Origin of the sequence: Roseovarius atlanticus, assembly GCF_001441615.1 — a bacterium.
In the GTDB taxonomy this organism is placed as follows: Bacteria; Pseudomonadota; Alphaproteobacteria; order Rhodobacterales; family Rhodobacteraceae; genus Roseovarius; species Roseovarius atlanticus.
Map to the genome: position 1 here is coordinate 390619 of NZ_LAXJ01000002.1, position 55089 is coordinate 445707.

Here is a 55089-nt window from a genome sequence, read left to right on the forward strand (position 1 = left end):
AAGCTCATCTCCTTCCCGCGCATCCGGTCCACCCTGATGGACTTCCTGACCGTCACCGTCATGCGCAACGCGGGCTTCGAGGCGTTCACCAACATCGCCGGGGGCGAAACCGCGGGCATCCCCTTCGCCGCGCTGGTGGCCGAACGCATGGCCCTGCCCATGACATACGTGCGCAAGAAACCCAAGGGCTATGGCCGCAACGCCCGGATCGAAGGCGCCATGTCCGAGGGCGACCGGGTTCTGCTGGTCGAGGACTTGACCACCGATGGCGGCTCCAAGCTCAGCTTCGTCGACGCTATCCGCGACACCGGCGCCACCTGCGGACATACCGCCGTCATCTTCTATTACGGCATCTTCCCCGAAACCGAAAAGACGCTGGGCGATCATGGCGTCGCGCTGCATTACCTCTGCACCTGGCGCGACGTGCTGGCCGAGGCGCGCGCGCAAGGCAGCTTCGACGCCGCCACGCTCGACGGTGTCGAATCGTTCCTCGACGATCCCCGCGCCTGGCAGGCCGCCCGCAGTTGATCTGCGCCTGAGTCGCTGCATACCGTCGTATGGCAAGCCTGTTGGCGAATTATTTTTATCGTTGTGATGGCGCAACGTAAGGACAGGCGCGCCGGGCAAGCCGCACGAAATCTTGACGAAACGACATAACAGCAGGCAATATGTTGTAGGGTCGGGATATCCACAGCGTATCCACATAAACATACCAGTTGCCACCGCGCAGGCCCGCTCGCTAAGAGACCAGCCTACCGGGACAGGCACGCGAGGGGACACCGCACCGCAACCCGGGATCAGAGCAGTACGGGGGATAATGATGAGTGAAGTTGCGACCTTTAACGCGTCCGGCACACCGGTCGCACAGGATGCTCAGGCACCGGAAGCCCTGCCGCATTCCACCGAGGCCGAACAACAGCTTCTGGGCGCGATCCTGACCAACAACGACATTTACGACCGCGTCGCCAACCTGATCGGCCCGCAGCATTTCTACGACCCCGTCCACGCCCGCATCTACGAGACCGCCGCCGCCCGCATCGCCAAGGGCAACCTCGCCTCGCCGGTGACGCTCAAGACCTTTCTCGAAGATGACGAGGGCCTCAAGGAACTTGGCGGTCCCGCCTATCTCGCCCGTCTCGCTGGCGCCGCGATCTCTGCTTTTGCGGCGCGCGACTACGCCCAGATGATCTATGACATGGCGATCCGCCGCGAGCTGATCGGGCTGGGTCACGACATCGCCGGCAAGGCCCAGCGCGCCGAGGTCGACATGGAGCCGCGCGACCAAATCGTCGAGGCCGAACAGAAGCTCTACAAACTGTCCGAACAGGGCCAGTCCGAGACCGGATTTCAAAGCTTTCTCAGGGCCGTAACCGACGCTGTTAACGTAGCCAACGCCGCCTATCAGCGCGACGGCGGCCTCGCCGGCATCTCCACCGGCCTCATCGACATGGACAAGAAACTGGGCGGACTGCACAAGTCCGACCTTCTGATCCTCGCCGGCCGGCCCTCGATGGGCAAAACGTCGCTTGCGACCAACATCGCGTTCAACATCGCCAAGGCCTACAACCGCGGCACGCTCCCCGACGGGTCCGAAGGAGCGGTCGAGGGTGGCGTCGTCGGCTTCTATTCGCTGGAAATGAGCGCCGAACAGCTGGCCGCCCGCGTCCTCTCCGAAGCCGCCGAGGTGCCCTCCGAGCAGATCCGCCGCGGCGACATGACCGAGACCGAGTTCCGCCGCTTCGTCGAAGCCGCCAAGACCCTCGAATCCTGCCCCCTTTACATCGACGACACGCCCGCTCTGCCCATCTCCCAGCTGGCTGCGCGCGCCCGTCGGCTGAAGCGGACGCACGGGCTAGACGTGTTGATCGTCGACTACCTTCAGCTCGTGCGCCCCGCCTCCGCAAAGGACAGCCGCGTCAACGAGGTCTCCGAGATCACCCAAGGTCTCAAGGCCATCGCCAAGGAGCTCGACATCCCCGTCATCGCCCTCTCGCAGCTTTCGCGCCAGGTCGAATCCCGCGAGGACAAGCGCCCGCAACTTTCCGACCTGCGCGAATCCGGCTCGATCGAACAGGACGCCGACGTGGTGATGTTCGTCTTCCGCGAGGAATACTACGCCGAGCGCGAAAAACCCTCCGACGACAAGCTGGAAGAGATCGCCGCCTGGCAGGAACGCATGGAACGCCTGCACGGCCGCGCCGAGGTTATCATCGGCAAACAGCGTCACGGCCCCATCGGCACGGTCGAGCTTTCCTTCGAAGGCCAGTTCACCCGCTTCGGCAACCTCGTCAAACCATGGCAACAGGACGGCGGCGAATTCTAGGGCGCTGCCCTCCTGCCCGCCTTTGGGCTTGACCCCTCGGCGCATCCGGTCAAAACCACGGCCCATGAGTAGTACCGGCAAGCTGACAATCGACCTTGACGCCCTGGTGGCCAACTGGCGCGCGCTCGACGCGATGACGAACGTGGAAACCGCCGCCGTGGTCAAGGCCGACGCCTATGGTCTGGGGATGGACCGCGTCGCCCGCGCCCTGGCCCGCGCCGGCGTGCGGACCTTTTTCGTCGCCGTCCCGAAAGAGGGCGTTGCCCTACGCCAATCGGTCGGGCCCAAGCCCGAAATCCACGTCTTTTCGGGTCACATGGCGGGCGATACCGACATGATCTCGGACCTGAACCTCACGCCCATGCTGAACTCGACCGATCAGCTGATCCGCCACCTCGAGGCTCTGCCCGGCCACCCCTTCGGCATCCAGCTTGACAGCGGCATGAACCGGCTGGGGATGGAGCCCGCCGAATGGGCCGCCGTGCGCGACACGGTCCTGGCCGCGAACCCCGTGCTGCTGATCTCGCATCTCGCCTGCGCCGACGAGCCCGACCACCCGATGAACGCGCAACAGCTCGCCGCATTCCGCGACATGACCGACGGCACCGGCGTGCCACGCTGTTTCGCCCAGACGGGTGGTATGCTGCTGGGCGCGGACTATCACTTCGACATGTGCCGTCCCGGCATCGGCCTCTACGGCGGCCTGCCCTTTTCGGGCGCGCAGCCGGTCGTCACGCTCGATCTGCCCGTGATCCAGACCCGCCACCTCGACCCGGGCGAAACCGTCGGCTACGGCAACACATTCACCGCCACGCGCGAGACACGTATCGCCACCGTCTCTTCGGGCTATGGCGACGGCATCCACCGCATCATGGGCCCCAAGACCGTGCTTTACGCCGAGGACACGCCTTGCCCCGTGGCGGGCCGCATCTCGATGGATTCGATCTCGGTCGACATCACCGACCTGGGATACGATCCCAAGTGGCTGCGCATCCTTGGCGCGGAGCAAACCATCGACGACCTCGCCGACAATGCCGGCACCATCGGGTATGAGATCCTGACCGCCATGGGCGCGCGCTACGACCGGCTATATATCGGCGGATGACCTTGGTTCTGTCGCCCCTCGCCGCACTTGGGCGCAACACGCTGGCCGCCCTCGCCATGCTGGGCCGCATCACGCTCTTCGCCCTCTCGACCTTCAGCCACATCCTGCGCCCGCCCTTCTACCCGCGCGAGGTTTTCAACGCGCTGATGCAGGTGGGCTGGCTCTCGCTGCCCGTGGTGGGCCTCACCGCCATCTTCACCGGCGGCGCGCTGGCCTTGCAGATCTACTCCGGCGGCGCGCGTTTCAATGCCGAAGCCGTGGTGCCGCAGATCGTCGCCATCGGCATGGTGCGCGAGCTTGGCCCCGTCCTCGTCGGCCTGATGATCGCCGCCCGCGTCACCTCCTCGATTGCCGCCGAGATCGCCACCATGAAAGTGACCGAGCAGATCGACGCGCTCGTCACACTCTCGACCCACCCGATGAAATACCTCGTCGCCCCCCGCGTGCTGGCCGCGCTCATCACCGTGCCGCTCTTGGTGGGCGTGGGCGACATCATCGGCATCCTGGGCGGCTATACCGTGGGCGTGCAGAACCTCGGCTTCAACGCCGCCACCTATATCCAGAACACAGTCGATTTTCTCGAACCGCGCGACATCATCTCAAGTCTCGTAAAGGGCGCGGTCTTCGGCGTCATCGCCGCCGTCATGGGCTGCTATTACGGCATGAATTCGGGCCGCGGGGCGCAGGGCGTGGGTCGCGCCACCAAAGGCTCGGTCCAGGCCGCCGCCATCCTGATCCTCGCCGCCAACTTCCTGCTGACGGGGGTGTTCTTCTCGGTATGATCGAGCTTTCGGATGTCCACAAAGCCTTCGGCGACAACCACGTCCTCCGCGGCGTGAACCTGTCGATTCCCAAGGGCACGTCGATGGTCATCATTGGCGGCTCCGGCACCGGCAAATCCGTGATCCTGAAATGCATCCTCGGCCTCATCCAGCATGACAGCGGCCTGATCACCCTCGACGGCCAGGACGTCACCAAGGGCGACCGCGACGCCTTCCTTGCCCGCTTCGGGATGCTCTTCCAGGGCGGCGCGCTCTTCGACTCGCTCCCCGTCTGGCAGAACGTCGCTTTCCGCCTTTTGCGCGGCTCGCTCAAGCGCCCCTGGGCGGAAGCTCGCGAGATCGCCATCGAGAAACTGCGCCGCGTCGGCCTCACCCCCGAACAGGCCGACAAATTCCCCGCAGAGCTGTCGGGCGGGATGCAGAAACGCGTCGGGCTGGCCCGCGCCATCTGCGCCGAGCCCGAGATCATTTTCTTCGACGAGCCCACCACCGGCCTCGACCCGATCATGTCAGGCGTCATCAACGAGCTCATCCGCGAGATCGTCGTGGAAATGGGCGCCACCGCCATGACCATCACCCACGACATGACATCCGTGCGCGCCATCGCCGACAATGTCGCCATGCTCCACGGCGGCAAGATCCGCTGGACCGGCCCGGTGGCCAACATGGACAATTCCGGCGATCCTTATCTTGAACAGTTCATCACCGGCTCCGCCGAGGGGCCGATCGAATCCGTCCGCTGACCGTCCGCCAAAACCTTTCTCAAAGGTTTTGGCAAAAGTCTTCTCAAGACTTTTGCCCCGCATCGCACCCCGAGGCTCTGTTTCCCCCTGCGCTTGCCCCGGCCTCTCGCACCCCTTACCTCTGGGTCATACCCACCCAAGGCCTTTCATGCTCAAATACCTCAACCTGACCCTGCTGGTCCTTTTCCCCATCGCGTGGTTCGCCCCGCTGATGCGCGCCGGTCTCCTGCCGCTCTTCGGCCTGTCGGAAATCTCCGTCATCACCGGGCTTCAGTCCCTCTGGGACAGCGACGTCTTCCTCGCCCTCTTGGTCACCTTCTTCGCCCTCTTCGCCCCTTACGTGAAGACCATCGGCCTCGCGCTCATCCATTTCGGCCTGTTGCGCCGCAAGACGCTCCCGGTGCTGCAAATCCTCGGCAAGCTGGCCATGGCCGACATCTTTCTCATCGCCCTTTACATCACCCTCTCCAAGGGGATCGGCGTCGGCCGGATCGAAACCGCCTGGGGGCTTTACCTCTTTACCGCCTGCATCCTCGCCTCCATTGCCATCGGTCATTTCACCGAAAAGCCGCGTGGCATTGTTGACGGTAAAGAAACAATTCCTCGCAATTAGACGCCATTACCCCGCGATCTTCCCAAAAAGCGTTAATTTTTCCTGTAGGCGAATTGCGATTACCGGCGTAAACTTGCCGATACGAAGTGTGGTGCACTTTCTTGGGGGGAAGTGATGGCCGAGACGATTCGTTCGGTATTTCTTGTTGCGCAGTATTTCCTGAACCGCCTTGCTGTGGCCGTGTTCGCCATGGCCGCGCTCGGTCTTTTGCTCGCCACCGCGCTCGCCGCGTTCGGCATCCTGCCCTGGCTGGAGTTCCAGGTTAGCTTCGGCGGACAGGTGTATGGAAACGCGGGCCAAATCGCCCAGATCGGCCTGACCGTTCTCGCCGTCCTGCTGTGCTTCTACCTGCCCGCGAATGCCCGCGTAATGGCGCTGGAAAATTCCCACCGCCGCTTTCACATGAACATGCATGACGTCACGCAGGCCTACGCCGCCGCCCATGCCGCTGACCGCGCCGGCATGTTCCAGATACAATCAGAGTTCGACGCCGTGCGCGAACGCCTCGCCTACATGCGCGAGCACCCCGACCTGGAAACGCTGGAACCGCAAATCATGGAGGTGGCGGCCCAGATGTCGTACATCAGCCGCGAACTGGCCGAGGTCTACTCCGACGACAAGGTCGACCGCGCCCGTGCCTTCCTCAAGCAGCGCCAGCAGGAGGTCGAACAGTTCAACAAACGCCTCGACCATGCCAAGGCGGTCGGCGTCCGGCTCAAGCAATGGGCCATGGATGTCGAGATGGAGGAAAGCGTGGCGGTCAGTCAGCTTGAGCGCCTGCGCGACGACCTGCGCCCGATCCTGCCCGAACTGGGCTACGAGGAGGTCTCGGATCTCGACGGCACCGTGGTCGGCCTGCCCAACCGCGCCGCCGAATAGCACGCCCCGCCCGGCCGAACGGCATCAGCGTTTGACCGCGCCCCGCGCTTGGGGCATCACCCGCATATGGGAAAAACCGCCTCCTTCACCTGCACCGCCTGCGGCGCCGTCCATTCCAAATGGTCCGGCCGCTGCGACGCCTGCGGCGAATGGAACACCATCGTCGAGGAGGCGCCGCTCTCCGCCGGCCCGGCCTCGAAATCCCTCGGCTCGAAACGCGGCAACGCGATCGCGCTCAGCGATCTTTCCACCGCCGAAGCGCCCCCGCCGCGCACCATGTCGGGGATGGCAGAGCTCGACCGCGTCCTCGGCGGCGGCCTCGTCCCCGGCTCCGCGGTGCTGGTCGGCGGCGACCCAGGCATCGGCAAGTCCACGCTCCTCTTGCAAGCCGCCGCCCGCTTCGCCCAGGCCGGCCTCAAAACCGTCTACGTCTCGGGCGAAGAGGCCAGCGCCCAGGTCCGCATGCGGGCCCAGCGGCTGGGCTTGGGCGACGCACCGGTGAAACTGGCCACCGCCACCGCCCTGCGCGACATCATCACCACGCTCGACCGCGACACGCCCCAGCTTGTCATCATCGATTCGATCCAGACCATGTGGGCCGACAATGTCGACAGCGCGCCCGGCTCCGTGGCCCAGGTCCGCGCCGCCGCGCACGAGCTTGTCACCTTCGCTAAGCGCAAGGGCTGTTCGGTCGTCCTGGTGGGCCACGTCACCAAGGAAGGCCAGATCGCCGGCCCCCGCGTGGTGGAACACATGGTCGATTCGGTGCTCTATTTCGAAGGCGAGCGTGGCCACCAGTTCCGCATCCTGCGCGCGGTCAAGAACCGCTTCGGCCCCGCCGACGAGATCGGCGTGTTCGAGATGACGGGCAGCGGCCTGGCCGAGGTGCCCAATCCCTCCGCCCTCTTCCTGTCGGGCCGCGGCGACCCGTCCCCCGGCTCTGTCGTCTTTGCCGGCATCGAGGGCACCCGCCCCGTGCTGGTGGAAATGCAGGCGCTCGTCGCCCCCACGCCCCATTCCCAGCCGCGCCGCGCCGTGGTGGGCTGGGACGGCGCGCGCCTCGCCATGGTCCTCGCCGTGCTCGAGGCGCGCTGCGCCGTGCCCTTCGCCGGGCTCGACGTCTATCTCAACGTCGCCGGCGGCATCCGCATCTCCGAACCCGCCGCCGACCTTGCCGTCGCCGCCGCGCTGCTGAGTGCGCGGGAAGACACCGCCCTGCCCGCCGAATGTGTCCTTTTCGGCGAAATCTCTCTGTCCGGCGCCCTGCGCCCGGTGTCGCAGACAGAAAACAGGTTGAAAGAAGCCGCAAAACTTGGTTTTAGCTCCGCAATCATTCCCGCCGGGGGCAAGACCGGCGGCACGGGCGGTCTGTCGCTGCAACGCATGGGCGACCTGACCAGCTTCGTAGGTGAGATTTTCGGCGCCGGGTAGCGCGCCCAACCAAAGGTAAAACAGGACGCGCTCATGGAAGGCTTCACCATCATCGACGGCATCGTCGCGCTGATCATCGTGCTGTCGGCACTTCTGGCCTATTCGCGCGGGATCGTGCGCGAGCTTCTGGCCATCGCCGGCTGGATCGTGGCGGCCATCCTCGCCTTCCTCTTCGCGCCCCAGGTCGAACCGCTGGTCAAGGAGGTCCCCGTGGTGGGCGATTTCCTGGCCGACACCTGTGCGCTCTCAATGCTGGCCGCCGCGGCGGCGATCTTCGCCGTCACCCTCATCGTGACGTCGCTGATCACCCCGCTCTTTTCCTCGGTGGTGCAACGCTCTGCCCTGGGCGGCATCGACCAGGGCCTTGGCTTTCTCTTCGGCGTGGCCCGCGGCGTCCTCTTGGTGGCCATCGCCTATTTCGTCTATGAAACGGTCGTTACCAGCCAGGACATCCAGATGATCGACGACAGCCGCTCGGCCCGCGTCTTTGCCCAGCTCACCTCCAAGGTCGAGGACGGCAACCCCGAACAGGCGCTCGGCTGGATCACCCAGAAATATGAGGACCTGGTCAGCGCCTGCGACGCCCCGGCAGAGCCCGTCAACCCGCAGCCCGCCGAGACGCAGCAGTAAAAGGCACAGCGTTTTGCCCACCGCTCCTCTCTTTGCGGCCATCCTGATCGCGGTCTGCGGCTCGTTCATCGCCATGCAGGCCCCGATCAACGCCGCCCTGGGCCGGTCCATCGACAGCACGCTGGCCGCCGCCACGATCTCTTTCGGGGTGGGTTTCTTCATCCTTCTGGCGCTCTCGATCGTCCACGGCGACGGCCCGGCGCTGGCCCGCGCGCCCTTCGTGCCCAAATTCCTGCTGATCGGCGGCGCGCTCGGCGCGGTCTATGTCTGGTCCGCGCTCTGGGCGGTGCCGATCCTGGGCGTGCTGACCACCACGACCGTCCTGATCCTGGGCCAGATGATCGCGGCGCTGCTGATCGACCATTTCGGGTTTTTCGGCCTGACGCCGCGCGATGTCTCGCTGCAACGGGTCCTCGCGGCCATGCTGGTCGCCGCCGGTGCGGTCCTGTCGCGCTACTGAAGCGCCCCGAAAACCGTCGCCCGGACGACACGTCGCGTCACACCGACAGATTTCCCATGATAGTTTCGTGACATATCCGGCCCGAGCCACTATCTAGTGCTCAAGCGTCCACGGATTCGGAGCTGCCCCTTGTCCGACAAGCACATGCCCCCTGCCCATCCTTTCGACTTCGACGCGGTGCGCGACACCGACGACGAGGACAAACTGCGCGAGGAATGCGGCGTTTTCGGGGTGATCGGCGTCACTGACGCCGCCAATTTCGTCGCCCTCGGCCTGCACGCCCTGCAACACCGGGGCCAAGAGGCCGGCGGCATCGTCTCCCACGATCCCGATCAGGGTTTCAACTCCGCCCGCCGCTTCGGCTACGTCCGCGACAACTTCACCCGGCAAAGCTTGATGGAAACCCTGCCCGGCGCGCTGTCCATCGGCCATGTCCGCTATTCCACCGCGGGCGGCAAGAACCCGGTGATCCGCGACGTGCAGCCCTTCTTCGGCGAATTCGCCATGGGTGGCGCCGCCATTGCGCATAACGGCAACATCACCAACGCCAATGCCCTGCGCCGCGAGTTGATCGAGCGAGGCTCGATCTTCCAATCCAATTCCGACACCGAGTGCATCATCCACCTGATGGCCCGCTCGCTGCAACGCACCATCCCCGAACGCATGGAAGACGCCCTGCGCCGCGTCGAAGGCGCGTTCTCGATCGTCGCCATGACCCGCACGAAACTGATCGGCGTGCGCGACCCGCTTGGCGTGCGCCCGCTGGTTCTGGGCCAGGTCGGCGACGGCTGGGTCCTCAGCTCTGAGACATGCGCGCTCGACATCATCGGCGCGCAATTCGTGCGCGAGATCGAACCGGGCGAGATGGTCGTCATCAACGAAAGCGGGGTCGAAAGCTTCCGGCCCTTCCGCCCGCGCCCCTCGCGTTTCTGTATCTTCGAGCATGTCTATTTCTCGCGCCCCGATTCCATTATCGGCGGCCGCTCGGTCTATGAAACCCGCCGCCAGATCGGCGTGGAACTGGCCAAGGAAAGCCCGGTCGAGGCCGATCTGGTCTGCCCGGTGCCAGATTCCGGCACCCCCGCCGCCATCGGCTTCAGCCAGGAAAGCGGCATCCCCTACGCCATGGGCATCATCCGCAACCAGTACATGGGCCGCACCTTCATCGAACCGACCGAGCAGATCCGCAACATGGGCGTCCGGCTCAAGCTGAACGTCAACCGCGCCCTGATACAGGGCAAGCGCGTGATCCTTGTCGATGACAGCGTCGTGCGCGGCACCACCTCGCGCAAGATCAAGGAGATGATCCTCGACGCCGGCGCGGCCGAGGTGCACTTCCGTATCGCTAGCCCCCCCACCGCCTGGCCCTGTTTCTACGGCGTCGATACACCCAACCGCGAGAAACTGCTGGCCGCCACCATGTCCGAGGACGAAATGCGCGAGCATCTGGCCGTGGACAGCCTCAAGTTCATCTCGCTCGACGGTCTCTACCGCGCCGTGGGCGAGGCCAAGGGCCGTGACACAGGCTGTCCGCAATATTGCGACGCCTGCTTCTCGGGCGACTATCCCGTCGAGCCCTCCGACCAAGTCGAAAAGGGATTCCAGCTCAAGGCCGCCGAGTAAAGCCGCAGCCCGCACCGGCGTATAGGCGCCCCTCCGCCAGTCCGATGCTGCAACGCAGCGTCATTCCGCCGATGTGTGAAACCCCGGGTTTTCATTGCGCCGAGTCGGCCTTAGGTGCCGCGCGTTCACCCATGCAACGCAAGCAGGCAAGAAATGGCATCCGAGACCGACACACCCCGCGAAACACTCGAGACGGCGACCGACAAGAACGCGCTCCCCTCGGGGCGCCTCGCGCTGCTCGGAACCTTCATGAAACCCGATGGCGACCGCGCGCTGATCCGCACCGCCTCGGGCAAGATCGCGACCGTCACCAAGGGCGCCACCATCGGCAACGCCAAGGTGATCGCCATCGAGGAAGGCAAGCTCGTGCTCATGCGCGGCACCAACACCACGACGCTGGAAATGCCCCGCGGCTAAGGCTTGACCGCGCCCGGCCCGTCCGGGCACAAGCCTCCCATGGCCGACGCACCCCTTCGCTACCGCCCGCATCATTTCCTCTGCTCGCTGGGGTTCCGGGGCAAGGGCTATTCCGACGCGTTCACCGCCAACATGGGGCGCATCGTGAATGACCGCTTGCGCGCGCCCGGCGGCGACGATGAGGTGATCGAGGTCGTCGGCGTCACCGACGACATCTGCGCCCCCTGCCCCAAGCGGCGCGGCACGCTCTGCACCTCGCAACGCAAGATCGACGCGCTCGACACCCGTCACGCCCGCGCGCTCGGCCTTACCGTGGGCACCCGCCTCACATGGGGCGAGGCGAAGCAGCGTATCAAGGCAAACGTGCCACCCGGCGCACTCTCGCAGCTTTGCGCGGGCTGCCAGTGGCTGGAGCTGGGCCTCTGCGAAGCCGCCCTGACAGACCTTCACGAAAGCGCCTGAGCCGTTTTCTGCGCAGAAAACGCCCCGGAAAATACGCATTTTCCGGCGCAGAATTTACGCAAATTCTGCCACCCCGCCCAAACGAAAAACGCCGCCCCGGTCCGGGACGGCGCTTCAAAAAAAACCTGTCGGTGAGGCCTTAGCCCTTGCGTGCCTGCAGCGCCTTCCAGCCGCCCCAGACGACCATCGCCGCGATCACGGCCTTGACCGCGTCACCCAGCAGGAACGGCGCCATCCAGCCGGCCCACAGCTCGGGCATGGTTTTGCCCATCACCATCGCCGGCCATGCGAGGCCCGGTACGTACAGCAGCGCCGAAATCGCCATTGCGATCACCGCCGTCGACACGACACCCCGTGCCAGACCCTTTTCCACGGCCAGTCCGGCCAGGAACGCCATCGCGGCAAACCCGTAAAGGAACCCGGCGGTCGGCCCCATCAGCGCCGCACCCGACATGCCGTTGGCAAAGACCGGCAGGCCCATCGCTCCATAGCCCAGGTACGTGACCAGCGTCGCCAGCCCCAGCTGCGAACCGAAGGTCAACCCGACGATCAGGATCGCCAGCGTCTGCAACGTCATCGGCACGGGGAAGAACGGGATGCTCACCTGCGCGGCCATGGCGATGAACAGCGATCCGCCGATCACCAGCCCCAGTTTCTTCGTCAAACCTTCGTGGCCGATCACGGCCTTGCTCAAAACGGTATCCGCCATGGCACTGTCCTTTCCTGTCTCGTTTCACCCGCCTTTTTTGGGTGCGCCGGGCCAAGTGTCAAGCGGATTGCACTTGATATTGCCCCGCCGGAATGAGATTTGGCAGAGCATGAATGACGCAGCACCTCGTAAAATCGCCCTCGTGACCGGCGCCTCGCGCGGCCTTGGCGCAGCCCTCGCCCAGGCGCTTGCCCCGACGCACCACATCGTGGCCGTCGCCCGCACCACCGGCGCGCTGGAAGAGCTGGACGACCGCATCAAGGCCCAGGGCGGCGACGCGACGCTGGCGCCCATGGACATCAACACCGAGGCCGCAATGGCCCAGCTCTGCCGGTCGATCTACGACCGCTGGGGCGCGCTCGACCTCTGGGTGCACACCGCCGTGCACGCCGCGCCGATGACGCCCACGCACCAGATCGACGCCAAGGACTGGCGCAATTCGCTCAACACCAACGTCGATGCCGTCGCCCGCCTGATCGGTTTCATCAGCCCGCTTCTGGGCGAACGGGGCCGTGCCGTCTTCTTCGACGATCCCCGCGCCGGGCAGAAATTCTTCGGCAGCTACGGCGCCACCAAGGCCGCGCAGATCGCCCTTGCCCGCAGCTGGCAGGCCGAAACGGTCAAGCTTGGCCCCAAGGTGCTGGTGCTCGACCCGGGCCCCATCGCCACCGCGACCCGCGCGCGGTTCTTTCCAGGCGAGGATCGCGACGCCCTGCCCACCGCACCCGACGTGGCCGCGCGCCTGTTGCCCGAGATTCTGTAGCGCCCGTCAGGCTTCGCCGCGCTCATCCGGCAAATGTCAGCACACGCGCCTGTCTTGTTGAAAAACGAATGCGCAAACACGCCACATCGTCCTGTTGCACGGGCGGCAAACGCATTGCCCCCAAATAAATAGACTACAAAACAATGGCTTGCCTGTTTTTGGCGAAAATTACTGTATTTCTCTGAAACTTTTCGCCAGCGCGTTCCGTCTCTTCCGTCGCGGGGGCGCAAAAAAGACAGGAAACCACAGATGCGCTTGCTTATCAGTGTTCTGACAAAATGCAGCCAAAAGGCTGAAGCACGGGTCGAAGAAGGACCGTCGCGGCTGACACGCGACGAGATCGCCAGCCTTTTCGCCGCAGAACTTAGCTACTGAGGTCGGCGACCTGCCTCTTACAGTCCTGGCGCGGCGACGGCATAGACACAAGACGCGGTCCCGTTAAGCCCCGCAACGGGCGTAGCAAAATGCGCGGCGTCCCGGCGATTGCAGGTCTTTGCCGGGCGAATGTATCGACAGTCGCATCCGCGCCCCCGGCTTCTTCTTGCCAATAATACGCCTCTCCGACGCCTGCCACCTGACACCAGCCCCGAACCTCCTGTTGCCCTCCGGACGCGGCCCCGCACAGCCCATCCCTTGCACGGCCTGCAGCGCTTGCCCCCTGCCCACAGCCCCGCTACACAAGGCAAAACCCCGCCAATCTCCCTTGCAGGCAGGAGCAGCCCCTTGCGCATTCTCATCACCAACGACGACGGCATCTCGGCCCCCGGCCTCGCCGTCCTGGAAGAGATCGCGACCGACCTTGCCGGGCCCTCGGGCGAGGTCTGGACCGTGGCCCCCGCCTTCGAGCAATCGGGCGTCGGCCACTGCATTTCCTACACCACGCCAATGATGATCAGCCAGATGGACGAGCGCCGCTTCGCCGCGCAAGGCTCGCCCGCCGACTGCGTGCTGGCCGCCGTCCACGACGTGATGAAGGACACGCCCCCCGACCTGATCCTCTCGGGCGTCAACCGCGGCAACAACGCGGCCGAGAACGCGGTCTATTCCGGCACCGTGGGTGCGGCCATGGAAGCCGCGCTTCAGGGCTATCCCGCTGTCGCGCTTAGCCAGTATTACGGCCCGCGCAACCGCGACCTCGACGACAAGTTCGAATCAAGCCGCCAGCATGGTCTTGCCACCCTGCGCACCCTGCTGGACAAGGGCGTCTGGACGCAGGACGATTACGGCATCTTCTACAACGTCAACTTCCCGCCCATCCCCGGCGCCGAGGTGCAGGGCCTCCGCGCCTGCCGCCAGGGCTTTCGCCGCGACATGGGCTTCGGCGTGCAACCCACCACTTCGCCCTCCGGCCGCCGCTTTCTCTGGGTCACCGGCGCGCCGCAGGGCGAGCCCACCGCCGACGGCACCGATGCCGACTGGAACCTCAAGGGCTATATTTCCGTCACGCCCATGCGCGCCGATCTTACCGCGCATGACGCGCTCGACGCGCTCAAGGCGATCGAATGACGCTGATGACCGACGACGCCGACGATATCGCCGAACGCAAGATGCAGTTTCTCTTCGCGCTGCGCTCGCGCGGGGTGACCGACAAGCGCGTCCTGACGGCAATGGAAAAGATCGACCGCGGCGCCTTCGTGCGCGGCCACTTCGCCACCCGCGCGTACGAGGACATGCCCCTGCCCATCACCTGCGGCCAGACCATATCGCAGCCCTCCGTCGTCGGCCTGATGACGCAGGCCCTGCGCGTCACGCCCCGCGACAAGGTGCTCGAGGTCGGCACCGGCTCGGGCTACCAGGCCGCGATCCTCAGCCAGCTTGCCCGCCGCGTCTATACCGTCGACCGGCACAAGGCGCTGGTGACCGACGCCAGCGCCATATTTCAGGCGCTGGACCTGACCAACATCACCGCCCTCACGGCGGATGGCAGCTTCGGCCTGCCCGAACAAGCCCCGTTCGACCGCATCCTCGTGACGGCCGCGGCCGAGGATCCGCCCGGGCCGCTCTTGGCGCAGTTGAAAATCGGGGGTATCATGGTGGTACCCGTGGGGCAGTCCGACGCGGTACAAAGCCTGATCCGGGTCACCCGGTCCGAGACGGGCTTCGACTATGACGAACTGCGCCCGGTGCGTTTCGTGCCCCTGCTCGAAGGCTTGGGCCGGGACTGACAGGACAGGACAGAACCAACGGCCGGGACCGCCCCGGTCACCGCTTTGATCCCCGGCCAACAAGGGGACCGAGATGAGGACAAGATCGAGATGAGCCACTTCAAGACCCCCATGCGACCCCTCGTTTGCGCCGTGGCGCTGCTGGCCGTGGCCGGATGCGACAATTTCGACATCGACATGCGCGACGGTGGCCCGGGCACCGCCGAGGCCGCGCGCAACGCCAGCGCCAGCCGGCCCACCCCCGACAGCCGCGGCATCATCTCCTATCCCAATTACCAGGTCGCCGTCGCCCGCCGCGGCGACACCCTGCAAAGCCTCGCACGGCGCATCGGCGCGGATGTGGGGGAACTCTCGCGCTACAACGGCATTCAGCCGGGCGACACCCTGCGCGACGGCGAGATCATCGCCCTGCCCGGCCGCGTCGCCGAACCCACCGGCGGGCCTCTCACGCCGCGTCCGGGCGTCGATATCGCCTCCGTGGCCGGAAACGCGATCGAGAACGCTAGCGCGGGCCGCACCAGCACCGCCAACCGCAGCCTCGACCGCGGCCAGTCCGGCGTCGAGCCTGTCCGCCACCAGGTCCAGCGCGGCGAAACCGCCTTCACCATCGCCCGGCTTTACGACGTCTCGGTGCGCAGCCTGGCCGACTGGAACGGCCTCGGCCCCGATTTCGCCGTGCGCGAGGGCCAGTACCTGCTGATCCCCGTGGCCCTGCCCAGCGCGGCACCGAACGAGGTGCAGACCACGGCGCTGGAAACCACAGTGCCGGGTCAGGGCAGCCCCACGCCCACGCCTCCCTCGGCGGCCCAGCCCCTGCCCGAGGAAAAGACCGTCGCCGCCGCTGAACCTGTCGAAAGCACTGCGGCGCCCGACCTTGGCGGCAACACCGCCAGCGCCAGCAGCAGCGCGCGCATGAGCTATCCGGTCAAGGGCGACATCATCCGCGAATACGCCAAGGGCAAGAATGACGGCATCGACATCGCCGCCCCCGCCGGCACACCCGTTCGCGCCGCCCAGGCGGGCACCGTCGCGGCCATCACCAAGGACACCAACGGCATCCCGATCATCGTGGTCAAGCACGACCAGAACCTGCTGACCGTCTATTCCAACGTCGACAAGGTAAGGGTGTCCAAAGGCGACCAGATCGCCCGCGGCGGCCAGCTTGCCTCGATCCGCACCGACGGCACCGCCGCCCTGCATTTCGAGGTGCGCGAAGGCTTCGACAGCGTCGATCCCCTGCCGTATTTGCAATAAGAGCAACCGCAGGTCGTATAACCGGTCAAGCAATAATTTCCCCGTGGTTATTGCCGCGACCGCAACACAGGCGTAGGGTGGGGTTCCACCCCACCACCGCCCACCGCAAGCTTTGGGTGCCGGCATATCGGGACAGACCGCGCATCGCCGCACCTTTGTTCCGCGCCCGCAATGATCTAATCGATACCATTGCCGTCACAGCAACAATGCGCGCGCCATCGTAGGGTGGGGTTCCACCCCACCGCCGCGAAACCTATGAAACAGACACAGCTTACAGCCCGTTTCACTGTTCCCAAAATACTCAAGAATAGCCTACAGGCTCACGCCCCGCCGCCCGGCCAGATCGGTGAAATACTGCCACGCCACCCGGCCCGACCGCGACCCGCGCGTCGCCTGCCACTCGATGGCCTCGGCCCGCAGCGTGGCGTCGTCGATCTCGATCCCGTGGGCATCGCAATAGCCCCGGATCATCGACAAATACTCGTCCTGGTCACAGGGATGAAAGCCCAGCCACAGCCCGAACCTGTCGGACAGAGACACCTTCTCTTCCGTCGCCTCGCTGGGGTTGATCGCGCTCGACCGCTCGTTCTCGATCATGTCGCGCGGCATCAGGTGGCGGCGGTTCGAGGTGGCATAGAACACAACGTTCTCGGGCCGCCCTTCGATCCCGCCATCCAGAACGGCCTTCAGCGACTTGTAATGCTGGTCATCGTGGCCAAAGCTCAGATCGTCGCAAAACAGGATGAACCGCGCGTCGCTGCCCCGCAGGATGTTCAACAGCCGCCCCACGCTCGGCAGGTCCTCGCGCTGCAACTCGACGATCTTCAGCTCATGCCCCTCGGCCCGCACGGCGGCATGGACCGCTTTCACCAGGCTCGACTTGCCCATCCCCCGCGCGCCCCACAAAAGCGCGTTGTTCGCGGGCAGCCCCTTGGCGAAATGCCGGGTATTTTCCAACAGCGTATCGCGCGACCGGTTGATCCCCACGAGAAGGTCCATGTCCACCCGGTTCACGTCCCGAACGGGGTGCAGCCGGTCGGGCTCAACATGCCACACGAACGCATCGGCAGCGTCGAAATCCGGGGCCTCGAACGGCGCCGGGTTCATCCGCTCCAGCGCGGCGGCGATCCGTTCCATAGGGTCTGCGCTCACGTCTTGCTCCGGTCGTCGTCCAGATCGTCCACGTCGCCCGCGTCATCCTCGGCATCGGCGTCGAACTCGGCGTCCATCGGGTCGACCTCGTCCGCGTCATCCTCGAACCACACGCCCTCGGCGCGCAGTTTCTCTTCGCGGGTCTTCTCCACCCGACGCACAAGGAAAATCGAAATCTCGTACAGCCCGTACACCACCGTGAACAGGATCAGCTGCGTCACCACGTCCGGCGGCGTCACCAATGCGGCCAGCACCAGGATGCCCACCATGGCGTATTTCCGCACGCCGCCCAACCCTTCGGCGCTGACCAGCCCTGCCTTGCCCATAAGCGTCAGCAGCACCGGCAACTGGAAACAGATGCCGAAGGCCATGATGAATTTCAGCGTGATATCCAGGCTCTCGTTCACCTTCCCGAAAAAGGTGATGCGGATGCCCTCGTCGGTCTCCGGCACCACGGCGCCCAGGTTGTCGGGCACCACCGGCAGGTTCGGGTCCGCCACCGTCTCGACCTCGCCTATCGCGCCGGTCAGCAGGTTGGCGAAGATCGAGCTGACATCGGCGAACCCCAAGAAGAAATTCATCGCCAGCGGCGTGACCACGAAATGCGCGAACGCCGCGCCCAACAGGAACATGATCGGCGACGCGATGATGAACGGAAGAAACGCCGCCTTTTCATTACGGTACAGCCCCGGCGCCACGAACCGCCACATCTGCGCCGCGATCACCGGAAAGGCCAGCATGAAGCCGAACACCATCGAGATGCGGAACAGGGTAAACAGGTATTCCTGCGGGCTGGTATATTGCAAAGTGGGCGACGGATCGCCCAGCGTCCGCAGCGTCGCCTCGATCGGCCCCAGCAGGAATTGCAGGATCGGCTCGGCCACGACGAAGGCCAGAACGATCCCCACGAGGAACGCCAATACCGACCGGATCAGCCGCGTGCGCAGCTCCGCCAGATGCTCGATCAGCGGGGCAGAGCTCATCTCGATGTCGTCGTCGTCAGTGGCGCTCATGCAGGTTTATCCGAGGCGGTCTTCTTGGCCGCAGGTTTCTTCGGCGCGCTCTTCTTCGGCGCCGCCTTCTTGGGCGCGGATTTCGACGCCGTCTTTTTCGCGGGCATCTTCTTGGCCGGCGCCGGCTTCGCCGCGCTGTCGGGCTTTTCCGCGGCCGGTTTCGGCGCGTCGGCCTCCGCCGCCTTGGCCTTGGCCGCCTCTTCCGCCGCCTTGCGCTCTTCGGCCATCTCGGCCGAGCGTTTCGAGATCTTGTCGACCATCGCCTTGCGGTCGTCGTCGAACTCGGCCCGTTTCGGCGTGGGGCCCGCCATGGTCTTGGCGGTGAAGCTGTCGGTCGATTTCTTGACCTCGTCCATCGCCGCGCCCATCGGGTTCGTGGCCGATTTCAAGGTCTTGGAGACCTCATTGACGCCCGCCTCGTCGGCGGCGTCATTCATCGCCCGGCTGAATTCGCGCGCCATCTGCTTGGCCTTGCCCACGAACCGTCCCACGGTCCGGAACATGCCCGGCAAATCCTTCGGCCCCACGACGATCAGCGCGACGATGCCGATCACCATCAGCTCGGTCCAGCCCAGGTCGAACATTTAAGGGGTTAAACCTTGTCTTTTTCTTTGTCGTCCTGGGGCGTGACGTCCCGGGCCGAGTCTGCCGCCTCGTTGCTGGCGTCCTCGACTTCCTTGTTCCCTTCCGCGACGCCCTTCTTGAACGAGGTGATGCCCTTGCCCACCTCACCCATCAGCGACGAGATCTTGCCGCGTCCGAAAAGGACCAGCACGACCACCGCAATCAGCAAGAGCCCCGGAAGGCCGATGTTGTTCAGCATGATATGTCTCCCTTATCCCGGCCCCGTTTCTGAGGTCCCACAGGATGTACGTCAACCGTATCTATGCGGTTGCGCCGCCGGTTGGAAGAACCAATCCGCTGCAAAACCCCGGTTTTTGCCGGGCGCAGGCAGAAAATTCGAATTTTCCGGCCCAATTTTTGCGCAAAAATTGGTGCCTACCCCGCCCGCCGCGCCGACGCGAAAACCGTGGCACATCCGACCACCAACACGACCGCGCATATGGCCAGCAATTGCTCGTACTTGTGCCACTCCGCCAGCGGCGTCGGTGCGAACACCGTGCTCCGCGCGAAATAGGCCACCGCGCCGGCCATCGCCGCCACGAAACTCACCGAATAGGCCCAGACCGGCACCCGCTGCCCCATCACCAGCCCCGCCAGCAGCACCGGCGTCAGAAAGAGGCTCGCCGTCCCACTGACCGCCACCGCATCGAACAGGCTCTGATTGCCCCAGAGTGTCAGGGCAGCCCCCGCCACCATGAAGCCCACCATCGCCACACGCCCGCCGCCCAGCGTGCGCGGCGCCAGCCCCAGTTCGTCCACCATCAGCCGCGCGGCACTGGCCAGCGCGGAATCCAGCGTCGACAGCGCACTGACCAGCAGCGACAGCAACAGCGCCACATAGACCCAGGCCGGAAACATCCCCGCCCATGTACCCAGCAGTTCGCCTTCGTACTCCGCGCCCTGCAACGCCGCCTCGATCCCGAAGAACCCGAAGCCCACGATGCACAGGAACGAGATCCAGAAGGCGTGCAGGAACGACGCGCGCGTCGTCTTCTCGTCCGCGATGAACCCGCGATCCATCATCACCGGGTCATGCGCCGGGTAGGAAAACACCTGCAACAGCGCCACCAGCAACAGCACCTGCCCGGTCCACGCCCCGCTCGTGCCCTCGGACGTCAGCACCGCGCCGAAATCGAACCCCGGCGCTGTCACCAGCGCCACGAAGGCCACGCCGAAAACCACCAAGAAAACAAGCATCTGCACCACGTCCGTGCGCAGCGCCGCGCTCAGCCCGCCCCAGGCGCTATAGGCCAGGCCCAGCCCCGCCACCAGCAGGATCGACGCCTCGCGCCCCATGCCCACCCCGGGCAGCGCCGCGGCAAAGATCAGCCCCACCACCAGCAGGTTGGCGAACACCTCCGACAACAGCCGCAAAGCGACCACGATATTGTAAAGCGTCGTACCCGTGCCGCCGAACCGCCCGCGCAGCCAGTCCTGCACCGATCCCGCACCGGCACGCCGCAACCGCCCCACGATGAAACCGCCGGTCAGGAACGAGCCATAGTAGGCCGCATAGGCCAGCACGCCCCAGATCCCGTAGAAATACCCCAGGATGGCCGAGTTCATCAGCGACCGGGCAAAGATCCACGTCGTCACCTGGCTCAGCACCAGCACCCACAGCGTCGGCGCCCGCCCGGCCACGCTTGCGCCGCCAAAGAACCCCTCGACCGTCGCGCGGCGCGGCGCCACCACGAGGCTCGCCACCAGAACGAGCCCGAAAATGACAATGATGGCAGTGGTTTGCATCGGGTCTGCTCCTCTTCGATCCAGGTCTCGAATCGTTAGCAGCGCCCCAGCGCCCGCGCCAGACTCTTTGCGCAGCCCGACGCGAACGTGATTGCCCGTGTGCGCGCCTTTTTACATCGTGGCGTTGATCGCGCCGCCGTCCAGCAGGATGTTCTGCCCCACGATAAAGCCCGCGTGCTGGCTGCACAGAAACGCACAGGTCGCGCCGAATTCCTCGGCCGTGCCATAGCGCCCGGCCGGGATCGTCGCCGCCCGCTGCGCACGCGCCTCGTCCAGGCTGATCGACTGCGCCTCACTCACGCCCTTGTCCAGCGAATCGGCCCGGTCGGTCGCATGAATTCCGGGTTGCAGGTTGTTGATATTCACACCTTTTCCCGCAACCTGCCGCGCCGTGCCCGCAACGTACCCGGTCAGCCCCGCGCGCGCCGAATTGCTCAGCCCCAGCACCGGGATCGGCGCCTTCACGCTTTGCGAGGTGATGTTCACCACCCGGCCCCAGCCGCGTTCCATCATCCCCGGCACCAGCGCCTTGATGAACGCGATGGGCGTCAGCATGTTGGCATCCAGCGCCTTGATGAAATCCTCGCGGTCCCAGTCCGTCCATTTTCCCGGCGGCGGGCCGCCTGCATTTGTCACGAGGATATCAACGCCTTGCGCGGCGCTTATCACCTTCTCTTGCCCCTCCGGCGTGGTCACGTCACAGGCCACGGTGGTCACCTCCACGCCAAAGTCGTCGCGAATGGCCTGCGCCGAGGCCTCCAGCGCCTCCGCCCCGCGGGCGTTCATCACCAGATCCACCCCTGCCTCGGCCAGCGCCCGGGCACAGCCCAGCCCCAACCCTTTCGACGACGCGCAGACCAGCGCGCGTTTACCTTTTATTCCAAGGTCCATGATAGTCTCTCCCGATCGTTTGCCCTCAGTTAGCATTTCCGCCCCTACCGGGACCAGCGAAACCCCCGCGCGCGTCGCCGTGTTGACCATATGACGCCACAATCCTAGGCTATGCCGTCCAGTCACGGCAGCGCCGGTCCACCAACGGACCGCAACAGGCAAAAGGAACATGATGACCAAGGGCCCAGATCGTCCGGCTTATGCCATCCCCGTCCTTAGGGCGGCGGATTTCACGGTCATCAACGGGGCCAACCTTGGCGATTCCATATCCTTCGCCGACGAGCTGGATCTCGACGACACCTACGACCTGCGAGTCGGCGCCCGCCTGCACCGCCTGTCGCTGGCCCCCGGCGACGGCAACGCGCTCACCGTCGTGGACGGCTCCCGCCTCGGCACGCCCGGCGCCACCGTGCATCTCGACAGTTGCCTGACGGTGATGTCCGCCAACGGCCAGACCTCCGAAATCCTGATCCTGGTCGAGGTCGACGCCGCCGGCGACGTGGCCCAGGTCTATGCCCACCCGCTGGCCCAGCTTAAACCGCGCACCGGCTACAGCCTTGTGGGCATCGATACCGTCAACGCCCGCCAGAAATTCGCCGAGGTGGCCTGCGTTTCCTTCTCCAAGGGCACCCATATCACCATGGCCTCCGGCGCCCAGACCCCGATCGAGGATCTCAAGGTCGGCGACCGCGTGCTCACCCGCGACGACGGCCCCCGGCCGGTGCGCTGGATCGGCCAGTCCACCGTACGCGCCGTGGGAGAGTTTTCTCCCATCCGCATCCGCGCGGGCGTCATGAACAACACCGGCGACCTGCTGGTCAGCCCCGATCACCGGCTGTTCGTCTACCAGCGTTCCGACGCGCTCGGCGCGGGCCGGTCCGAGGTTCTGATCCGCGCCCGCCACCTGGTGAACGGCGACACCGTGGTGCAGGAGGATGGCGGCTTCATCGACTATTACCAGCTTCTCTTCGACACCCACCAGATCATCTATGCCGAAGGCATCGCCGCCGAGACCCTGCTGGTCGACACGCGCACCCGCGCCGTCCTGCCGCAAGAGCTCAACGACGAACTGGCCCGCGCCCTGCCCGGCGGCGGCCATGCCAGGCGGACCCACCTCGAATTCGAGGTGAACGAGGGCGAGATCCGGCCCGACATGGCCAAACTGCTCAAGGCCGCCTCGACGCGCTAGGCTGCCTCACACCTCCGAATAGGTGTAGAAGAACTCCTCGCGCACGATCTTGCCGTCCGCCACGGTGTAGACGCCGACCTCTTCCATGTCCGACACCTTGCCGGTCTCCGTCTCCTTGACCTTCGAGCGGAAGATCACCGCGAAGCGGTCGTCGCCATGCCACATCGGCCCGGTCACCTCGGCCTCCAGCATTTCCATCGCGCCTTCCCACCACTCGTGCTTGGCCCGGATCCCGTCCAGCCCGTGGGTCTCGCGGCCCTGCCCCATGTCGACGGCTTCCACCGACACTGCGTCGGCGGCGTAAAGCCGCTCCAGGTTTTCCTTCGCCCGGCCCTCGCGGCATCCGGCCACCAGTTCTGTCCCAACCTGCATCATGTCCATCTCTAGAATCTCCCATATGTGTGTTCTCGTAATGTTCCGATACTGCCACGACGGACCTGCCCGGTCCACTGGCGTCTCGGTCCCTATGCCGCCTCTGGCCACATCCTGACAGCATCACCTTGGCACACCAAAATGACACCGACGCGATGCCACTCGGATACCGACGCGATACCGACGCCCGAATCTTGCACCTGCCCCGCGCCGCCTCTATAGCGTCGCTCATGTTGGATACCGTCCCAAATCGCCCCGATCTGCCGCCCGAAATCGCCCGGCGGCGCACCTTTGCCATCATCAGCCACCCCGATGCCGGCAAGACCACCCTGACCGAGAAGTTCCTGCTTTACGGCGGCGCCATCCAGATGGCCGGCCAGGTCCGCGCCAAGGGCGAGGCGCGGCGCACCCGCTCGGACTACATGCAGATGGAAAAGGACCGGGGCATTTCCGTCTCCGCCTCCGCAATGTCGTTCGATTTCAACGACTTCCGCTTCAACCTCGTTGACACGCCCGGCCACTCGGACTTCTCCGAGGATACCTATCGTACCCTCACCGCGGTCGACGCCGCCGTCATGGTGATCGACGGCGCAAAAGGCGTGGAAAGCCAGACGCAGAAACTCTTCGAGGTCTGCCGCCTGCGCGACCTGCCGATCCTGACCTTCTGCAACAAGATGGACCGCGAAAGCCGCGACACCTTTGAAATAATTGACGAAATACAGGAAATGCTGGCGATCGACGTCACGCCCGCCTCCTGGCCCATCGGCGTCGGGCGCGATTTCATCGGCTGCTACGACATGCTGCGCAACCGCCTGGAACTGATGGACCGCGCCGACCGCAACAAGGTGGCCGAAAGCATCAAGATCGACGGTCTGGATGATCCCAAGCTGGCCGATCACGTCCCCGCCAACCTCATCGAGAAACTGCGCGAAGACGTCGAGATGGCGCGCGAACTCCTGCCCGATCTCAACCCCCAATCGGTGCTCGAGGGCCACATGACCCCGATCTGGTTCGGCTCCGCCATCAACTCCTTCGGCGTCAAGGAACTGATGGACGGCATCGGCACCTACGGGCCGGAACCGCAGCCGCAATCCGCCGAGCCGCGCCAGATTTCACCCGAGGAATCAAAGGTTTCCGGCTTTGTATTCAAGGTGCAGGCCAACATGGACCCCAAGCACCGCGACCGCGTCGCCTTCGTGCGCATGGCGTCCGGGCACTTCAAGCGCGGCATGAAGCTGACCCATGTGCGCTCCAAGAAGCCCATGACGGTCTCCGCCCCCGTGCTCTTTCTCGCCTCCGACCGCGAACTCGCCGAAGAGGCCTGGGCCGGCGACATCATCGGCATCCCCAACCACGGCCAGCTGCGCATCGGCGACACCCTGACCGAGGGCGAGAGCTTACGCGTCACCGGGATCCCCTCCTTCGCGCCGGAACTCTTGCAAAACTGCCGCGCGGGCGACCCGATGAAGGCCAAGCACCTGGAAAAGGCCCTGATGCAATTCGCCGAGGAGGGTGCCGCCAAGGTGTTCAAGCCCACCATGGGCGCGGGCTTCATCGTCGGCGTCGTGGGCCAGCTGCAATTCGAGGTTCTGGGCAGCCGGATCGAGCTGGAATACGGCCTGCCGGTCCGCTTCGAGCCGTCGCAATTCACCTCCGCCCGCTGGGTCCACGGGCCGAAAGAGGCGGTCGAGAAATTCACCAATGCCAACAAGCAGCACATCGCCCTCGATAACGACGGCGACACGGTGTACCTCACCCGCCTGCAATGGGACATCGACCGGGTCGAGCGGGATTACCCCGAGATCAAATTGTCAGCCACCAAGGAAATGATGGTGTGACCCTCCAGAACCGCGTCCTGCCCACGGGCGAGATCGCGGCCACGCCGGAACGCGGCACCCTCATGGGCAATCGCGGCATCCTGCATGACGACGATCGGCAGCTGGGCAAGGCCCGCTGGCGCCACCCGCACTGGGTCACCTGCCTGCTAGACTTCAAAGGCCGCCGCCGCGCCCTCATGCAGCCGCGCAACTACACCGAGCTCTTTTTCCTCGACGAACCCACCGCGCTTGCCGCCGGACACCGCCCCTGCGGCGAATGCCGCCGCCCGGATTTCAAGCGCTTCGTCACGCTGTTCCACGCCGCCAACGGCACCGCGACGCTGGCCGAGATCGACCGCCTGATGCACCGCGACCGCGTCACCCGCACGCGCCGGCAGGTCCGCCACACGGCAGCCCTCGAAACGCTGCCCGATGGCGCCTTCATCCTGCACGACGACGCGCCGCACCTCGTTTGGGGCAACCGCCTCCTGCGCTACACTCCCGGCGGCTACACCGCCACCCTGCCCCGCAGCACGCGGCTCGCGACGGTGCTCACCCCGGCCTCGACCGTCGCCACGCTGGCCGCCGGGTACCGGCCCGCGCCGCCCCCCTCGGCCACACAACAGCACCCGTGATCTTCTCCTGGCCGCAAATATCCCCGCCGGAGGCACCGACCTCTTGCGCGAAACCCGCCCCTGTCTCATGCTCCATCCATGAGCAGTGACCCCACATGGGGCGTCGTCGCCACCATCAAGGCGCCCGCCCAGGACATCCTGAATTTCGCCGCCCACTACCTCGACCTGGGCGCGCACCGCGTCTTCGTCTACCTGGACGAGGACGCTCCCGACGCCCGCTCCGCGCTCAAACGCCACCCCAAGTGCCGCGTCATCCTGACTGACGAGAATTACTGGAAACGCCGCCGCCGCGCCAAGGGGCGGCCCGGCGGTCATCAGCACCGCCAGGTGCTGAACGCCACCCATTGCTATTCACGCGACCCGCAGGTCGACTGGCTGTTTCACACCGATGTGGACGAATTCCTGCAACCGCTCGCGCCGTTGACGGCGCAATTGGCCGCGATCCCGCCCGGGGTCCTCTCGGCCCGCGTGCGCCCGATCGAGGCGATGCAACCCGACCCCGCCGACCCGCCGACCCCCGGCCAGATCTGGTGCAAGGGTTTCGACCCGATGCTCGGCATCCGCCGCGAACAGACCGCCGCGCTCTACCCGCGCTACGGTGAACACCTCAATGGCGGCTTTCTCAGCCATGTCGCCGGCAAGGTCTTCGTGCGCACCGGCCAGCCCGATATCACCCTCCGGATCCACAGCGCCTTTGTCGGCAAGACCCGCGATTCCAACCCGTTCGACCTGTTCGATTGCCAGCTCGTGCACCTGCACGCCCCCAGCTGGGACGACTGGCAGGCCCGGTTCCGCTACCGGCTCAACCACGGCTCCTACCGGCCCGACCTCGACGCCAATGCCAAGCATTCCAAAACCGCGCTCACCATGCATCAGCTCTTTTCCCTGCTGGAATCCGAAGGCGGCGAGGACGCCCTGCGCGCCTTTTATGACGAGGTCTGCGTTGCCACGCCGGACCTGCGCGACCGTCTCGACGCACTCGGCCACCTGCACGCCGTCACCCTCGATCTCGAGGCAACCCGCGCCCGCCATTTCCCGAATTTTGCCTGATCGCCCTTGATTGTTACCGCAACGCACACAATTCACACGTTATACACACTTTGTCCGTCCCGTGGCGTCGCACATTGACCAACGCCCGCCCTTGGGATAGTGGGAGTGAACCAAGGCCCTGCACGCATGGGCCAATTCGAGATGGCGGGCCAGAATCGTGTCCGCAAACCTGTGGACATGCATGACAAAATTTTCTGACCTGAACCTCAACCCCAAGGTTCTGAAAGCCGTCGAAGAAGCCGGCTACGAGACCCCCACCCCCATCCAGGCGGGCGCCATACCCCCCGCCCTCGACGGCCGCGACGTCTTGGGCATCGCCCAGACCGGCACCGGCAAGACGGCGGGCTTCACCCTGCCCATGCTGTCGCTGCTGGCCCGCGGCCGCGCCCGCGCCCGGATGCCGCGCAGCCTGGTGCTTTGCCCCACGCGCGAACTTGCGGCCCAAGTGGCCGAGAATTTCGACACCTATTCCAAGTACCTGAAACTGACCAAGGCGCTGCTGATCGGCGGTGTCAGCTTCAAGGAACAGGAACAGATCATCGACAAGGGCGTCGACGTCCTGATCGCCACGCCCGGCCGCCTGCTCGACCATTTCGAGCGCGGCAAGCTGATTCTCAGCGACGTGAAGGTGATGGTCGTGGACGAGGCCGACCGCATGCTCGACATGGGCTTCATTCCCGATATCGAGCGCATCTTCGGCCTCACGCCCTTCACCCGCCAGACGCTGTTTTTCTCCGCCACCATGGCGCCCGAGATCGAGCGGATCACCAACACCTTCCTCTCCAGCCCCGAACGCATCGAGGTCGCCCGGCAGGCCACCGCGTCCGAGACGATCGAACAGGGCGTGGCGATGTTCAAACCCTCCCGTCGCGACCGCGCCGACAGCGAAAAGCGCAAGCTGCTGCGCGCGCTCATCGACGCCGAGGGCGACAAGCTGACCAACGCGATCATCTTCTGCAATCGCAAGACCGACGTGGATATCGTCGCCAAGTCGCTCAAAAAATACGGCTATGACGCGGCCCCCATCCATGGCGACCTGGATCAAAGCCAGCGCACGCGCACGCTCGACGGCTTCCGCGCGGGCTCCTTGCGCATCCTGGTGGCCTCCGACGTGGCCGCCCGCGGCCTCGACGTGCCGTCGGTCAGCCATGTCTTCAATTTCGACGTCCCGGGCCACCCCGAGGATTACGTCCACCGCATCGGCCGCACCGGCCGCGCCGGGCGCGACGGCAAGGCGATCACGCTCTGCAATCCGCGCGACGAAAAGGCCCTCAGCGCGGTCGAGAACCTGATCCAGAAAGAGATCCCCAAGCTGGACAATCCCGACGGCTACGACGCGCCCAAGGCCGACGCCGGCGATGCACCCTCCGAGGACGCACCGAAAAAGCCGCGCCGCTCGCGCAGCCGCCGCAAGTCCGACGACACGCCCGATAGGCAAGACACGGCAGCGGATAAACCCGAAGACACCAAGCCCGAGGCACAGTCCGACGCCAAGCCCGACGCCAAACCCGAGGACACGCCGCAGGACGCGCGCAAATCCTCCTCACGCGGCCGCGGCGGCGGTCAAAAGCAGGACAGCAAGGACAAGTCCGGCCCGGTGGGCATGGGCGACCACCTGCCCAGCTTCATCGCCAAAAGCTTCGACGAGCGCATGGTCTCCTGAGACCCTGCGCCACCTCCCTTCGCCCGTACCCGTCTCCGGCTTTACGTCCCCTCCGCGTAGGGTGGGTTTCCAACCCACCACGCCCCCGCGCGCTGCACATCACGTAGGGTGGGTTTCCAACCCCCCATGCTCCCATCGCTCTTATTGTTCGCGTTGGGTGGGCTTCCAACCCACCCGAACACACCCACCCTCGACACCCGCGTAGGGTGGGCGAAAGCCCACGCGCACCCCGACGCCGCGCGCTACGACAACCGACTGATGATCACCGTCACCTCGGGCTTTTTCCCGATCTCGCCAAGCGCGCTCTGCCGCGCCACCTTGCGCAACCCGTCCTCCAGCGCATCGTCATCGCCCAACGTCTTGGACTTGGCGCGCCCCATGAACTGGCTCAGATCCTCTTCCAGAACATCGACCAGCGGCGCGCGGCTCACGCCCGTCTCGGCCAGTCCCATGATCTCGCACCAGGGCTCGCCCAGCGGCTCGTCGCTCTCATCGAGGATCACGTTGATCGTCACATGCCCGTTCAGCGCCATGCGGATCCGGTCGCGCACGATGCCGTCGAGCGCCCCGATCTTCACCGACCCGTCCAGATAGGTCCGCCCGGTCTCGACATACTCGGCCACCTCCGCGCGGTTGCCCGAAAGGTCGATCATCGTGCCGTTGGGCGCCATCACCCCGTGCAGCTTGCTTTCCCCCGCCAGCTTCACATGCTCGCGCAGATGCCGGTGCTCGCCATGCATCGGGATCACGAATTGCGGCTGGACGATCTGGTGCAGCTTCTTCAGATCGGGCCGGTTGGCGTGCCCCGACACGTGGTAAAGCCCGCTGCTGTCATCCACCACGTCCACGCCCTGTTCGCTGAACTGGTTGATGATGCGGATGACGCCACGCTCGTTGCCCGGAATGGTCTTCGATGAAAACAGGAACGTATCCCCGGGCTTCAGCTCGATCCCGTTATACTTGCCCTGCGCCAGCTGCGCGCTGGCCGCGCGCCGCTCGCCCTGGCTGCCGGTGACGATCAGCATCACGTTCTCGCGCGGGATCTCTCGCACCTCCTCGGGGCTGATGGTGCGCGGGAAATCCGTCAGCACGCCGGTCTCGACCGACGCCTCGATCATCCGCCGCATCGCCCGGCCGAGCAGACAGATCGACCGCCCGGCCCGCTCGCCGGCCTCGGCCAGCGTCTTCACCCGGGCGACGTTGCTGGCAAACGTGGTCGCCACGACCATGCCCTTGCACCCCGCCACCAGCTTCTCGATCTCGGGGCCCACGGTGCTCTCGCTACGGCCCTCATGGGCGTTGAACACGTTGGTCGAATCACAGACCAGCGCCTTCACCCCCGGCTTGGCGATCTCGGCCCACATATCCTCGTCGAACGCCTCGCCGACGACCGGAGTCTTGTCGATCTTGAAATCGCCCGAATGCACGATCCGCCCCGCGGGCGTGTCGATCACCAGCCCCGAACTTTCCGGAATCGAATGCGAGATCGGCGCGAAGCCCACGGTAAACGGTCCGGCTTCGGTCGTCTCGGGCCAGGGCGACACGGTCTGCACCGCCTTCTCGGGGTGGCCATGCTCGTCCATCTTGCGGCGCGCGATATTGGCGGTGAAGGCCCGCGCATAGATCGGCGCGCCCAACTGGTCATAGTAATGCGCCACCGCGCCCACATGGTCCTCGTGCGCGTGGGTGATGAACACCGCCTCCAACTGGTCCCGCCGCTCTTCGAGCCAGGCTATATCCGGGAAAATCAGGTCCACCCCCGGCGTGCCGTCCATGTCCGGGAACGTCACGCCCAGATCCACAAGGATATATCGCTCCTTGCCCGGCGCGCCGTATCCATAGACATAGGCGTTCATGCCAATTTCCCCCGCCCCGCCAAGGGCAAGGTACGTCAATCTTTCACTGCTCATCCCCGATCAGCCTTTCTTGTTATGGGCATGGATCACGGTCAGTCCATGCATCGTCAGATCTTCTCTAATTTCGTCAAACAGCAGGTCACCCTGCGCGAAGAGCGGCGCAAGGCCGCCCGTGCCGATGATCTTCATCGGCGTCTCGTACTCGGCCCGGATGCGGTCGCACACCCCGTTGACCAATCCCACGTACCCCCAGAACACGCCGGACTGCATACAGTCCACCGTGTTGGTGCCGATCACCTTCTGCGGTTTGGTCACGTCGATATGAGGTAAGGCCGCCGCCGCCATGTGCAAGGCCTCGAGGCTCAGGTTGACGCCCGGCGAAATCACGCCCCCCACATAGGCCCCGTCATCCGCCACCACGTCGAAGGTCGTCGCCGTGCCGAAATCCACCACGATCAGGTTGCCGCCATAAAGGTCATAGGCCCCGGCCGCATTCACCAGCCGGTCCGGCCCCACCTGCGTGCCCTCGTCCACCCGCGGCTGGCGCGGCAGCGCGCATTCCGGCTTGCCCACCACGATGGGCCGGCAGCCAAAGAATCGGTCGGCAAAGACGCGCAAATTGAACACCACCCGCGGCACCGTGGACGAGATGATGACATCGGTGATATCGAGGTCGATCTCGTAATGCTTCACCAGCGTCGAGAACCAGGTGAAATAGGCATCCGCCGTCCGCGCATGGTGGGTCGAGGTGCGCAGGGTGCACAGAAACTTCGACCCGTCCCAGATCGCGAAAACCGTGTTGGTGTTGCCGCAGTCGATCGCCAGAAGCATCTTGGCGCTCCCCTCGTTGTCTCAGAAAAACACGTCCGCCGCCGGGATGACGTGGCGCGATTTGGCATCTGTTAGAACAAGATTGCCGCCCGCGTCCACCGTCTCGAACGTGCCGGTGAAGGTCTCGCGCCCCGTCCGCGCCGTGATCACCTCGCCCAGACGCGCGGCGCGCTCCATCCACGCCGCGCGGATGGGCGCGAACCCGTAGGTCACGAACTGCGCCTCCAGCTTGGCATAGGCCGGCGCCAGCAAATCGAGGAACTCCTCGGGGTCGATCTCCACCCCCGCCTCGGACATGAGCGACACGGGCCGCACCGCGCCCGGCTCCACCGCGTCCGCCTCGGGCGCCGCGCGCAGGTTCACCCCGATCCCGATGGCGAAATGGCTCAACGCCCCGCCCCCGCCAGCGCTTTCCAACAGGATCCCGGCCACCTTGCCGCCATTCAGCAGCACGTCATTCGGCCATTTCAACGCAAAGCCCAAGGGCCGTCCCGTCGCCGCCACGAAAGCATCGTAAAGCGCCAGCGACGCCACGAAGGACCGCAGCGCCACTTGGTCCGGGCTTTCCGTGGGCCGCATCACCAGCGTCGCCGCGAAATTGCCCGCCGGGTTGGCCCAGGCCCGCCCGCGCCGCCCCCGCGCCGCCGTCTGATGCCGCGCCAATATCCATTCCGGCCCTTGCAGGCGGGCCGCGATCCGCGCCGCCTCCGCATTGGTGCTGTCCACCTCGTCCAGCACCCGCCGCCCGTATCCCTCTGGCCACGGCTCTTTCATTGTTCCGAAAATACTCCCGCCGCAGGCGCCCGAAAAACAAAGCGACGCGCCAACGGCGCGTCCCCTTTTGCCAGATTGCGGTCCGGCTTAATTGACAAGCGTCGCCGCCGCGGCCTGCGCCATGCTTTCCACGCCGAACATGTTCACGATCCCCACGACCATGATCGTCGCCGACACCATCAAAAAGCCCCACAGCACGGGCGACTTGCCCGCCTCCAGCGGCTCGCCCTCTTCGCCGAAATACATGTAATAGACGATCCGCAGGTAATAGAACGCGCCGATCACCGACGCGATCACACCGGCCACAGCCAGCCAGACCAGCCCGCCATCATACGCGGCCCGCAGCACGTAAAGCTTGCCGAAAAAGCCCAGGAGCGGCGGCACGCCCGCAAGGCTGAACATCAGGATCAGCATCGCCAGCGCCCGGCCCGGATGGGCCCGGCTGTAAAGGTTCAGGCTGGAAATATCCGTTACCGGACGTCCGTCCCGCTCCATCGACAGGATAAAGGCGAAGGTGCCCACGTTCATCGTCACGTAAATGGCCATGTAGACCAGCATCGCCTGCACGCCGAACACCGTGCCCGCGGCCAGCCCCATCAGGGCATAACCCATATGCGCAATCGACGAATAGGCCATCAGCCGCTTGATATCCCTCTGGCCGATCGCCGCGACGCCGCCCAGGAACATCGACAACAGCGACAGCACCGCGATCACCTGCTGCCAGTCGCCCACCACGCCGCCGAACGCGTCATGCGCCACCCGGGCAAAGAGCGCCATCGCCGCCATCTTGGGTGCCGTGGCGAAAAAGGCCGTGATCGGCGTGGGCGATCCTTCGTAGACGTCCGGCGTCCACATGTGGAACGGCACGGCGGACACCTTGAACGCCAGCCCCGCCAGCACGAAGACCAGCCCGATCAGCAGCCCAATCGGCGCCTGCCCCTCGGCCGACGCGATGATCCCGGAAAACAGCGTCGTGCCGGTATAGCCGTAAACCAGCGACGCGCCATACAGCAGGATGCCCGAACTCAGCGCGCCCAGCACGAAATACTTCAGCCCCGCTTCGGTCGATTTCACGCTGTCGCGCCGCAGCGAGGCGACGACATAAAGCGCCAGCGACTGCAACTCCAGCCCCATATACAGCGCCATCAGGTCGCCCGCGCTGACCATCATCATCATGCCCACGGCCGCCAGCGCCACCAGCAGCGGATACTCGAACCGCAGCATGTCGCGCTGCGCCATGTATTCCTGCCCCATCAGCAGCACCGCGGCGGCGGACAGCAGCACCGCGACCTTGGCGAAGCGCGCGAACCCGTCATCGTTGAACATGCCGCCGAACGCCGTGCGGGTGCCGTCGCCCGAGAACCCGATCCAGGCCGCCATCAGCACAAAGACCGCCGCCGTGATCCACACCAGCAGCGGCGCGAACCGATCCTTGCCGGTATAGGCCACGCCCAAAAGCGCCGCCATCGCGTAAACCGAGATCAGGATCTCCGGCAGGATTACACTCAGATCTGCCTGCATGGGACTACTCCGTCGCAGCGGCCAGCTTGGTCGCGCTCTCCGCGTCGACCAGGGCCGTTTCATAGTTGGAAATCAGCGCCTCGACCGAAGGGCCGATGATGTCGGTCACAAGGCTGGGATAGACACCCAAAAGCAAGGTCATCACCACCAGCGGGGCAAAGATTGCCTTTTCGCGCTGCGTCATGTCCTTGATCGACTTCAGGCTCTCCTTGATCAGGTCGCCCAGCACCACCCGGCGATAAAGCCACAGCGCATAGGCCGCCGACAGGATCACGCCCGACGTGGCCACCAGCGCCACCCAGGTGTTGACCTTGAATATCCCCATCAGCGTCAGGAATTCCCCGATGAACCCCGACGTGCCCGGCAGACCGACATTGGCCATCGTGAACAGCATGAAGATCAGCGCATAGGCCGGCATCCGGTTCACGAGGCCCCCGTAGGCGTCGATCTCGCGCGTGTGCATACGGTCATAAATCACGCCCACGCACAGGAACAGCGCGCCCGAGATAAAACCGTGGCTCAGCATCTGAAAGATCGCGCCGTCGATCCCCTGCTGGTTCGCCGCGAAAATCCCCATCGTGACGTAGCCCATGTGCGCCACGGACGAATAGGCGATCAGCTTCTTCATGTCCTCCTGCGCCAGCGCCACCAGCGAGGTATAGACGATGGCGATGGCGCTCATCCACAGGACCAGCGGCGTCAGCACCTCGGCCCCCACCGGGAACATCGGCAGGCTGAACCGCAGGAAACCATAGCCGCCCATCTTCAGCAGGATCGCCGCCAGCACGACCGACCCCGCCGTGGGCGCCTGTACGTGCGCGTCCGGCAGCCAGGTATGCACGGGCCACATCGGCATCTTGACGGCAAAGCTGGCAAAGAACGCCAGGAACAGCAGAGTCTGCATCCCGCCCACGATCTGCACGCCAAGAACATAGAAATCCTCGGACCCGAAGGCATGGGTCATCAGCGTCGGAATATCCGTCGTGCCCGCCTCGGCAAACATGGCCACCATTGCCACCAGCATCAGCACCGAGCCGAGGAAGGTGTAGAGGAAGAACTTGAAGGAGGCATAGATGCGCTCCTTGCCGCCCCAGATCCCGATTATCAGGAACATCGGGATCAGCCCCGCCTCGAAGAACAGGTAGAACAGCACCAGGTCCAGCGCCATGAACACGCCCAGCATCAGCGTTTCCAGCAGAAGGAAGGCGATCATGTACTCCTTGACGCGGGTGGTCACGTTCCACGACGCGGCGATGGTGATCGGCATCATGAACGTGGTCAGCATCACGAACAGCACGCTGATCCCGTCCACGCCCATCTTGTATTGCAGGCCCAGAAGCCACTCGCGCTCTTCCACGAACTGAAAGTCCGTATTCGCCGGGTCGAACCCGAACAGGATGAACAGCGACACCAGGAATGTCAGACCGGTCGCGATCAGCGCCACCCACTTGGCGTTGCGCTGCGCCATGTCGTCCTCGCCGCGCAGGAACACCGCCAGGATGAAGGCCGCGATGGCAGGAATGAACGTGGTGATCGAAAGCAGGTTATCCATCAGTTCGCTCCCCCGCTCAGGCTCATCCACGTCACAAGCACCGCAATCCCGATGACCATGGCGAACGCATAGGTAAAGATGTATCCCGACTGCGCCCTGCCGGCGAGGCGGGTGAAGAACGGGATGATCCCCATCGCGACCCCGTTGATGGTGCCGTCGATGACGTTGCCGTCACCCTTTTTCCAAAGGAAGCTGCCCAGCCGTTTTGCCGGCCGCACGAAGACGAAGTCGTAGATCTCGTCGAAATACCACTTGTTCAGCAGGAACAGGTATAGCGGGCGCTGGTTCTCGGCCAGCCGTCCGGGGATCGACGGGTTCAGGATGTAGAACCACAGCGCCGTCAGGAAGCCGATGATCATCGCCACGAAGGGGCTGACCTTGACCCATTTCGGCACCGCGTGCGCGTCGTTCAGGATCGTGTTGCCCTCGGCGGCATAGATCGCCCCCTCGCCCGGCTCCCCGGTGAAGACATAGTGATGCTCCTCGCCATAGCCGCCCTCGGCCTCGGCATGGGCCTCCCCCTCCTCGGCATGGCTCTCGTCGGCCGCCACGGTCTCTTCACCGTGGTCCTCGGCGCCTTCCTCGTGATGCTGCTCTTCCGCATAGGGCACGCCAAAGAACTTCGCCACCTGGTCGGTATGCCCGAAGAAGCTGTTGTACCAGATCATGCCCGCAAAGATCGATCCCAGCGCCAGCACGCCCAAGGGCGCCACCATCACCATCGGGCTTTCATGCGCGTGCTCGTGGGTGTGCTTGTCTCCCCGCGGCTCGCCCCAGAACGTCAGGAACATCAGCCGCCAGCTGTAAAAGCTGGTGAAAAGCGCCGCGATGACCAGGGCCCAGAAGGCAAAACCACCAGCCGTGCCCGCATAGGCGCTCTCGATGATCGCGTCCTTCGACAGGAACCCGGCAAAGCCGATCGTGGTAAGCGGAATGCCCACGCCGGTGATCGCCAGCGTCCCGATCAGCATCGCCCAGAACGTATAGGGCAGCTTCTTGCGCAGCCCTCCATAGTTCCGCATGTCCTGCTCGTGATGCATCCCGTGGATCACCGAGCCCGCGCCAAGAAACAACATCGCCTTGAAGAACGCGTGCGTGAACAGGTGAAACATCGCCACGCTATAGGCACCAACGCCCGCCGCCACGAACATGTAGCCCAGCTGCGAACAGGTCGAATAGGCGATGACGCGCTTGATGTCGTTCTGCACCAGCCCCACCGTGGCGGCAAAGAACGCCGTCATCCCGCCCAGCACCGTCACGAAGGCCAGCGCGCCGGGCGCGAATTCCATCAGCGGCGACATCCGGCAGACAAGGAACACGCCCGCCGTCACCATGGTCGCCGCGTGGATCAGCGCCGACACCGGCGTCGGGCCTTCCATCGCGTCCGGCAGCCAGGTGTGCAGGAACAGCTGCGCCGATTTCCCCATCGCCCCGACGAACAACAGGAAAGCGATCAGGTTCGCCGCATTCCACTCCGTCCACAGGAACGTCAGCTGCGTGTTGGCCAGTTCCGGCGCCGCCGCGAACACATCGTCGAAATTGATCGAGCCTGTCAGGAAGAACAGCGCGAAGATCCCCAGCGCAAAGCCGAAGTCTCCCACCCGGTTCACCACGAACGCCTTGATCGCCGCCGCATTGGCGCTCGGCTTGCGGAAATAGAACCCGATCAACAGGTACGACGCCAGGCCCACGCCCTCCCAGCCAAAGAACATCTGCGCCAGGTTGTCCGCCGTCACCAGCATCAGCATGGCGAAGGTGAACAGGCTCAGGTACGCAAAGAAGCGTGGGCGATAGCTCTCGTCGTCGCGGAAATTCTCGTCATGGGCCATGTAGCCCATGGAATAAAGGTGCACCAAAGCCGAGACCGAGGTGATCACGATCAGCATGATCGCCGTCAGCCGGTCCAACCGGATCGACCACGCCACATCCAGCTCGCCCGACTGGATCCAGTCCAGGATGTGGATGTATTGCGTCGTCCCGTCAAAGCTGAAGAACACGATCCAGCTCAGGAGCGCCGACAGGAACAACAGCCCCGTCGTTACCCACTGCGCCCCCGCATCCCCGATGACGCGCCAGCCGAAGCCCGCGATGATGGCGCCCAGAAGCGGGCCGAAGAGAATGATCTGTTCCATGCCCTCAGCCCTTCATCACGTTGACGTCTTCCACGGCAATCGTGCCGCGGTTGCGGAAGAAGCAGACCAGAATGGCAAGCCCGATGGCGGCCTCGGCGGCGGCCACTGTCAGCACGAACAGGGTAAAGACCTGCCCCACCATGTCGCCCAGAAAACTGGAGAATGCCACCAGGTTCACGTTGACCGACAAGAGCATAAGCTCGATCGACATCAAGAGGATGATCACGTTCTTCCGGTTCAGGAATAGCCCGAATATCCCGATGACGAACAGCGCCGCCGCCACCGTCAGGTAATGCTCCAGTCCAATCATCTCGTCCCTCGGTCCTTGTCTCGGGGGCCCGTTCGCACCCCGGTCGCCTTCTTAGTTCCACGTGCCGGGATAGATCTCCCGGCAGGCGCATGTCTCGTTCTTCGAGCGCAGGATCAGGACCCGCGCGTATCCGTCCTTGCCGTAAAGCGCCCTGGCCGCGCGCTCCACGTTCTTCAGGCTCAGCTTTCGGCCCGCCTGCACGTCGCCGCGCAGGAACTCGGTCGCGGTCATCTGCGCCTCGCCCTCGCCCGCACCGATGCCATGCACCGCCACGCTGCGCCCCGACCGGCAGTCGGTGACCCGAAAGCCGTTGAAGTCGTTCAGCTCCGGCACCGGCCCGTCGGCGGCGGCAATCCGGCCATCGGCGGTATCGAGGTTGCGGTAGGTCTCGATCACCAGCCCGCTGTCGCCATCCCCGAACGCCTGTGCGCCGTAAACCAGCATCCCACGCTCCGCGCCATCACACACCGGCGCAGGCGTCAGCGCCGAGACCCCGGCCCCGGTCACGGCCAGCCCGAAGGCCAGCGCATATGTGGCCGCAGTCTGCACGCCTACAGCCCCTGCCCCGGTTTCACGTCTTTCAGCTCCATCGCCTTGGCCGGGTCGCGATACATCTGCGCCAGCACGTCCTGCCGCTTGACGTCCGAGCGGTGGCGCAGGGTCAGCACGATCGCGCCCATCATCGCCACCAGCAGGATCAGACCCGCCAGCTGGAACAACAGGAAATACTTGTCATAAAGCAGCATCCCCAGCGCCTTGGTGTTCTCCAGGTCCGTGGGCGTGACAGCCGCGCGCGCACCCTCGGCCCCCGTGGCCATCTGCCAATTGCCGAAGGCGATGCCGAACTGCATCAGCAATATGATCCCAATGAGCAGCGCCAGAGGCATGTATTTCGCCATCTCCGCCTTCAGCTCGGCGAAATCCACGTCCAGCATCATAACGACGAACAAAAACAGCACCGCCACCGCGCCCACGTAGACGATGATCAAGAGCATCGCCACGAACTCCGCACCCAATAGAACGAAGAGGCCGGCGGCAGACAAAAACGCCAGGATCAGCCACAGGACCGAGTGCACCGGGTTCCGGCTGACCACCGTGAACAGCCCACCGGCCAGCAGCGAGACCGCAAAGAGATAGAAGGAAAACGCGGCGATGGTCATGTCTCACTGTCCTCGTCTTTGGCCTCGTCCATGACCTCGCGGGCGAACTCCATCGCCCGGTTCATGGACGGGATACCGGCGAACATCGCCATCATCGCGATGGTCTCGGCAATCTCGTCTTTCGTGGCGCCCGCTTCCAGCGCGTGGCGCACGGTCATCCTGATCTGCGTATCGCTCTGGGCGCCCAGCATGGTCAACCCCGCAAGCGTGATCAGCAGGCGCGTCTTGGCGTCCAGCCCATCCTTGCTGATCCCCTTGCCGAACATCATCTCCATGAATTCCTTGGGCATGGTCGGCCACATCGCCTCGAACCCCTTGGGCGAGAACGACTCCAGCGCCGGATTCATGGTTTTCACCATCTCCTGCGCCTGCGCCATCATGGCCTCGAACGGGTTCGTGGGGGTGCTCATCGGTACGGCGCGTCCATTTCCAGGTTGCGGGCGATCTCGGCTTCCCACCGCTCGCCGTTCTCCAAGAGTTTCTGCTTGTCATAGAACAGCTCTTCGCGGGTCTCGGTGGCGAACTCGAAATTCGGTCCTTCCACGATGGCATCCACCGGGCAGGCCTCCTGGCAGAAGCCGCAATAGATGCACTTGGTCATGTCGATGTCGTACCGCGTCGTGCGGCGGCTGCCATCGTCGCGCGGCTCGGCGTCGATGGTGATCGCCTGCGCCGGGCAAATGGCCTCGCACAGTTTGCAGGCAATGCACCGCTCCTCGCCATTGGGATAGCGCCGCAGCGCGTGCTCGCCCCGGAATCGCGGGCTCAGCGGCCCCTTTTCATGTGGGTAGTTCAGCGTCGCCTTGGGGGCAAAGAAGTACTTGAAGCCCAGCTTGAAGCCGTGAAACACGTCCTTCAGCAGGAAGTACCCCGCGGCGCGTCCGTAATCGATCTGCGTCATGCCGTCGAACCTCCGGTTTTCTCAAAGCGCGTGGCGCCCGCATTCTCGGCGCCCTGCCACCTGGTTTCATAGTCGCTCTGCAACGCGAAATCGGGCAGATGCGACTCTTCCGTCTTCTCGATCTCGTAGCTCAGATAGACGCGGCCCGGTCCGATCCGGTTCTTCAACTTCAGCCGCACGCCGGTCTGGGCCGGATCGCTCATCTTGGTTTGGCCGAACCCGTCCTTGGGGTCGAACGGCAGCGACCGGCAGTCGATCACCTCGCAGTTGCACGCCCGGCGCCAGAATGTCCACACCAGTTCCGGGTTGAACTGGTACATTCCGTGCCCGTACCACCCGTTGAACCCATTGATCGACAGGAACCGCCCGCCGGGCTTCAGCATACGGTAGACGCTCTCCAGCGCGTTGGGGATGTGAAACACATGCTCGATCGTGCCGCCGTCATAGATAAAATCGAACTGGTTCTGCAATTCCGGGGGCGGAAGCGTGTTGAGGTCGTGCAGAACATGCGCGCCCTCATAGCTTGAAAAATCCATCGACTCGATCTCGCCGAAACCAAGCTTGCGGAACAGGGTTTCCGAAAACCCGTCCTCCTGCAACAGATCGAACCGCTGCAAATCCTCGAACCCAAGGCGCTTGAGCGTCTTGTCATAGCGATTGCGATTGGCACGATGAATCCGGAAATGCTGCCGCCCCAGCATCAGCGTCCGGCCTTCTGGCCGAAACCGGGTGGCCAGTTCCGCCAGGCGCTCGAATGACGCGTAGTCGATCCCCATCGCGCGCCTCAGCCTCCCATCGCGTAGCGGGCCCAGAACGCCCCGAAGACTTCGAATTTCGCCAGGAAGGACACGATCACCACCCAGGCAAGGCTCAGCGGCAGGAACACCTTCCACCCCAGCCGCATCAGCTGGTCATAGCGATACCGCGGCGTGATCGCCTTCACCATGGCGAAGAGGAAGAAGAAGAACGCCATCTTCGCCACCATCCAGAACACCCCGTCCGGGATGCCCGGAATGGGCGACAGCCACCCGCCAAAGAACAGCAGGCTGGTCAGCGCGCACATCAGGAAGATCGCGATGTATTCGCCGGCCATGAACAGCAGGAACGGCGTCGAGGAATATTCCACCTGGTATCCCGCCACCAGTTCCGACTCCGCCTCCGGCAGGTCGAAAGGCGGGCGGTTGGTTTCCGCCAGGCACGAGATGAAGAACAGGAACACCATCGGCAGATGCGGCAGCCAGTACCAGCCGAAGAAGCCGTAATTGGTATCCTGCGCCGCCACGATCGACCCGAAATTCAGCGACCCGGTCGAGATGATCACCCCGATGATGATCAAGCCGATGCTGACCTCGTAGGAAATCATCTGTGCCGCCGACCGCAGCGAGCCAAGGAAAGGATATTTCGAGTTCGAGGCCCAGCCGCCCATGATCACGCCGTAGACTTCCAGCGACGACACCGCGAAGACGAACAGGACCGCCACGTTGATATCCGACAGCACCCAGCCGTCATTCAGCGGAATCACCGCCCAGGCCAGCACCGCCAGCACGAAACTGGCCATCGGCGCCATCATGAACACGGTCCGGTCCGCGCCCGCCGGCACCACGACTTCCTTGACCACGTATTTCAGCGCGTCGGCCACCGTCTGCAACAGACCGTAAACGCCCACCACGTTCGGCCCCCGCCGCATCTGCACCGCGGCCCAGATCTTGCGATCGCCGTAGACAAGGAACAGCAGCGACACCATCACGAAGCCTACCACCGCAAGGCACTGCGCCGTGATCAGCACAAATATCCCAAGCGGGGTTGTCAGAAATTCAGCCATTCGTCCCTCATACCGTCGGTATCCCGTTCTCCGCGCAACTGGCGGCCACGACTTCCGCGTCGATCCTTATGATGCCGCCGGGCAGCGACGGCGAGATGGTGTAAACCGCATCTGCGGTCCAGATGCCACCCCGTTCGTCCACATTCGTGCGCACGTGGCGCGCAAATCCGTATCCCCGGATCAGCGCGTACTGCGCCGCCGCGCATTCGGCGTATTTGCTCACATCCTCTGCGTCCCGCGCCCCGGCCATTTCCACCCGGAAATTCACCAGATCCCCGTCCAGAAGCCGCGTCTCGATTCCCCGGTATTCGGGGGTGAACTCGGCGTCGGGGTCCGCACCCGGCGCGGCACAGGCGGCTAGGCCCGCAAAGGCCATGACCGACAGCGCCCATATGCCAAGCGCGGCTTGCGTCATTCCGCGGCCACCGGCGCTTCGCGGCGGTCCTTGGCGTTGGCGCTCAGCTCGGCCATCAGCGCGCTGGCGCGGGCAATCGGGTTGGTCAGGTAGTGATCGCCCAAGGCCGCCCCGATCGATCCCGCCGACGGCTCGACCTTTTCCACCATGGTCCAGTCGTTCTCCGGCACCGCGTCGATCTGCGCGATATGCGGCACCGCCTCGATCAGCGCGCGGCGCAGCTGCGCCAGGCTGTCAAAGGGCAGCACCGCGCCCATCTCGCCCGACAGCGCCCGCAGGATCGCCCAGTTCTCCTTGGCCTCGCCCGGCGGATGACCCGCGCGCAGCGCCAGCTGCGGACGGCCTTCGGTGTTCACGAAGACACCCTGTTCCTCGGTATAGGCGGCGGCAGGCAGAATGATGTCGGCCCGATGCGCGCCCCGGTCGCCATGGCTGCCCTGGTAGATCACAAATGGCCCCTCGGCGATCTCGATCTCGTCGGCGCCCAGGTTATAGATCACGTCCGCGCCCTCCAGCGCCGCCGAGATCCCGCCTTCGGTCACACAACCGGCATCCATCGCGCCCACGCGCGACGCAGCGGTGTGCAGCACCAGCATCTTGCCGCCCATCTTCTCGGTCAGCTGCATCGCCGTGCTCAGCGCGGCGGGCCCGCCATCGCCGATCAGCGCGCCCTGCCCTATGATCACGATGGCGTCCTCGGTCTCTTTCGCGTCGGACAGCAGCTGCGGCAGCACCCGGTTGCGCGGCCCCATCTGCGTCGCGTCATAGGTCAGCTCCGCCGGCTGCCCGGCATGGACCACCTCGGCCCCGCGCAGCCAGGCCTTGCGGATCCGCGCGTTCAGCACCGGCGACTCGACGCCCGGATCGGTGCCGATCAGCACGATCTTCTTGGCCGTATCGATATCCTCAACCCGCGCCGTGCCCACATAGGCCGAGCGGTTGCCCGCCACCAGGTGCGCGCCATCCGTGCGGCATTCCACGCGCCCGCCCTGGCCTTCGACCAGTTGTTTCAGGGCAAACGCCGCCTCCATCGGGACGAGATCACCCACAAGGCCCGCCACGGTCTTGCCTTTCATGGCCTCGGCGGCCTTGCCCAACGCCTCGGGCCAGGTGGCCGGGCGCAGCTTGCCGTTCTCGCGGATGTAAGGCTTGTCCAGCCGCTGGCGGCGCAACCCGTCCCAGACGAATCGCGTCTTGTCGGAAATCCATTCCTCGTTCACGCCGTCATGGTTGCGCGGCAGGATGCGCATCACTTCGCGCCCCTTGGTGTCCACCCTAATGTTGGACCCCAGCGCATCCATCACGTCGATGGTTTCCGTCTTGCTCAGCTCCCACGGGCGGGCCGTGAACGCATAGGGCTTGCTCACCAGCGCCCCCACGGGGCACAGGTCGATGATGTTGCCCTGCATGTTGCTGTCCAGCGTCTCGCCCAGATAGGCGGTGATCTCGGCATCCTCGCCCCGGCCGGTCTGGCCCATCTGGTTGATCCCGGCCACCTCGGTGGTGAACCGCACGCAGCGGGTACAGGAAATGCAGCGTGTCATGTGGGTTTCCACCAGCGGGCCCAGGTTCAAATCCTCGGTCGCGCGCTTCGGCTCGCGATAGCGGCTGAAGTCCACGCCATACGCCATGGCCTGGTCTTGCAAATCGCACTCGCCGCCCTGGTCGCAGATCGGACAGTCCAGCGGGTGATTGATCAGCAGGAACTCCATCACGCCTTCGCGCGCCTTCTTGACCATCGGGCTGTTGGTGCGCACGACCGGCGGCTGGCCTTCGGGACCAGGCCGCAAGTCGCGCACCTGCATGGCGCAACTGGCCGCCGGCTTCGGCGGCCCGCCGACAACCTCCACAAGGCACATCCGGCAATTGCCCGCGATCGACAGCCGCTCGTGGTAGCAGAACCGCGGGATCTCGATCCCCACCTGCTCGCAGGCCTGGATCAGGGTCATCGCCCCGTCCACTTCCACTTCCTGATCGTCGATGATGATTTTGCGAAGGTCAGACATGAATTCTCACTTTGCTCTCAGAAGCTGCCCGATCTGGCTGCCGCTCGCCATTTCGGCTTGGCCCAGAACACACAGGCTTGCGGGGTCAAGGTTGCTGGCCCCTTTCGATTTGAAATACGCGTTGCGCCGCTCGCGCATGGCCGCCTTGTTGGCGTCGTTGTTGATATACGCGTCGATCTCGGCCTCGCTGTAGCCGCGCTCCGCCGCCGCCTTTTTCAGCGCGTTGGCATAGGATTGCGCCCGGAACAGCCGCCCGCCGATGCTGCCGCACTCGCGGCGGATCTTGTCCGCCGCCGCAAGATAGAGCAGCCCCTGGTTTATCCCGGCCTCGTCCTTCAGTCCCGCTTGCGCAGGCAGGGCCGCCGCCGTCAGGGCCGCGCCCAGGGCCAGACCCACGATCTTGCTCGATACACGTTTCATATCTGTCTTCCTCTCACAAGGGCGCCCGGACCATCCGCCGCGCCATCTGCTGCGCAGATGGTCCCCAGCGGCGCTGTTATGCAATAACAGCCGGCCCATGCCGTTGATATGAAAGATGATTTTACCACAGAACGCATTTCCCGGTGAAGGTCAGCTTGTTGCCGTTGGGCTGGACCGTGCCGCGCGGCGCCAGCGGGCTGATGTACCACTCCACCTCCGAGGTGCCGAAATTCTGCACGCAGTACCGCTTGCCCTCGTAGGCCCCCGCCGCCAGTGCGCCGTCGTAGCCGCGGTTGACCCGCGGCACCGTCACCACGAACCGCTCGCGGTTGTCGCGCGAGGCCGCCTTGGACTTCTGCTTGTAGAATACCCCGTTGAACGTGATCCGTTCGGTGGTCCGGGCACACCCCGCCACCATCGCACCGGCCATCAGAACCAGCACAAGGGCCTGCGCCCCGCCTTTTATCGTCGTCATCCTGGTCACGCTCTCTGGTCTTCCATTCTTGTCATTCCGCCGCCACCGGGGCGCAGCCGCGCGTCCGCCACAGCCGGGCCTCTTTCGCATGGGCCCAGCCAAAGGCATGGTCGCTGTCGCCCTCAGCCTTCAGATGCTCCAGCCGCGCCAACCCCTCGTCCAGTGTCGGCCGATGCCCCTGCGGCACCCACCACATGACGAAATGCATGTCGCCCATCACCTCGAACCATTCGGCCCGGCGTTCATAGAACTGCCGGTGCACCGTGTTCCAGACGAAATTCTCCAAGCTCTCCACGTCCTCCCAGACGGTCAGGTTGGCCACGAATTGCGCGTCGCCCCCGATAGTGTTCTCGGTGTTGCCCGTGCCCGGCTCGCCCGAGCCTTCCATCATCCACACGAACCCCGGCATCCGCTTGCCCATGCCGTTGATCCGGTCGAGCGCCGCCATGAACTCCGCCACACGCGGGTCATCCGTCGGCGCGACCAAGCGCCCGACGTTAAGTTGCGCCAAATGATATGTCTCAGGCGTCATCAGTTAACCTCACACCGGGAACTGCCCGGCCAGACGGAAAAGCGCGACCACCGCCCAAAGCACCAAGAGGCCCAGAAAGACAAAAGTACCCTGCAAAAGCCGTCGCGCCAAAGGGCTAAGCTGCACCTTGTCGATCCCGTGAAACCCGCATTGCTCACAGGGACGGCCATAGGGATAAGGCCGCTTGCCGCAAGTCGGGCAGGTATTGGGAATGGTGCGCGCCACATCCTAACCGCCTTACTCTGCCGCCACCGCAGACACCTTGCCGGTGCGCTGCGCCTTGATGCGGTCCTCGATCTCGTCGCGGAAGTTGCGGATCAGGCCCTGGATCGGCCAGGCCGCCGCATCGCCCAGGGCACAGATCGTGTGCCCCTCGACCTGCTTGGTCACGTCGAACAGCATGTCGATCTCCTCGACCTCCGCTTCGCCTTTCACCAGCCGGTCCATCACCCGCATCATCCAGCCCGTACCCTCGCGGCAAGGCGTGCATTGCCCACAGCTTTCGTGCTTGTAGAATTTCGAGAGCCGCCAGATCGCCTTGATGATGTCCGTGCTCTGGTCCATCACGATCACCGCCGCGGTGCCCAGGCTCGATCCGACCTCGCGAAGCGCGTCGAAATCCATCACCGCGTCTTTCATTTTCTCCCCGCGCACGCACGGCACGGATGACCCGCCGGGAATGACCGCCTTCAGGTTGTCCCAGCCGCCTCTGATGCCGCCGCAATGCTTCTCGATCAACTCTTCAAAGCTGATCGACATCGCGTCCTCGACCACGCAGGGGTTGTTCACATGCCCCGAGATGGCAAAAATCTTGGTGCCCGCGTTGTTGGGCCGCCCGAAGCTCGCAAACCACTCCGGCCCGCGCCGCAGGATCGTCGGCACCACCGCGATGCTCTCCACGTTGTTCACCGTCGTGGGGCAGCCATAAAGGCCCGCGCCCGCCGGAAACGGCGGCTTCATCCGGGGCATCCCCTTCTTGCCTTCCAGGCTTTCCAGCAGCGCGGTTTCCTCGCCGCAGATATACGCCCCCGCCCCATGCACCAGATACAGGTCGAAATCGTATCCCGACTTGCAGGCGTTCTTGCCGATCAGCCCGGCCTCGTAGGCCTCGTCGATGGCCGCCTGCAACGCCTCTTTCTCGCGGATGTACTCGCCACGAATGTAGATATAGCACGCGTGCGCCTGCATCGCATAGCTGGCGATCAGGCACCCCTCGACCAGCGTGTGCGGATCGTGCCGCATGATCTCGCGGTCCTTGCAGGTGCCGGGCTCGGATTCGTCGGCATTGACCACCAGATAGGCGGGCCGCCCGTCACTTTCCTTGGGCATGAAGGACCACTTCAGACCGGTCGGGAAGCCCGCGCCGCCCCGGCCGCGCAGCCCGCTGGCCTTCATCTGTTCGACGATCCACTCGCGCCCGTTTTGCAGGATGGTCTTGGTCCCATCCCAGTGGCCACGCGCCTGCGCGCCCTTCAGGCTGCGGTCGTGCATCCCGTAGAGATTGGTAAAGATACGATCCTGATCGTCCAGCATCAGATAACCCCTAGTTTCCCCGGCTGTCGCGCCAGATTTGATAGATGAGCCAGAAGGCGAAGAGGAACCCCGCCAGCGCCACAAGGTCGAATGCAAGGCGCAGCTCGGTGCTGAACCCTTCCTTCTCGCCAATCAGGGTGACCAGCACCCAAAACACGCCGGTGCCGGCAATCACCAGCCCGGCGCGTCGGCCCTTTTTCGGCACTTGGTCGCGATTGCTCATGCGCCTCGCTCATTCAGTAAACGTCGCCCTTGTCCACGCGCTTCGAGAACTCGGTCTCGCCGCCCGCTGCCAGCGTCTTGGCCTGTTCGATCCAGTTGTCGCGGCTCACCCGGCCCTTGAACCCCACGAGGTTCGCATCGACCCAGGCCACCTCTTCGTCGGTCCAGTTGGCGATCTGGTCGAAATGGTAGAACCCCATATCGTGCAACACGCCTTCCAGCTTCGGCCCGACACCCTTGATTTCCTTGAGGTTGTCGGCCGTGCCGCCGCGCGGGCCGTCCAGGGTGGCAGGCTTGGTGCCCACGTCCTCTTCGGCCGTGTCCGCGGGTTTGGCCTTGGGCTTGGCGGGGGCCGACTTTGCCTTGGTCTCGGTCTTCTTCGCCTTGGGTGCGGCCTTGGGTGCCGCATCCACCTGCGCGCCCGCTTCGGCATCCGTGGTGGCCGAGGTAAAGGTCGGGTCCTGTGCCGTGGCCGCGTCATTGCCGCCCGAATGCGACTCGGCCCGCATGGCGACCTTGTCGGTGCCTGCGGCTGCCGCGCTGGTGCTTGCCGCCGCGGCTGTGGTGCCCATGCCGGTGCGCGCGTTCAGCGGATCGGCCTTGTTCGGCAGAACCGGTTCGGGCGCGGTGCCCACCGGCGGATTGGGCTTGGGCGGATTGGGCACCGGTGCCTTTGGCGCAGGCGTGCCCCGGTCCTTCGGCGCATTCACCTTCGGCGGGCCGGAGGGGGTACCGCCACTCGAGGCCGCTGCCGCCGCGCTTCCCTCGGGCATATCCTCCATCTGCCCCAGATCCGCGTTTTCCCCCGTGCAGAATATCTGCAAGAGAACCAGCGCCATGAACACGCCCATCGCCAGCCCCAGCAGAAGCGCCGCGAATATCCCGACCTTGCCGGTCGCGGCGTAGATCGCGATGATCCCCGCTCCGACACCGACGCCCAAGCATACCAGCTTGCACTGAGACTTCATTATATCATCGAACATGGCTCAACTCCCTTTGGCGTGAAGATCGTCTAGTAGACGTCCCCCTTTTTGACTTTCTTAGAAAATTCCGTCGTCCCGCCATCGGCCAGCGTCTGCGCCTGGGCGACCCAGTCGTCCCGGCTGACCCGGCCCTTGAAGCCTTCCAGGTTCTGATCCACCCAGGCCACCTCCCGTGGCCCCCATGCGGCGATCTGATCGAAATGGTAAAAGCCCATGGAGTGCAAAAGCTGTTCCAGCTTCGGCCCCACGCCCTTGATCATCTTCAGGTCGTCCGGCCCGCCCTCGCGGGCGGCGTCCAGCGTCTCGGGCTTGGTGCCCTCATCGACGTCCGCCGCCGCGGCCTTCGGCTTGGCCGTCTCGCTCTTGTCCTCGCCCGCGGGCTCGTCCTTGGACACCGGGTTGGCCTTGCTCTTGGCCGGCGCCTCGGCCTTGGTCGCGCCGGTATCGTCGGCGGGCCGCCCTTCCGAGCGGTCGGGTTTCGGCGCTTGAAGCCCCGGATTGGCCGGCGACTCGTTTATCTTCACCTTCGGCGGTGCGGGCTGATGGTTGGCGCCATGCTCGCGCCACGGCGCCACCAGCGGCACCTCGCTGCCGTCGATCCGCCTGATCGTGTCGCCCAGATCCACCGCGCGCTGCACCGAGCCGTTGTATTTGGTGTGACCCGAATCGAATTCCTTGAGCGTCGTCAGCCCGGCCAGCGGTTCCGACGCATAGCGCCCGTTCTGCGGCCCCGGCACCGGCACCGTGCCGGCGGCGAACTCGTCGATCATCTCGGCAAAGCGTTCGGCGGTCAGATCCTCGTAGTAATCCTTGCCGATCTGCGCCATCGGCGCATTGGCGCAGGCCCCCAGGCACTCCACCTCTTCCCAACTGAACTTGCCATCCGCGCTGACCGTATGCGGCTTGTCGGCGATCTTCTCGCGGCAGACCCCGATCAGGTCCTCGGCCCCGCAGATCATGCACGACGTCGTGCCGCAGATCTGGAAATGCGCCACGCTGCCCACCGGCGACAGCTGGAACATGAAATAGAAGCTGGCCACTTCCAGCGCCCGGATATGCGCCATCTCCAGCATGTCCGCGATATGCTCGATCGCCGGACGGCTCAGCCAGCCCTCCTGCTCCTGCGCACGCCACAAAAGCGGGATGATCGCGCTCGCTTGGCGGCCTTGCGGGTATTTCGAGATCTGCGCCTCCGCCCACGCCTGGTTGTCCGGCGTGAAGGCAAAGCTCTCGGGCTGTTCTCTGTGTAGACGTCTCAGCATCAGGCTGCGCACGCTCCTGTCGTCATTCTGATCCCACCGCCCTCAAGGCGCACGGCGCGTTCGGTCGTCACCATGTAGGCGGCCATCTGGGTCGATTGCTCGCGGGTCAGGCCGGTCTGCAACTCGACCGGCAGATAATCCGCCTCGGTCTTCAGGGTGCAGCCGATGCTGGCCACCGCGACCTGGAACTTGGCCACGTCCTGCTCGCCCGTCCCCTCGGGCGGCGCGGTGCAGCCTGCGACGATCCCCAATGCCGCAATGGCGCCCATCAAACCAATCTTGTTCTTCATCTTGTCGTCTCTCCGAACCTTCGCCGTCCCTGTTCCGGCCTTGTTTTTGTACAGGGAGAATAAATGCCGTCCCGCCTAGCGGTCGATCTCCCCAAAGACCACGTCCATCGTGCCGATGATCGCCGCCACGTCGGCCAGCTGATGCCCGCCCGCGACATGATCCATCGCCTGCAAATGCAGGTAGCCCGGCGCGCGCAGCTTGGCGCGGTAGGGCTTGTTGGTGCCGTCCGACACCAGGTAGACGCCGAATTCGCCCTTGGGCGCCTCGACGGCGCAATACACCTCGCCCTCAGGCACGTGGAACCCTTCGGTGTAAAGCTTGAAGTGATGAATCAGCGCCTCCATCGAGGTCTTCATCTCGCCCCGCTTGGGCGGCGTGATCTTGCCCCGCGACAGGATATCGCCCTGCCCCTCGGGCGCGCGCAGCTTCTCGATCGCCTGCAGGATGATCGACACCGACTGGCGCATCTCCTCCATCCGGCACAGGTAGCGGTCATAGCAGTCGCCGTTCTTGCCCACCGGGATCTTGAAGTCGAACTCGTCATAGCATTCATAGGGCTGCGCCCGGCGCAAATCCCACGCCATGCCGCTGCCGCGCACCATCACGCCGGAAAAGCCCCAGTCCAGCGCCTCCTGCTGGCTGACCACGCCGATATCGGCGTTGCGCTGCTTGAAGATGCGGTTCTCCGTCAGCAACCCGTCGATATCGTCCATGAACTTCGGAAACTCGTCCCGCGCCCAGGTCTCGATATCGTCCAAGAGTTCGGGCGGCAGATCCTGGTGCACGCCCCCCGGCCGGAAATAGGCCGCGTGCAGACGCGCGCCGCAGGCCCGCTCGTAGAAGATCATCAGCTTCTCGCGTTCCTCGAACCCCCACAGCGGCGGCGTCAGCGCGCCCACGTCCATCGCCTGCGTCGTGACGTTCAGCAGGTGGTTCAGCACCCGCCCGATCTCCGAGAACAGCACCCGGATCAGGCTGGCGCGCCGCGGTACCTCGACACCCGTCAGCTTCTCGATGGCCAGGCACCAGGCGTGCTCCTGGTTCATCGGCGCCACGTAATCCAGCCGGTCGAAATAGGGCAGGTTCTGCAGGTAGGTCCGGCTTTCCATCAGCTTCTCGGTGCCGCGGTGCAACAGACCGATATGCGGGTCGCACCGCTCGATGATCTCGCCGTCCAGCTCCAGCACAAGGCGCAGCACGCCATGCGCCGCCGGGTGCTGCGGCCCGAAGTTGATGTTGAAATTGCGGATCTTCTGCTCGCCGGTCTCGGTGTCGGCAAAGCCCTTGATCAGCGGTTTGGAGCCGTCCATCATCCTTGGTCTCCTTATCCTCTATCGTCCGCGCGGGGGCCGAACGCCATCAGGTACAAAAGCGCCAGCGCGCCCAGCGGAAAGATCGCCACCAGCGCCCATGGGCTGGCGATGCCGTAGCCCGGCAGCAGCTTCCAGAAGGGAACCACGAACGCCGCCATGAACAGTATAACCCAGAACATGTCCGCCGTACCCTCTTCGCTTCGGCTCACTTGGCCTTCTCGTCGGTTTTCTCGTCGCCCGGCAGGATGTAATCGGCACCCTCCCACGGGCTCATGAAGTCGAACTGCCGGTACTCCTGCACCAGCTTCACCGGTTCGTAGACCACCCGCTTCTGCACCTCGTCATAGCGCACCTCGGTATAGCCCGTGGTCGGAAAATCCTTGCGCAGCGGGAAGCCGCGAAAGCCGTAATCGGTCAGGATGCGCCGAAGGTCAGGATGGCCGCTGAACAGGATGCCGAACATGTCGAACACCTCGCGCTCGAACCAGTTGGCCGACGGGTGCACATCGGTGATCGACGGCACCATGTCCTCTTCGCGCACCGCGACGCGCAGGCGGATGCGCTGGTTCTGGTACATGCTCAGGAAGTGATACACCACGTCGAACCGCTTGGGCCGGTCCGGGTAATCCACCGCCGTGATGTCCACCAGCGTCGAAAAGCGGCAGTTGGGATCGGTCTTCAGGAACTCCACCAGCCCCTTGATGCTGTTCAGCGCCGCGGTCATGTTCAGCTCGCCATGATCCACCGACCAGCCGGCCACGCAATCGGGCCGGCGGCTTTCGATATGGGTTCCAAGTTCGGTCAGCGCGTCAGTCATCTTGCATCCCCCAAAGGCGCCTCAGCGCACGATCGTCCCGGTGCGCCGGATTTTCCGTTGCAGCTGCATGATACCATAGACCAGCGCCTCGGCCGTCGGCGGGCAGCCGGGCACGTAGACATCCACCGGCACGATCCGGTCACAGCCGCGCACCACCGAATAGCTGTAGTGATAATACCCCCCGCCATTGGCGCAGGAGCCCATGCTGATCACGTAGCGCGGCTCGGGCATCTGGTCGTAGACCTTACGCAGCGCCGGCGCCATCTTGTTGGTCAGCGTACCGGCCACGATCATCAGGTCCGACTGGCGCGGGCTGGCGCGCGGCGCCGTGCCGAACCGTTCCAGGTCATAGCGCGGCATCGAGCTGTGCATCATCTCGACGGCACAGCAGGCCAGGCCGAAGGTCATCCAGTGCAGGCTGCCGGTGCGGGCCCAGTTGATGATGTCCTCGGTCGAGGTGACAAGGAACCCCTTGTCCTGCAACTCGCGGTTCAGCGCCTGCGTGGCGGTGTCACGCTGGTAATCGTCGGCATAGGCCTCCAGCGGCACCTGGCTCGACGGTCCGGCCTTGACGCGCGGGCTCTGGTACCCCTCGCTCTGGACGTCCGTGACCATGGCCTCTTCCTCGTCGACGGCTGTCTTGTCCTCTACTGCCATTCCATCGCCCCTTTCCGCCATTCATAGGCAAACCCGGCCGTCAGCACCGCCAGGAAGACCATCATCGACCAGAACGCCGTCATGCTGAGATCCGCAAAGGCCACGGCCCAGGGAAACAGCATCGCGATCTCCAGATCGAAGATGATGAACAGGATCGAAACAAGATAGAACCGGACATCGAACTTCATGCGCGCGTCGTCGAACGCGTTGAAGCCGCATTCATAGGCACTGACCTTTTCGGGGTCCGGGTGGCGCACGGCCAGCACGACCGCCGCAAGGATCAGCACAAGCCCAAGACCGATAGCTATCCCCAGAAGAACGAGAACCGGGAGGTACTCCCGCAGCATCTCTTCCACGTGTGGCTCCTTTCATGCGCACCGTGTCATCGGACGGTCGCGCATAAGATTGGCGAACATACTCGTCAGGGTTTACCCCTGCCCCGGGGCAGGGTCAACCAAGCGACAGGCGTTTTCGCACACGTATCGGGCGCCGAAAAGCCATTGAATACCACGGTATATCGAAATCCGCGCCCGTGCCTTCGACCGGGCAAATTGACGCGATGGTCCTGTTTGCCCCAAATCCCGGCAAAATCGCCCGCCCGAATGCGACCGGGCCACGGCCGCGACAGCGACGCCAAGGTCGCGCGCGCGGCCCGCCCCCCCCTCAGAACGTCATCTTCACACCGGCGATCAGCGTGTGCGATTCCACCGATCTGTCGCCCGTCACACGCGGCAGGATCAGCGGCACGAAGCCCGCGTTGTACATGTATTCCGCGCCCAGCGTGACATGCGGCGCGGCCTCGTATTCCACGCCCAAGATTACTTGCTCCATCCGCTCCCACTCCGTGCCGCGATTGCCCTGCACGCCCCGACTGGCCGAGATCGACCAGGTCACGGGCTTGCCCGCGATCTGCCGGTGCCAGCGCGCCTGCACCGTCGTGGCCTGCACGTGATGCCCGGTCGCGGGCCAGTCATGCATCGACCGCGTGAACTCGGCCTGCACGTCGAACCGCGGCCCGCTCCAGGTCAGGTTGACGTCCCACAGCTCGTTCCAGAACCGGTTGATCCCCCGCCCCGGCGGGTGATGCGCGATGGTGCTGTCGTATATCGACCCACGCAGGTATCCCGCCCCGACCGTCAGGTCATGTCCGGGCGCGACCGCGACCCGATGCGCGCCGTTCAGCGCGAAATTCGACAGCGCGCCGTCGTTCCTGGGGCTGCTGATCACCCGGTTGCCGCGATGCGCCGGGATCAGGGTAAAGGCCAGCTCGGTGCGGTCGGTGACATAGCCCAGCTCGATCACCGGGTCGTCGCTCTGGGACCAGAAATAATGGCTCGAATGGGTGTGGGTAAAGGGCGCATAGCTGGCGAAATTGCCGAAATTCAACGTCTTGCGCCCCACCGCCAGGTAAAAGGACGACCGGCTCAGATCCCCCAGCACCAGCATGTATTTCCGCAGCTGGATGTCGTCCTGACCGGGATACTCGACCTCGGTGAACTCGCCCTGCACGAACCCCGTGACCAAGGGCAGCGCCAGCGTGGCATTGAGCGAGATCTCGTTGATCACGCCATAGCTGTCGGAGGTGCCGCGCGTATGGGTGGGGGGCAGCCGCGACAGGATGGGAAACTTGCCCGGCGTGTCCGTGCGCTCGGAAATCCACGTGGCGATCAGCCGCCCGCCGAAGGTCAGAGAGCCCTCCGGCACCCGCCCGGCGGCCCGCGCCCGCAGCAACAGCGCCGCCTTGTTCGTCACGTGGTCCTGGCGGTCGAACATCTCTTCGGAAAACCGCAGATCGGCGCGCAACCGGCCGTCCGCCGTCGCGTAGATACCCTCCTCGGCCGCGGCGAAACTGGCCGAAAGCCAGCACAGCCCGGCGCACAGCATCGCCGTTTCCAAGGCTCCGAGACATTGCAGAATACGCTTCATAACCGTCCTTTCCGGCCCCACGGGGCTCAGAAAGCGGCAGAAAGGTTGAATTATCGTTAAATCCGGCGGATTTTTGCCGGTCAGTCACCGCCGCGCCAGGGTGGCTCCCGCTTGTCGAAGAAGGCCGCGATTCCCGCCTGCGCCTCGTCGCCCGCCCAGCAGGCGCTCAGCGCCGCGATGGTGTCCTCGATCACGCCCTCGTCGATCCGCGGTCCCAGGCGGCGCACCAGCGCCTTGGCCTGCGCCACGGCCCCGGGCGCGCACGCCAGATACGGCGCGACCTCATCCTCGATCGCGTCGTCCAGAGCATCGCCCGGCACCGCCCGGGCCAGCAGGTCCATCCGCACCGCCTCAGCCGCATCGAACCGCCGGCCCGACATGAACACGCGCCGCGCCCGCGCCTCGCCCATGCGGGCCACCACGTAAGGCCCAATGGTGGCCGGGATCAGCCCCAGCCGCGTCTCGGTCAGCGCCATCTGCACGTTCTCGGCGCCCACCGCCACGTCGCAGACCGAGATCATGCCCAGCCCGCCGCCGAACGCATTGCCATGCACGCGCCCGATCAGCGGCTTGGGCAGCGTGTTCAGCGCCTGCAACATGTAGGCCAGCTTGCCCGCCTCCGTCGCGCGGGTCTCGGGATCGGCCTCGAACTGCTCACGCATCCAGCCAAGATCGCCGCCGGCACAGAATGTCCGGCCCTCGGCGGCCAGCACCACGACGCGCACGCCGTCATCCGCGCCCAGCGCGTCGGCGGCGGCGTGCAGCTCGGCGATCATCCGCGCCGACAGCGCGTTGTGCTTTTCCGCCCGGTCCAGCCACAGCGTCGCCACGCCGCGCGCATCCCGCTCGATCCTGATCGTGTCATAC

General features: G+C 64.8%; 62 protein-coding genes (2 of these 62 cut by a window edge). 23 read left to right on the forward strand and 39 right to left on the reverse strand.

Annotated features, from left to right (window positions below; translation table 11 throughout):
- From XM53_RS02190 to XM53_RS02250, 13 genes are all read left to right on the forward strand, one after another.
- Positions 1-528 carry the 3' portion of an orotate phosphoribosyltransferase gene (locus tag XM53_RS02190; RefSeq protein ID WP_057789804.1) on the forward strand. 147 nt of this gene lie to the left of the window's left edge, so 528 of the gene's 675 nt are visible here — the last part of the coding sequence; the start codon falls outside the window, past its left edge; it ends in the stop codon at positions 526-528.
- A gap of 292 nt (positions 529-820) precedes the next feature.
- A complete protein-coding gene (locus tag XM53_RS02195; protein WP_057789805.1) occupies positions 821-2323 on the forward strand; it encodes a replicative DNA helicase in 1503 nt (500 codons plus the stop codon).
- A gap of 64 nt (positions 2324-2387) precedes the next feature.
- On the forward strand, positions 2388-3428 hold the full coding sequence (gene alr / locus XM53_RS02200) for an alanine racemase (RefSeq protein ID WP_057789807.1): 1041 nt from the start codon (positions 2388-2390) through the stop codon (positions 3426-3428).
- On the forward strand, positions 3425-4210 hold the full coding sequence (locus XM53_RS02205) for an MlaE family ABC transporter permease (RefSeq protein ID WP_057789809.1): 786 nt from the start codon (positions 3425-3427) through the stop codon (positions 4208-4210). The genes alr and XM53_RS02205 overlap by 4 nt, the downstream gene beginning before the upstream one ends.
- Complete coding sequence (locus XM53_RS02210; protein ID WP_057789811.1) at positions 4207-4953, forward strand: ABC transporter ATP-binding protein; 747 nt, start codon at positions 4207-4209, stop codon at positions 4951-4953. Before XM53_RS02205 ends, XM53_RS02210 begins: the two co-directional genes overlap by 4 nt.
- A gap of 148 nt (positions 4954-5101) precedes the next feature.
- Complete coding sequence (locus XM53_RS02215) at positions 5102-5566, forward strand: paraquat-inducible protein A (protein WP_057789813.1); 465 nt, start codon at positions 5102-5104, stop codon at positions 5564-5566.
- Positions 5567-5680: 114 nt separating this feature from the next.
- Positions 5681-6445 (forward strand): hypothetical protein, encoded by a 765-nt coding sequence (locus XM53_RS02220; protein ID WP_057789815.1) that lies wholly within the window; start codon positions 5681-5683, stop codon positions 6443-6445.
- A 66-nt stretch (positions 6446-6511) separates the two neighbouring features.
- Positions 6512-7876 (forward strand): DNA repair protein RadA, encoded by a 1365-nt coding sequence (gene radA, locus XM53_RS02225; RefSeq protein WP_057789817.1) that lies wholly within the window; start codon positions 6512-6514, stop codon positions 7874-7876.
- 33 nt (positions 7877-7909) lie between these two features.
- Positions 7910-8506: a CvpA family protein gene (locus tag XM53_RS02230; protein WP_057789819.1), complete on the forward strand. Its 597-nt coding sequence runs from the start codon at positions 7910-7912 to the stop codon at positions 8504-8506.
- Positions 8507-8519: 13 nt separating this feature from the next.
- Positions 8520-8966 (forward strand): DMT family transporter, encoded by a 447-nt coding sequence (locus XM53_RS02235; RefSeq protein WP_057789820.1) that lies wholly within the window; start codon positions 8520-8522, stop codon positions 8964-8966.
- Between the two features lie 144 nt (positions 8967-9110).
- Positions 9111-10589 carry an amidophosphoribosyltransferase gene (gene purF, locus XM53_RS02240; protein WP_057789822.1) on the forward strand — a complete coding sequence of 493 codons (1479 nt, stop codon included), beginning with the start codon at positions 9111-9113 and terminating at the stop codon, positions 10587-10589.
- A 153-nt stretch (positions 10590-10742) separates the two neighbouring features.
- A complete protein-coding gene (locus XM53_RS02245) occupies positions 10743-11006 on the forward strand; it encodes a hypothetical protein (protein ID WP_057789824.1) in 264 nt (87 codons plus the stop codon).
- 39 nt (positions 11007-11045) lie between these two features.
- Positions 11046-11468, forward strand: a complete 423-nt coding sequence (locus XM53_RS02250; RefSeq protein ID WP_057789826.1) for a DUF1284 domain-containing protein — start codon at positions 11046-11048, stop codon at positions 11466-11468.
- A gap of 139 nt (positions 11469-11607) precedes the next feature.
- Here XM53_RS02250 and XM53_RS02255 read toward each other — a convergent pair whose 3' ends face one another.
- The gene (locus tag XM53_RS02255; protein WP_057789828.1) at positions 11608-12177 is read right to left on the reverse strand and encodes a biotin transporter BioY; all 570 of its coding nucleotides are present in this window, start codon (positions 12175-12177) and stop codon (positions 11608-11610) included.
- Between the two features lie 109 nt (positions 12178-12286).
- On the opposite strand from XM53_RS02255, the gene XM53_RS02260 reads away from it, so the two are divergent.
- From XM53_RS02260 to XM53_RS02275, 5 genes are all read left to right on the forward strand, one after another.
- Positions 12287-12940: an SDR family NAD(P)-dependent oxidoreductase gene (locus tag XM53_RS02260; protein ID WP_057789830.1), complete on the forward strand. Its 654-nt coding sequence runs from the start codon at positions 12287-12289 to the stop codon at positions 12938-12940.
- Between the two features lie 249 nt (positions 12941-13189).
- Positions 13190-13315: a hypothetical protein gene (locus tag XM53_RS23885; RefSeq protein ID WP_268873913.1), complete on the forward strand. Its 126-nt coding sequence runs from the start codon at positions 13190-13192 to the stop codon at positions 13313-13315.
- A 348-nt stretch (positions 13316-13663) separates the two neighbouring features.
- Positions 13664-14446, forward strand: a complete 783-nt coding sequence (surE, locus tag XM53_RS02265) for a 5'/3'-nucleotidase SurE (protein WP_057789832.1) — start codon at positions 13664-13666, stop codon at positions 14444-14446.
- A 5-nt stretch (positions 14447-14451) separates the two neighbouring features.
- Positions 14452-15105 (forward strand): protein-L-isoaspartate(D-aspartate) O-methyltransferase, encoded by a 654-nt coding sequence (locus XM53_RS02270; RefSeq protein ID WP_057790311.1) that lies wholly within the window; start codon positions 14452-14454, stop codon positions 15103-15105.
- 90 nt (positions 15106-15195) lie between these two features.
- On the forward strand, positions 15196-16359 hold the full coding sequence (locus tag XM53_RS02275) for a peptidoglycan DD-metalloendopeptidase family protein (protein ID WP_057789834.1): 1164 nt from the start codon (positions 15196-15198) through the stop codon (positions 16357-16359).
- A 312-nt stretch (positions 16360-16671) separates the two neighbouring features.
- On the opposite strand, the gene XM53_RS02280 is transcribed toward XM53_RS02275, so the two are convergent.
- From XM53_RS02280 to XM53_RS02305, 6 genes are all read right to left on the reverse strand, one after another.
- Positions 16672-17496 (reverse strand): ATP-binding protein, encoded by an 825-nt coding sequence (locus XM53_RS02280; protein ID WP_082630683.1) that lies wholly within the window; start codon positions 17494-17496, stop codon positions 16672-16674.
- Positions 17497-17507: 11 nt separating this feature from the next.
- Entirely contained in the window at positions 17508-18524 is a 1017-nt protein-coding gene (tatC, locus tag XM53_RS02285) for a twin-arginine translocase subunit TatC (RefSeq protein ID WP_057789838.1), read from the reverse strand.
- A complete protein-coding gene (gene tatB, locus XM53_RS02290; protein ID WP_057789840.1) occupies positions 18521-19108 on the reverse strand; it encodes a Sec-independent protein translocase protein TatB in 588 nt (195 codons plus the stop codon). The genes tatC and tatB overlap by 4 nt, the downstream gene beginning before the upstream one ends.
- An 8-nt stretch (positions 19109-19116) precedes the next feature.
- Complete coding sequence (locus XM53_RS02295) at positions 19117-19347, reverse strand: twin-arginine translocase TatA/TatE family subunit (RefSeq protein ID WP_057789842.1); 231 nt, start codon at positions 19345-19347, stop codon at positions 19117-19119.
- Between the two features lie 176 nt (positions 19348-19523).
- Positions 19524-20894, reverse strand: a complete 1371-nt coding sequence (locus tag XM53_RS02300; protein WP_057789844.1) for a sodium:solute symporter family transporter — start codon at positions 20892-20894, stop codon at positions 19524-19526.
- A gap of 111 nt (positions 20895-21005) precedes the next feature.
- On the reverse strand, positions 21006-21785 hold the full coding sequence (locus XM53_RS02305; RefSeq protein ID WP_057789845.1) for an SDR family oxidoreductase: 780 nt from the start codon (positions 21783-21785) through the stop codon (positions 21006-21008).
- Between the two features lie 172 nt (positions 21786-21957).
- Here XM53_RS02305 and XM53_RS02310 point away from each other — a divergent pair, with 172 nt between their 5' ends.
- Positions 21958-22974 carry a Hint domain-containing protein gene (locus XM53_RS02310; protein ID WP_057790313.1) on the forward strand — a complete coding sequence of 339 codons (1017 nt, stop codon included), beginning with the start codon at positions 21958-21960 and terminating at the stop codon, positions 22972-22974.
- 6 nt (positions 22975-22980) lie between these two features.
- On the opposite strand, the gene XM53_RS02315 is transcribed toward XM53_RS02310, so the two are convergent.
- Positions 22981-23355, reverse strand: a complete 375-nt coding sequence (locus XM53_RS02315; protein ID WP_057789847.1) for a nuclear transport factor 2 family protein — start codon at positions 23353-23355, stop codon at positions 22981-22983.
- A 221-nt stretch (positions 23356-23576) separates the two neighbouring features.
- Here XM53_RS02315 and XM53_RS02320 point away from each other — a divergent pair, with 221 nt between their 5' ends.
- The 4 genes from XM53_RS02320 (at position 23577) to XM53_RS02335 (ending at position 28511) form a co-directional block, all read left to right on the forward strand.
- Positions 23577-25184, forward strand: coding sequence for a peptide chain release factor 3 (locus XM53_RS02320; protein ID WP_057790315.1), 1608 nt, complete (start codon positions 23577-23579; stop codon positions 25182-25184).
- Positions 25181-25798 (forward strand): hypothetical protein, encoded by a 618-nt coding sequence (locus tag XM53_RS02325; protein ID WP_057789849.1) that lies wholly within the window; start codon positions 25181-25183, stop codon positions 25796-25798. The genes XM53_RS02320 and XM53_RS02325 overlap by 4 nt, the downstream gene beginning before the upstream one ends.
- 78 nt (positions 25799-25876) lie before the next feature.
- Positions 25877-26848: a glycosyltransferase family 2 protein gene (locus XM53_RS02330; RefSeq protein ID WP_057789851.1), complete on the forward strand. Its 972-nt coding sequence runs from the start codon at positions 25877-25879 to the stop codon at positions 26846-26848.
- A gap of 181 nt (positions 26849-27029) precedes the next feature.
- Positions 27030-28511 (forward strand): DEAD/DEAH box helicase, encoded by a 1482-nt coding sequence (locus tag XM53_RS02335; RefSeq protein WP_057789853.1) that lies wholly within the window; start codon positions 27030-27032, stop codon positions 28509-28511.
- 242 nt (positions 28512-28753) lie between these two features.
- Here XM53_RS02335 and XM53_RS02340 read toward each other — a convergent pair whose 3' ends face one another.
- The 31 genes from XM53_RS02340 to XM53_RS02480 form a co-directional block, all read right to left on the reverse strand.
- Complete coding sequence (locus XM53_RS02340) at positions 28754-30421, reverse strand: ribonuclease J (RefSeq protein WP_057789855.1); 1668 nt, start codon at positions 30419-30421, stop codon at positions 28754-28756.
- A gap of 6 nt (positions 30422-30427) precedes the next feature.
- Positions 30428-31198 (reverse strand): type III pantothenate kinase, encoded by a 771-nt coding sequence (locus XM53_RS02345; protein WP_057789857.1) that lies wholly within the window; start codon positions 31196-31198, stop codon positions 30428-30430.
- A gap of 21 nt (positions 31199-31219) precedes the next feature.
- Positions 31220-31972, reverse strand: a complete 753-nt coding sequence (locus XM53_RS02350; protein ID WP_057789859.1) for a biotin--[acetyl-CoA-carboxylase] ligase — start codon at positions 31970-31972, stop codon at positions 31220-31222.
- 87 nt (positions 31973-32059) lie between these two features.
- Positions 32060-33493, reverse strand: a complete 1434-nt coding sequence (gene nuoN / locus XM53_RS02355) for an NADH-quinone oxidoreductase subunit NuoN (protein ID WP_057789861.1) — start codon at positions 33491-33493, stop codon at positions 32060-32062.
- 4 nt (positions 33494-33497) lie between these two features.
- Positions 33498-35045: an NADH-quinone oxidoreductase subunit M gene (locus XM53_RS02360; protein WP_057789863.1), complete on the reverse strand. Its 1548-nt coding sequence runs from the start codon at positions 35043-35045 to the stop codon at positions 33498-33500.
- Positions 35045-37177 (reverse strand): NADH-quinone oxidoreductase subunit L, encoded by a 2133-nt coding sequence (nuoL, locus tag XM53_RS02365; protein WP_057789865.1) that lies wholly within the window; start codon positions 37175-37177, stop codon positions 35045-35047. Before nuoL ends, XM53_RS02360 begins: the two co-directional genes overlap by 1 nt.
- Before the next feature lie 4 nt (positions 37178-37181).
- The gene (gene nuoK, locus XM53_RS02370; protein WP_057789867.1) at positions 37182-37487 is read right to left on the reverse strand and encodes an NADH-quinone oxidoreductase subunit NuoK; all 306 of its coding nucleotides are present in this window, start codon (positions 37485-37487) and stop codon (positions 37182-37184) included.
- A 51-nt stretch (positions 37488-37538) separates the two neighbouring features.
- Positions 37539-38036: a hypothetical protein gene (locus XM53_RS02375; RefSeq protein ID WP_057789869.1), complete on the reverse strand. Its 498-nt coding sequence runs from the start codon at positions 38034-38036 to the stop codon at positions 37539-37541.
- Positions 38037-38038: 2 nt separating this feature from the next.
- Complete coding sequence (locus XM53_RS02380; RefSeq protein ID WP_057789871.1) at positions 38039-38647, reverse strand: NADH-quinone oxidoreductase subunit J; 609 nt, start codon at positions 38645-38647, stop codon at positions 38039-38041.
- A complete protein-coding gene (locus XM53_RS02385) occupies positions 38644-39057 on the reverse strand; it encodes a carboxymuconolactone decarboxylase family protein (protein WP_057789873.1) in 414 nt (137 codons plus the stop codon). Before XM53_RS02385 ends, XM53_RS02380 begins: the two co-directional genes overlap by 4 nt.
- Positions 39054-39548, reverse strand: a complete 495-nt coding sequence (gene nuoI, locus XM53_RS02390) for an NADH-quinone oxidoreductase subunit NuoI (protein WP_057789875.1) — start codon at positions 39546-39548, stop codon at positions 39054-39056. The genes XM53_RS02385 and nuoI overlap by 4 nt, the downstream gene beginning before the upstream one ends.
- Positions 39545-40324 (reverse strand): class I SAM-dependent methyltransferase, encoded by a 780-nt coding sequence (locus XM53_RS02395; protein ID WP_057789877.1) that lies wholly within the window; start codon positions 40322-40324, stop codon positions 39545-39547. The genes nuoI and XM53_RS02395 overlap by 4 nt, the downstream gene beginning before the upstream one ends.
- Positions 40325-40332: 8 nt before the next feature.
- On the reverse strand, positions 40333-41370 hold the full coding sequence (nuoH, locus tag XM53_RS02400; RefSeq protein WP_057789879.1) for an NADH-quinone oxidoreductase subunit NuoH: 1038 nt from the start codon (positions 41368-41370) through the stop codon (positions 40333-40335).
- A gap of 7 nt (positions 41371-41377) precedes the next feature.
- A complete protein-coding gene (locus tag XM53_RS02405; protein WP_057790317.1) occupies positions 41378-41746 on the reverse strand; it encodes a hypothetical protein in 369 nt (122 codons plus the stop codon).
- 35 nt (positions 41747-41781) lie between these two features.
- Complete coding sequence (gene nuoG, locus XM53_RS02410; RefSeq protein WP_057789881.1) at positions 41782-43791, reverse strand: NADH-quinone oxidoreductase subunit NuoG; 2010 nt, start codon at positions 43789-43791, stop codon at positions 41782-41784.
- A 6-nt stretch (positions 43792-43797) separates the two neighbouring features.
- Positions 43798-44211 (reverse strand): DUF5333 domain-containing protein, encoded by a 414-nt coding sequence (locus XM53_RS02415; protein ID WP_057789882.1) that lies wholly within the window; start codon positions 44209-44211, stop codon positions 43798-43800.
- Between the two features lie 121 nt (positions 44212-44332).
- Positions 44333-44686, reverse strand: a complete 354-nt coding sequence (locus XM53_RS02420) for a hypothetical protein (RefSeq protein WP_057789884.1) — start codon at positions 44684-44686, stop codon at positions 44333-44335.
- Between the two features lie 31 nt (positions 44687-44717).
- Complete coding sequence (locus tag XM53_RS02425) at positions 44718-45218, reverse strand: DUF3291 domain-containing protein (protein WP_057789886.1); 501 nt, start codon at positions 45216-45218, stop codon at positions 44718-44720.
- Positions 45219-45227: 9 nt separating this feature from the next.
- The gene (locus tag XM53_RS22930) at positions 45228-45443 is read right to left on the reverse strand and encodes a hypothetical protein (RefSeq protein WP_144435423.1); all 216 of its coding nucleotides are present in this window, start codon (positions 45441-45443) and stop codon (positions 45228-45230) included.
- 12 nt (positions 45444-45455) lie between these two features.
- Positions 45456-46751 (reverse strand): NADH-quinone oxidoreductase subunit NuoF, encoded by a 1296-nt coding sequence (nuoF, locus tag XM53_RS02430; RefSeq protein ID WP_057789888.1) that lies wholly within the window; start codon positions 46749-46751, stop codon positions 45456-45458.
- A gap of 10 nt (positions 46752-46761) precedes the next feature.
- Entirely contained in the window at positions 46762-46974 is a 213-nt protein-coding gene (locus tag XM53_RS02435; RefSeq protein ID WP_057789890.1) for a DUF5337 domain-containing protein, read from the reverse strand.
- Positions 46975-46987: 13 nt separating this feature from the next.
- Positions 46988-47956: a hypothetical protein gene (locus XM53_RS23675; RefSeq protein WP_236544398.1), complete on the reverse strand. Its 969-nt coding sequence runs from the start codon at positions 47954-47956 to the stop codon at positions 46988-46990.
- A gap of 29 nt (positions 47957-47985) precedes the next feature.
- Positions 47986-49218, reverse strand: a complete 1233-nt coding sequence (locus XM53_RS02445) for an NADH-quinone oxidoreductase subunit E (RefSeq protein ID WP_057790319.1) — start codon at positions 49216-49218, stop codon at positions 47986-47988.
- Positions 49218-49508, reverse strand: a complete 291-nt coding sequence (locus XM53_RS02450; RefSeq protein ID WP_057789892.1) for a hypothetical protein — start codon at positions 49506-49508, stop codon at positions 49218-49220. Before XM53_RS02450 ends, XM53_RS02445 begins: the two co-directional genes overlap by 1 nt.
- A 75-nt stretch (positions 49509-49583) precedes the next feature.
- Positions 49584-50819: an NADH-quinone oxidoreductase subunit D gene (locus XM53_RS02455; protein ID WP_201455369.1), complete on the reverse strand. Its 1236-nt coding sequence runs from the start codon at positions 50817-50819 to the stop codon at positions 49584-49586.
- 14 nt (positions 50820-50833) lie between these two features.
- Positions 50834-51031 carry a hypothetical protein gene (locus XM53_RS22935; RefSeq protein ID WP_144435424.1) on the reverse strand — a complete coding sequence of 66 codons (198 nt, stop codon included), beginning with the start codon at positions 51029-51031 and terminating at the stop codon, positions 50834-50836.
- Positions 51028-51639, reverse strand: coding sequence for an NADH-quinone oxidoreductase subunit C (locus tag XM53_RS02460; protein WP_057789896.1), 612 nt, complete (start codon positions 51637-51639; stop codon positions 51028-51030). The genes XM53_RS22935 and XM53_RS02460 overlap by 4 nt, the downstream gene beginning before the upstream one ends.
- Positions 51640-51660: 21 nt before the next feature.
- Positions 51661-52296: a NuoB/complex I 20 kDa subunit family protein gene (locus tag XM53_RS02465; RefSeq protein WP_236544399.1), complete on the reverse strand. Its 636-nt coding sequence runs from the start codon at positions 52294-52296 to the stop codon at positions 51661-51663.
- A complete protein-coding gene (locus XM53_RS02470; protein WP_057789898.1) occupies positions 52287-52652 on the reverse strand; it encodes an NADH-quinone oxidoreductase subunit A in 366 nt (121 codons plus the stop codon). Before XM53_RS02470 ends, XM53_RS02465 begins: the two co-directional genes overlap by 10 nt.
- A gap of 307 nt (positions 52653-52959) precedes the next feature.
- Entirely contained in the window at positions 52960-54222 is a 1263-nt protein-coding gene (locus XM53_RS02475; RefSeq protein WP_057789900.1) for a hypothetical protein, read from the reverse strand.
- Between the two features lie 80 nt (positions 54223-54302).
- Positions 54303-55089, reverse strand: the 3' portion of a protein-coding gene (locus XM53_RS02480; protein WP_057789903.1) for a crotonase/enoyl-CoA hydratase family protein. 2 nt of this gene lie beyond the right edge of the window; only the last 787 of its 789 coding nucleotides appear in the window; the start codon is cut by the window's right edge — 1 of its three bases falls inside, at position 55089; it ends in the stop codon at positions 54303-54305.

What these genes read in the sequence shown, in the direction of transcription:
- XM53_RS02205 (WP_057789809.1), top strand. Translation starts at nt 3,425, where the DNA reads ATGACCTTGGTTCTGTCGCCCCTCGCCGCACTTGGGCGCAACACGCTG.
- tatC (WP_057789838.1), bottom strand. Translation starts at nt 18,524, where the DNA reads ATGAGCGCCACTGACGACGACGACATCGAGATGAGCTCTGCCCCGCTG.
- XM53_RS02360 (WP_057789863.1), bottom strand. Translation starts at nt 35,045, where the DNA reads ATGGATAACCTGCTTTCGATCACCACGTTCATTCCTGCCATCGCGGCC.
- XM53_RS02300 (WP_057789844.1), bottom strand. Translation starts at nt 20,894, where the DNA reads ATGCAAACCACTGCCATCATTGTCATTTTCGGGCTCGTTCTGGTGGCG.
- XM53_RS02305 (WP_057789845.1), bottom strand. Translation starts at nt 21,785, where the DNA reads ATGGACCTTGGAATAAAAGGTAAACGCGCGCTGGTCTGCGCGTCGTCG.
- XM53_RS02275 (WP_057789834.1), top strand. Translation starts at nt 15,196, where the DNA reads ATGAGCCACTTCAAGACCCCCATGCGACCCCTCGTTTGCGCCGTGGCG.
- XM53_RS02395 (WP_057789877.1), bottom strand. Translation starts at nt 40,324, where the DNA reads ATGGGGATCGACTACGCGTCATTCGAGCGCCTGGCGGAACTGGCCACC.
- XM53_RS02345 (WP_057789857.1), bottom strand. Translation starts at nt 31,198, where the DNA reads ATGCTTCTGGCGATCGACTGCGGCAACACCAACACGGTTTTCGCGATC.
- XM53_RS02385 (WP_057789873.1), bottom strand. Translation starts at nt 39,057, where the DNA reads ATGAGCACCCCCACGAACCCGTTCGAGGCCATGATGGCGCAGGCGCAG.
- XM53_RS02210 (WP_057789811.1), top strand. Translation starts at nt 4,207, where the DNA reads ATGATCGAGCTTTCGGATGTCCACAAAGCCTTCGGCGACAACCACGTC.
- XM53_RS02220 (WP_057789815.1), top strand. Translation starts at nt 5,681, where the DNA reads ATGGCCGAGACGATTCGTTCGGTATTTCTTGTTGCGCAGTATTTCCTG.
- nuoK (WP_057789867.1), bottom strand. Translation starts at nt 37,487, where the DNA reads ATGATTGGACTGGAGCATTACCTGACGGTGGCGGCGGCGCTGTTCGTC.
- nuoG (WP_057789881.1), bottom strand. Translation starts at nt 43,791, where the DNA reads ATGTCTGACCTTCGCAAAATCATCATCGACGATCAGGAAGTGGAAGTG.
- XM53_RS02245 (WP_057789824.1), top strand. Translation starts at nt 10,743, where the DNA reads ATGGCATCCGAGACCGACACACCCCGCGAAACACTCGAGACGGCGACC.
- XM53_RS02320 (WP_057790315.1), top strand. Translation starts at nt 23,577, where the DNA reads ATGTTGGATACCGTCCCAAATCGCCCCGATCTGCCGCCCGAAATCGCC.
- XM53_RS23675 (WP_236544398.1), bottom strand. Translation starts at nt 47,956, where the DNA reads ATGTTCGATGATATAATGAAGTCTCAGTGCAAGCTGGTATGCTTGGGC.
- XM53_RS02315 (WP_057789847.1), bottom strand. Translation starts at nt 23,355, where the DNA reads ATGGACATGATGCAGGTTGGGACAGAACTGGTGGCCGGATGCCGCGAG.
- XM53_RS02250 (WP_057789826.1), top strand. Translation starts at nt 11,046, where the DNA reads ATGGCCGACGCACCCCTTCGCTACCGCCCGCATCATTTCCTCTGCTCG.
- purF (WP_057789822.1), top strand. Translation starts at nt 9,111, where the DNA reads ATGCCCCCTGCCCATCCTTTCGACTTCGACGCGGTGCGCGACACCGAC.
- XM53_RS02260 (WP_057789830.1), top strand. Translation starts at nt 12,287, where the DNA reads ATGAATGACGCAGCACCTCGTAAAATCGCCCTCGTGACCGGCGCCTCG.
- XM53_RS02255 (WP_057789828.1), bottom strand. Translation starts at nt 12,177, where the DNA reads ATGGCGGATACCGTTTTGAGCAAGGCCGTGATCGGCCACGAAGGTTTG.
- XM53_RS23885 (WP_268873913.1), top strand. Translation starts at nt 13,190, where the DNA reads ATGCGCTTGCTTATCAGTGTTCTGACAAAATGCAGCCAAAAGGCTGAA.
- XM53_RS02335 (WP_057789853.1), top strand. Translation starts at nt 27,030, where the DNA reads ATGACAAAATTTTCTGACCTGAACCTCAACCCCAAGGTTCTGAAAGCC.
- nuoI (WP_057789875.1), bottom strand. Translation starts at nt 39,548, where the DNA reads ATGACGCAGATCGATTACGGACGCGCCGCGGGGTACTTCCTGCTGAAG.
- XM53_RS02195 (WP_057789805.1), top strand. Translation starts at nt 821, where the DNA reads ATGAGTGAAGTTGCGACCTTTAACGCGTCCGGCACACCGGTCGCACAG.
- XM53_RS02330 (WP_057789851.1), top strand. Translation starts at nt 25,877, where the DNA reads ATGAGCAGTGACCCCACATGGGGCGTCGTCGCCACCATCAAGGCGCCC.
- XM53_RS02405 (WP_057790317.1), bottom strand. Translation starts at nt 41,746, where the DNA reads ATGGCCTTTGCGGGCCTAGCCGCCTGTGCCGCGCCGGGTGCGGACCCC.
- XM53_RS02280 (WP_082630683.1), bottom strand. Translation starts at nt 17,496, where the DNA reads ATGGAACGGATCGCCGCCGCGCTGGAGCGGATGAACCCGGCGCCGTTC.
- XM53_RS02415 (WP_057789882.1), bottom strand. Translation starts at nt 44,211, where the DNA reads ATGAAACGTGTATCGAGCAAGATCGTGGGTCTGGCCCTGGGCGCGGCC.
- XM53_RS02475 (WP_057789900.1), bottom strand. Translation starts at nt 54,222, where the DNA reads ATGAAGCGTATTCTGCAATGTCTCGGAGCCTTGGAAACGGCGATGCTG.
- nuoF (WP_057789888.1), bottom strand. Translation starts at nt 46,751, where the DNA reads ATGCTGGACGATCAGGATCGTATCTTTACCAATCTCTACGGGATGCAC.
- radA (WP_057789817.1), top strand. Translation starts at nt 6,512, where the DNA reads ATGGGAAAAACCGCCTCCTTCACCTGCACCGCCTGCGGCGCCGTCCAT.
- XM53_RS02425 (WP_057789886.1), bottom strand. Translation starts at nt 45,218, where the DNA reads ATGACGCCTGAGACATATCATTTGGCGCAACTTAACGTCGGGCGCTTG.
- nuoN (WP_057789861.1), bottom strand. Translation starts at nt 33,493, where the DNA reads ATGCAGGCAGATCTGAGTGTAATCCTGCCGGAGATCCTGATCTCGGTT.
- XM53_RS02460 (WP_057789896.1), bottom strand. Translation starts at nt 51,639, where the DNA reads ATGACTGACGCGCTGACCGAACTTGGAACCCATATCGAAAGCCGCCGG.
- XM53_RS02435 (WP_057789890.1), bottom strand. Translation starts at nt 46,974, where the DNA reads ATGAGCAATCGCGACCAAGTGCCGAAAAAGGGCCGACGCGCCGGGCTG.
- XM53_RS02450 (WP_057789892.1), bottom strand. Translation starts at nt 49,508, where the DNA reads ATGAAGAACAAGATTGGTTTGATGGGCGCCATTGCGGCATTGGGGATC.
- XM53_RS02270 (WP_057790311.1), top strand. Translation starts at nt 14,452, where the DNA reads ATGACCGACGACGCCGACGATATCGCCGAACGCAAGATGCAGTTTCTC.
- XM53_RS02380 (WP_057789871.1), bottom strand. Translation starts at nt 38,647, where the DNA reads ATGACCATCGCCGCGTTTTCCTTCTATCTCTTTGCGGTCTCGCTGCTG.
- XM53_RS02420 (WP_057789884.1), bottom strand. Translation starts at nt 44,686, where the DNA reads ATGACGACGATAAAAGGCGGGGCGCAGGCCCTTGTGCTGGTTCTGATG.
- nuoL (WP_057789865.1), bottom strand. Translation starts at nt 37,177, where the DNA reads ATGGAACAGATCATTCTCTTCGGCCCGCTTCTGGGCGCCATCATCGCG.
- XM53_RS02445 (WP_057790319.1), bottom strand. Translation starts at nt 49,218, where the DNA reads ATGCTGAGACGTCTACACAGAGAACAGCCCGAGAGCTTTGCCTTCACG.
- XM53_RS02230 (WP_057789819.1), top strand. Translation starts at nt 7,910, where the DNA reads ATGGAAGGCTTCACCATCATCGACGGCATCGTCGCGCTGATCATCGTG.
- XM53_RS02215 (WP_057789813.1), top strand. Translation starts at nt 5,102, where the DNA reads ATGCTCAAATACCTCAACCTGACCCTGCTGGTCCTTTTCCCCATCGCG.
- tatB (WP_057789840.1), bottom strand. Translation starts at nt 19,108, where the DNA reads ATGTTCGACCTGGGCTGGACCGAGCTGATGGTGATCGGCATCGTCGCG.
- XM53_RS02455 (WP_201455369.1), bottom strand. Translation starts at nt 50,819, where the DNA reads ATGGACGGCTCCAAACCGCTGATCAAGGGCTTTGCCGACACCGAGACC.
- XM53_RS02340 (WP_057789855.1), bottom strand. Translation starts at nt 30,421, where the DNA reads ATGAGCAGTGAAAGATTGACGTACCTTGCCCTTGGCGGGGCGGGGGAA.
- XM53_RS02295 (WP_057789842.1), bottom strand. Translation starts at nt 19,347, where the DNA reads ATGCTGAACAACATCGGCCTTCCGGGGCTCTTGCTGATTGCGGTGGTC.
- nuoH (WP_057789879.1), bottom strand. Translation starts at nt 41,370, where the DNA reads ATGGCTGAATTTCTGACAACCCCGCTTGGGATATTTGTGCTGATCACG.
- XM53_RS02310 (WP_057790313.1), top strand. Translation starts at nt 21,958, where the DNA reads ATGACCAAGGGCCCAGATCGTCCGGCTTATGCCATCCCCGTCCTTAGG.
- XM53_RS02350 (WP_057789859.1), bottom strand. Translation starts at nt 31,972, where the DNA reads ATGAAAGAGCCGTGGCCAGAGGGATACGGGCGGCGGGTGCTGGACGAG.
- XM53_RS02465 (WP_236544399.1), bottom strand. Translation starts at nt 52,296, where the DNA reads ATGGCAGTAGAGGACAAGACAGCCGTCGACGAGGAAGAGGCCATGGTC.
- alr (WP_057789807.1), top strand. Translation starts at nt 2,388, where the DNA reads ATGAGTAGTACCGGCAAGCTGACAATCGACCTTGACGCCCTGGTGGCC.